The 57,671-nt window shown below is 41.9% G+C and carries 52 protein-coding genes and 1 pseudogene (2 of these 53 running past the window's edge); 30 read left to right on the top strand and 23 right to left on the bottom strand.

The window, feature by feature from the left end; genetic code table 11:
- The 7 genes from HWQ23_RS10820 to HWQ23_RS10790 form a co-directional block, all read left to right on the top strand.
- Positions 1-627: the final stretch of a sugar transferase gene (locus HWQ23_RS10820; RefSeq protein ID WP_292827591.1), read on the top strand. The gene continues 816 nt to the left of window position 1, outside the view; the window shows 627 of its 1,443 coding nt (coding positions 817-1,443); the start codon falls outside the window, past its left edge; it ends in the stop codon at positions 625-627.
- Positions 628-1,051: 424 nt separating this feature from the next.
- Entirely contained in the window at positions 1,052-2,443 is a 1,392-nt protein-coding gene (locus tag HWQ23_RS10815) for an oligosaccharide flippase family protein (RefSeq protein WP_292827588.1), read from the top strand.
- A gap of 78 nt (positions 2,444-2,521) precedes the next feature.
- Positions 2,522-3,625 carry a glycosyltransferase family 4 protein gene (locus tag HWQ23_RS10810; RefSeq protein WP_292827585.1) on the top strand — a complete coding sequence of 368 codons (1,104 nt, stop codon included), beginning with the start codon at positions 2,522-2,524 and terminating at the stop codon, positions 3,623-3,625.
- 7 nt (positions 3,626-3,632) lie between these two features.
- Positions 3,633-4,880, top strand: coding sequence for an O-antigen ligase family protein (locus HWQ23_RS10805; RefSeq protein WP_292827582.1), 1,248 nt, complete (start codon positions 3,633-3,635; stop codon positions 4,878-4,880).
- 37 nt (positions 4,881-4,917) lie between these two features.
- Entirely contained in the window at positions 4,918-6,024 is a 1,107-nt protein-coding gene (locus tag HWQ23_RS10800) for a glycosyltransferase family 4 protein (protein ID WP_292827579.1), read from the top strand.
- Between the two features lie 146 nt (positions 6,025-6,170).
- On the top strand, positions 6,171-7,364 hold the full coding sequence (locus HWQ23_RS10795; protein ID WP_292827576.1) for a glycosyltransferase family 4 protein: 1,194 nt from the start codon (positions 6,171-6,173) through the stop codon (positions 7,362-7,364).
- A 523-nt stretch (positions 7,365-7,887) separates the two neighbouring features.
- Complete coding sequence (locus HWQ23_RS10790) at positions 7,888-10,134, top strand: GumC family protein (protein WP_292827574.1); 2,247 nt, start codon at positions 7,888-7,890, stop codon at positions 10,132-10,134.
- A gap of 167 nt (positions 10,135-10,301) precedes the next feature.
- Here the strand turns inward: HWQ23_RS10790 and HWQ23_RS10785 are convergent, their stop codons facing one another.
- The 5 genes from HWQ23_RS10785 to fabI form a co-directional block, all read right to left on the bottom strand.
- Positions 10,302-11,690, bottom strand: a complete 1,389-nt coding sequence (locus tag HWQ23_RS10785; RefSeq protein WP_292827571.1) for a choice-of-anchor Q domain-containing protein — start codon at positions 11,688-11,690, stop codon at positions 10,302-10,304.
- 869 nt (positions 11,691-12,559) lie between these two features.
- Positions 12,560-14,029 carry an SLBB domain-containing protein gene (locus HWQ23_RS10780; protein ID WP_292827568.1) on the bottom strand — a complete coding sequence of 490 codons (1,470 nt, stop codon included), beginning with the start codon at positions 14,027-14,029 and terminating at the stop codon, positions 12,560-12,562.
- A 406-nt stretch (positions 14,030-14,435) separates the two neighbouring features.
- Positions 14,436-15,419: an ABC transporter ATP-binding protein gene (locus HWQ23_RS10775; protein ID WP_292827565.1), complete on the bottom strand. Its 984-nt coding sequence runs from the start codon at positions 15,417-15,419 to the stop codon at positions 14,436-14,438.
- A gap of 145 nt (positions 15,420-15,564) precedes the next feature.
- The gene (gene hisB / locus HWQ23_RS10770) at positions 15,565-16,200 is read right to left on the bottom strand and encodes an imidazoleglycerol-phosphate dehydratase HisB (protein ID WP_292827562.1); all 636 of its coding nucleotides are present in this window, start codon (positions 16,198-16,200) and stop codon (positions 15,565-15,567) included.
- A 95-nt stretch (positions 16,201-16,295) separates the two neighbouring features.
- Positions 16,296-17,072: an enoyl-ACP reductase FabI gene (gene fabI, locus HWQ23_RS10765; RefSeq protein WP_292827559.1), complete on the bottom strand. Its 777-nt coding sequence runs from the start codon at positions 17,070-17,072 to the stop codon at positions 16,296-16,298.
- Between the two features lie 380 nt (positions 17,073-17,452).
- Between fabI and ntcA the strand changes: the two genes are divergently transcribed.
- The 3 genes from ntcA (at position 17,453) to HWQ23_RS10750 (ending at position 20,349) form a co-directional block, all read left to right on the top strand.
- Positions 17,453-18,124 carry a global nitrogen regulator NtcA gene (gene ntcA / locus HWQ23_RS10760; protein ID WP_094347373.1) on the top strand — a complete coding sequence of 224 codons (672 nt, stop codon included), beginning with the start codon at positions 17,453-17,455 and terminating at the stop codon, positions 18,122-18,124.
- A 168-nt stretch (positions 18,125-18,292) separates the two neighbouring features.
- Positions 18,293-19,783: a DUF3084 domain-containing protein gene (locus HWQ23_RS10755; RefSeq protein ID WP_292827556.1), complete on the top strand. Its 1,491-nt coding sequence runs from the start codon at positions 18,293-18,295 to the stop codon at positions 19,781-19,783.
- A gap of 110 nt (positions 19,784-19,893) precedes the next feature.
- Entirely contained in the window at positions 19,894-20,349 is a 456-nt protein-coding gene (locus tag HWQ23_RS10750) for a RuvC family protein (protein ID WP_292827553.1), read from the top strand.
- Between the two features lie 62 nt (positions 20,350-20,411).
- Here HWQ23_RS10750 and HWQ23_RS10745 read toward each other — a convergent pair whose 3' ends face one another.
- The 3 genes from HWQ23_RS10745 to HWQ23_RS10735 all read right to left on the bottom strand — a co-directional run bounded on the left by HWQ23_RS10745 (position 20,412) and on the right by HWQ23_RS10735 (position 21,837).
- A complete protein-coding gene (locus tag HWQ23_RS10745; protein WP_118171445.1) occupies positions 20,412-20,675 on the bottom strand; it encodes a DUF3146 family protein in 264 nt (87 codons plus the stop codon).
- A gap of 89 nt (positions 20,676-20,764) precedes the next feature.
- Positions 20,765-20,905, bottom strand: a complete 141-nt coding sequence (locus HWQ23_RS10740) for a ribbon-helix-helix protein, CopG family (protein WP_292827550.1) — start codon at positions 20,903-20,905, stop codon at positions 20,765-20,767.
- A 170-nt stretch (positions 20,906-21,075) separates the two neighbouring features.
- Positions 21,076-21,837, bottom strand: coding sequence for a hypothetical protein (locus HWQ23_RS10735; protein ID WP_292827547.1), 762 nt, complete (start codon positions 21,835-21,837; stop codon positions 21,076-21,078).
- 161 nt (positions 21,838-21,998) lie between these two features.
- On the opposite strand from HWQ23_RS10735, the gene HWQ23_RS10730 reads away from it, so the two are divergent.
- The 3 genes from HWQ23_RS10730 (at position 21,999) to HWQ23_RS10720 (ending at position 23,800) form a co-directional block, all read left to right on the top strand.
- A complete protein-coding gene (locus HWQ23_RS10730; RefSeq protein ID WP_292827544.1) occupies positions 21,999-22,865 on the top strand; it encodes an aldo/keto reductase in 867 nt (288 codons plus the stop codon).
- A 108-nt stretch (positions 22,866-22,973) separates the two neighbouring features.
- On the top strand, positions 22,974-23,513 hold the full coding sequence (locus HWQ23_RS10725) for a GNAT family N-acetyltransferase (RefSeq protein WP_292827541.1): 540 nt from the start codon (positions 22,974-22,976) through the stop codon (positions 23,511-23,513).
- Between the two features lie 11 nt (positions 23,514-23,524).
- Complete coding sequence (locus HWQ23_RS10720; protein ID WP_292827538.1) at positions 23,525-23,800, top strand: hypothetical protein; 276 nt, start codon at positions 23,525-23,527, stop codon at positions 23,798-23,800.
- Positions 23,801-24,213: 413 nt separating this feature from the next.
- Here the strand turns inward: HWQ23_RS10720 and HWQ23_RS10715 are convergent, their stop codons facing one another.
- Positions 24,214-24,381, bottom strand: coding sequence for a hypothetical protein (locus tag HWQ23_RS10715; RefSeq protein ID WP_292827535.1), 168 nt, complete (start codon positions 24,379-24,381; stop codon positions 24,214-24,216).
- Between the two features lie 157 nt (positions 24,382-24,538).
- Positions 24,539-25,936 (bottom strand): amidase, encoded by a 1,398-nt coding sequence (locus HWQ23_RS10710; protein WP_292827533.1) that lies wholly within the window; start codon positions 25,934-25,936, stop codon positions 24,539-24,541.
- Positions 25,937-26,144: 208 nt separating this feature from the next.
- Here HWQ23_RS10710 and HWQ23_RS10705 point away from each other — a divergent pair, with 208 nt between their 5' ends.
- Entirely contained in the window at positions 26,145-27,407 is a 1,263-nt protein-coding gene (locus tag HWQ23_RS10705) for a hypothetical protein (RefSeq protein WP_292827531.1), read from the top strand.
- A 905-nt stretch (positions 27,408-28,312) separates the two neighbouring features.
- Here the strand turns inward: HWQ23_RS10705 and map are convergent.
- Entirely contained in the window at positions 28,313-29,140 is an 828-nt protein-coding gene (gene map / locus HWQ23_RS10700; RefSeq protein WP_292827529.1) for a type I methionyl aminopeptidase, read from the bottom strand.
- Between the two features lie 529 nt (positions 29,141-29,669).
- Between map and HWQ23_RS10695 the strand changes: the two genes are divergently transcribed.
- On the top strand, positions 29,670-30,317 hold the full coding sequence (locus HWQ23_RS10695; RefSeq protein WP_292827527.1) for a transmembrane-type terpene cyclase: 648 nt from the start codon (positions 29,670-29,672) through the stop codon (positions 30,315-30,317).
- 170 nt (positions 30,318-30,487) lie between these two features.
- Here HWQ23_RS10695 and HWQ23_RS10690 read toward each other — a convergent pair whose 3' ends face one another.
- From HWQ23_RS10690 to HWQ23_RS10680, 3 genes are all read right to left on the bottom strand, one after another.
- The gene (locus HWQ23_RS10690; protein ID WP_375466473.1) at positions 30,488-33,283 is read right to left on the bottom strand and encodes a M16 family metallopeptidase; all 2,796 of its coding nucleotides are present in this window, start codon (positions 33,281-33,283) and stop codon (positions 30,488-30,490) included.
- A 615-nt stretch (positions 33,284-33,898) separates the two neighbouring features.
- Complete coding sequence (locus HWQ23_RS10685; protein ID WP_292827525.1) at positions 33,899-34,342, bottom strand: VOC family protein; 444 nt, start codon at positions 34,340-34,342, stop codon at positions 33,899-33,901.
- A 96-nt stretch (positions 34,343-34,438) separates the two neighbouring features.
- The gene (locus HWQ23_RS10680) at positions 34,439-34,948 is read right to left on the bottom strand and encodes a TIGR02652 family protein (protein ID WP_442949772.1); all 510 of its coding nucleotides are present in this window, start codon (positions 34,946-34,948) and stop codon (positions 34,439-34,441) included.
- Positions 34,949-35,190: 242 nt separating this feature from the next.
- On the opposite strand from HWQ23_RS10680, the gene HWQ23_RS10675 reads away from it, so the two are divergent.
- On the top strand, positions 35,191-35,718 hold the full coding sequence (locus HWQ23_RS10675; RefSeq protein ID WP_292827519.1) for a gamma carbonic anhydrase family protein: 528 nt from the start codon (positions 35,191-35,193) through the stop codon (positions 35,716-35,718).
- Positions 35,719-35,923: 205 nt separating this feature from the next.
- Entirely contained in the window at positions 35,924-36,049 is a 126-nt protein-coding gene (locus HWQ23_RS10670) for a photosystem II protein Y (RefSeq protein ID WP_292827516.1), read from the top strand.
- A gap of 77 nt (positions 36,050-36,126) precedes the next feature.
- Here HWQ23_RS10670 and HWQ23_RS10665 read toward each other — a convergent pair whose 3' ends face one another.
- Entirely contained in the window at positions 36,127-36,321 is a 195-nt protein-coding gene (locus tag HWQ23_RS10665; protein WP_292827513.1) for a hypothetical protein, read from the bottom strand.
- 8 nt (positions 36,322-36,329) lie between these two features.
- Between HWQ23_RS10665 and HWQ23_RS10660 the strand changes: the two genes are divergently transcribed.
- On the top strand, positions 36,330-37,616 hold the full coding sequence (locus HWQ23_RS10660; protein ID WP_292827510.1) for a bifunctional folylpolyglutamate synthase/dihydrofolate synthase: 1,287 nt from the start codon (positions 36,330-36,332) through the stop codon (positions 37,614-37,616).
- A gap of 100 nt (positions 37,617-37,716) precedes the next feature.
- Here HWQ23_RS10660 and HWQ23_RS10655 read toward each other — a convergent pair whose 3' ends face one another.
- Positions 37,717-39,015: an ABC transporter substrate-binding protein gene (locus tag HWQ23_RS10655; RefSeq protein WP_292827507.1), complete on the bottom strand. Its 1,299-nt coding sequence runs from the start codon at positions 39,013-39,015 to the stop codon at positions 37,717-37,719.
- 200 nt (positions 39,016-39,215) lie between these two features.
- Between HWQ23_RS10655 and pilM the strand changes: the two genes are divergently transcribed.
- The 4 genes from pilM (at position 39,216) to HWQ23_RS10635 (ending at position 44,492) form a co-directional block, all read left to right on the top strand.
- Positions 39,216-40,322: a type IV pilus assembly protein PilM gene (gene pilM / locus HWQ23_RS10650; protein ID WP_292827504.1), complete on the top strand. Its 1,107-nt coding sequence runs from the start codon at positions 39,216-39,218 to the stop codon at positions 40,320-40,322.
- 4 nt (positions 40,323-40,326) lie between these two features.
- Complete coding sequence (locus HWQ23_RS10645) at positions 40,327-41,103, top strand: PilN domain-containing protein (protein ID WP_292827501.1); 777 nt, start codon at positions 40,327-40,329, stop codon at positions 41,101-41,103.
- Positions 41,100-41,867 carry a pilus assembly protein PilO gene (locus tag HWQ23_RS10640; RefSeq protein ID WP_292827498.1) on the top strand — a complete coding sequence of 256 codons (768 nt, stop codon included), beginning with the start codon at positions 41,100-41,102 and terminating at the stop codon, positions 41,865-41,867. The genes HWQ23_RS10645 and HWQ23_RS10640 overlap by 4 nt, the downstream gene beginning before the upstream one ends.
- Before the next feature lie 285 nt (positions 41,868-42,152).
- Positions 42,153-44,492 carry an AMIN domain-containing protein gene (locus HWQ23_RS10635; RefSeq protein WP_292827495.1) on the top strand — a complete coding sequence of 780 codons (2,340 nt, stop codon included), beginning with the start codon at positions 42,153-42,155 and terminating at the stop codon, positions 44,490-44,492.
- A gap of 104 nt (positions 44,493-44,596) precedes the next feature.
- Here the strand turns inward: HWQ23_RS10635 and HWQ23_RS10630 are convergent, their stop codons facing one another.
- From HWQ23_RS10630 to HWQ23_RS10620, 3 genes are all read right to left on the bottom strand, one after another.
- On the bottom strand, positions 44,597-44,992 hold the full coding sequence (locus HWQ23_RS10630) for a type II toxin-antitoxin system VapC family toxin (RefSeq protein WP_292827492.1): 396 nt from the start codon (positions 44,990-44,992) through the stop codon (positions 44,597-44,599).
- Between the two features lie 68 nt (positions 44,993-45,060).
- Complete coding sequence (locus HWQ23_RS10625) at positions 45,061-45,282, bottom strand: DUF2281 domain-containing protein (protein ID WP_365741023.1); 222 nt, start codon at positions 45,280-45,282, stop codon at positions 45,061-45,063.
- 58 nt (positions 45,283-45,340) lie between these two features.
- Positions 45,341-45,961 carry a Uma2 family endonuclease gene (locus HWQ23_RS10620; protein WP_292827489.1) on the bottom strand — a complete coding sequence of 207 codons (621 nt, stop codon included), beginning with the start codon at positions 45,959-45,961 and terminating at the stop codon, positions 45,341-45,343.
- Positions 45,962-46,211: 250 nt separating this feature from the next.
- On the opposite strand from HWQ23_RS10620, the gene HWQ23_RS10615 reads away from it, so the two are divergent.
- The 6 genes from HWQ23_RS10615 (at position 46,212) to HWQ23_RS10590 (ending at position 50,513) form a co-directional block, all read left to right on the top strand.
- On the top strand, positions 46,212-46,409 hold the full coding sequence (locus HWQ23_RS10615) for a DUF433 domain-containing protein (protein ID WP_292827486.1): 198 nt from the start codon (positions 46,212-46,214) through the stop codon (positions 46,407-46,409).
- The gene (locus tag HWQ23_RS10610) at positions 46,406-46,666 is read left to right on the top strand and encodes a DUF5615 family PIN-like protein (protein WP_292827483.1); all 261 of its coding nucleotides are present in this window, start codon (positions 46,406-46,408) and stop codon (positions 46,664-46,666) included. The genes HWQ23_RS10615 and HWQ23_RS10610 overlap by 4 nt, the downstream gene beginning before the upstream one ends.
- A gap of 614 nt (positions 46,667-47,280) precedes the next feature.
- Entirely contained in the window at positions 47,281-47,565 is a 285-nt protein-coding gene (locus HWQ23_RS10605; RefSeq protein WP_010998076.1) for an HU family DNA-binding protein, read from the top strand.
- A 26-nt stretch (positions 47,566-47,591) separates the two neighbouring features.
- A complete protein-coding gene (cobD, locus tag HWQ23_RS10600; RefSeq protein WP_292827480.1) occupies positions 47,592-48,698 on the top strand; it encodes a threonine-phosphate decarboxylase CobD in 1,107 nt (368 codons plus the stop codon).
- Between the two features lie 86 nt (positions 48,699-48,784).
- Positions 48,785-50,239 (top strand): dihydrolipoyl dehydrogenase family protein, encoded by a 1,455-nt coding sequence (locus HWQ23_RS10595; protein ID WP_292827478.1) that lies wholly within the window; start codon positions 48,785-48,787, stop codon positions 50,237-50,239.
- 28 nt (positions 50,240-50,267) lie between these two features.
- On the top strand, positions 50,268-50,513 hold the full coding sequence (locus tag HWQ23_RS10590) for a hypothetical protein (RefSeq protein ID WP_292827475.1): 246 nt from the start codon (positions 50,268-50,270) through the stop codon (positions 50,511-50,513).
- Positions 50,514-50,667: 154 nt separating this feature from the next.
- On the opposite strand, the gene HWQ23_RS10585 is transcribed toward HWQ23_RS10590, so the two are convergent.
- Both HWQ23_RS10585 and HWQ23_RS10580 read right to left on the bottom strand, forming a co-directional pair.
- Positions 50,668-51,384: a diacylglycerol/polyprenol kinase family protein gene (locus HWQ23_RS10585; RefSeq protein ID WP_292827472.1), complete on the bottom strand. Its 717-nt coding sequence runs from the start codon at positions 51,382-51,384 to the stop codon at positions 50,668-50,670.
- Between the two features lie 253 nt (positions 51,385-51,637).
- Entirely contained in the window at positions 51,638-53,413 is a 1,776-nt protein-coding gene (locus tag HWQ23_RS10580) for a DUF3685 domain-containing protein (protein ID WP_292827633.1), read from the bottom strand.
- 143 nt (positions 53,414-53,556) lie between these two features.
- Between HWQ23_RS10580 and HWQ23_RS33650 the strand changes: the two are divergent.
- Positions 53,557-54,624 (top strand): annotated as a pseudogene (locus HWQ23_RS33650) (pentapeptide repeat-containing protein); the annotation flags it as partial.
- A gap of 199 nt (positions 54,625-54,823) precedes the next feature.
- Here the strand turns inward: HWQ23_RS33650 and HWQ23_RS10570 are convergent.
- Entirely contained in the window at positions 54,824-55,270 is a 447-nt protein-coding gene (locus tag HWQ23_RS10570; RefSeq protein WP_292827469.1) for a Fur family transcriptional regulator, read from the bottom strand.
- 671 nt (positions 55,271-55,941) lie between these two features.
- On the opposite strand from HWQ23_RS10570, the gene HWQ23_RS10565 reads away from it, so the two are divergent.
- A complete protein-coding gene (locus tag HWQ23_RS10565) occupies positions 55,942-56,412 on the top strand; it encodes a CRR6 family NdhI maturation factor (protein WP_292827630.1) in 471 nt (156 codons plus the stop codon).
- Between the two features lie 313 nt (positions 56,413-56,725).
- Here the strand turns inward: HWQ23_RS10565 and HWQ23_RS10560 are convergent, their stop codons facing one another.
- Positions 56,726-57,671: the 3' portion of a glycosyltransferase family 9 protein gene (locus HWQ23_RS10560; RefSeq protein ID WP_292827466.1), read on the bottom strand. Its footprint extends 11 nt past the window's final position; 946 of the gene's 957 nt are visible here — the last part of the coding sequence; its start codon lies beyond the right edge, outside the window; it ends in the stop codon at positions 56,726-56,728.

Below are 57,671 nucleotides of genomic sequence, written 5' to 3'. Positions count from 1 at the left end.
GATTGTCCGATACTTACAGGTAAAGATTTTTGGATAAAGCGCAGTTGTGATTTTTGCTTCGCAACTTTATTTGTAATGTTATCATTCCCTATTTATATAGCTATAGCTATAGCTATCAAACTGGACTCTCCCGGCACAGTATTTTACAGGCAAACCCGTATAGGTTTACATGGGCAACAGTTTAAAGTATGGAAATTCCGCACTATGAGGTCTGATGCGGAAAAATTACAGAAAGAATTAGAAGCATTAAATGAAACGAAAGATGGGATTATCTTTAAAATTAAAGACGATCCTCGCATTACCCGTGTTGGAAAATTCCTTCGACGTTACAGCTTAGACGAATTACCTCAACTCTTTAATGTTATTTTTGGAGAAATGAGTATAGTAGGACCTCGCCCTTTACCTACTAGAGATGTGGATAAGTTTTCTGAACATCATTTTATCCGACATGAAGTTTTACCTGGTATTACAGGTCTTTGGCAAGTCTCAGGTCGCTCGGATATTTTAGATTTTGAACAAGTAATTAATCTTGATCTTAACTACATTGAAAATTGGTCGCTTGGGTTAGACTTTGAAATTCTCCTCAAAACTTTTATGGTAGTTTTGAAAAAAGAAGGTGCCTACTAGGGTAATAAAAAGCAAAGCATACAGGACAGCAATCATTTATCCGGTTTAGGTATTGATACAAATATTGCACTTGATAGTAGACTTTTTCACGCATTAAATTTAGATTTTTCTAGTTTAGTGAGTGAAAAACTACCTATTTAAGGGCGATAAAAGCTTTCGGATTTACAACCCAAAAGGTTTGTTAATAAATCTTGGTATGGGTGGCACACTCAAACATGCAATGACAGAAGCTAAACGAAAATGCATTTTCGTACTTGATTCGGATGACTGGTATGTATGGAACAGCTCAAAAAAGTTCTAACGGTATATCAGAAAAAGTAAGCTATCAGATTTATAGGTATTGGTAATTCCAGATTAACGAAATAAGCTGATTAATAATTTCAGAATGGTAGAAAAGTACAAATTCATAAGTAATTCGCTCTCAATGATAGTCAATCGGTTAGCGCAAAGCATTACAGCCTTTGTATTAACTGCTGCTATTGCTCGTACTCTAGGAGCTGAGGCTTTAGGCCAGTATTTACTAGCGTATAGCTACTACTTTATCTTTGTGGGCATTGCTTCACAGGGGCTAAAGACATTGTTTACTAGAGAACTAGCCCGTGACCCACAAAAAACACCAGTTTATTTAATCAGTGGTACTTGGCTACAGTTAATATTTAGTTTTTTCAGTTATGGGGCGTTGGTGATTGTAGTCTTTTTACTTCCCTATAGTTCCAAAACCTCGACTATTTGCTACATCATGGGCTTAACGATTATTCCTTTTGCCCTTTCCAACATTACTGAGGCAATTTTTCAAGCTCAAGAAAAGATGCATCTGATTGCCATTTCTACAGTGCCAGTATACATACTACGCATAATAGTAATGATTTGGGCGATGCAACTAAAATACGGAATTGAATACCTGGGAGCGATCCTATTTTTTTCAGAAACACTAATTTTGGTAATTGAATGGATTTTCATCATTCGGTTAGTCAAAATAGAATGGCAGATTGATGGGAATTTTGTCTTTAATACAATCAAAAGTGCGCGGACATTTTTTGCTATTGAAGGAATGGCTGTAATTACTGGCAGAATTCAAATATTGATTCTTTCATTGTTAGGAAATGAGTTTTTAGTCGGTCTCTTTGGTGGAATAGCACAATTGCTACAACCCTTTTCGATTATTGCTAACAGTATAACTTTAGCAATGTTTCCCAGATTTTCAAAGGCGAGAGAGGAAGGGCAGGACAAGCAGAGGCAGATAACGGAAAATATTATTGAAATTCTACTAATTATGGCATTGCCCTTATTTATTGGGCTGTTATTTTTTGGCAGAGATTTACTAATTTTCCTCTATAATTCTAGCTTTGCTCAAGCAAATCTAGCCCTTAGTTTAACTGCTGCATCACTGATTTTTTTGCCCTTCATCCGCTCACTGTCCTATCTACTTGTAGCCAATGGTTTTGAGATAATTAACCTGCGTGAAGTGCTGATTACCACTACGTTAGGAAGCTTGGGAGGTGTAATATTAGTTTCCCAATATCAGTTACTAGGTGCGGCTTTAATGGCATTATTAATGACTATTCTTGGTTTTAGTCAGTATATTTACTTCACTTATACTCGCCTATTTTCGTTAAATTTATGGCGAATTATGCGCCGACCCTTACTAATAACCCTTTTGATGCTACCTATATTCATTTTATTGCAAAAAATTAGCTTAGACTTTATGTTCACTCTAATTATTGCAACTTGTGCCTATGGTTTATTTGTAACTTATCTAGGTATTCGTGCATTTGGCGGGTTTCGTTTTTTGTGGCTCAAACTTTTAAGACAGTAATTGTTTAATATAAAATCCTACTAGTAAGACATCCAAATTTGTGCAATAAATAATGGAAGTGAGAATATAATTTTAATTATGATTAAAGTTGCTTTATTACATTTTTGCTTTGAAGACTACACCATCGAACTAGCAAATAGTCTGGTTAAATATGTTGATTTAACGCTAATTCATCCGGAAAAAGTGTCGAATTTCTGTAGCAATGTTCTTGATCCTAATATCCGCGTCATTAGCTTTAAAAAACCACGGATTCGCGACCCGCGCAACCTGTTGTCTATGAACACTATGATGCATATCATCAAAGACATACAGCCAGATGTTTTACATGTGCAAGAAACTAACGATCCCTGGTACGATTGGACTTTGTTACTCAACCAGATGCCACCATTGGTGACAACCATCCACGATATATTCCGTCACCCAGGTGATAAAATTGCTGTATTTGGTTCCGATTATACCAGGCGTATTGCCTTCTACCGTTCCCAACAATTGATTGTCCATACTCATCAACTAAAAAAGATTCTAATTGAACAATTCCGTATACCTCAAGAGCGAGTCAATGTTTTACCACATGGGGAACTTGGTAGTTTGTATCAGCGCCGGGGTAATCACAATAGTCAGCCTCGTGATCCAAATACATTGCTGTTCTTCGGACGCATCTGGCCCTATAAAGGATTGAAATATTTGCTTGAGGCTATGCCTTTAATTGCTGAACGTGTACCTGAAGTCAAGCTGATTATTGCTGGAAGGGGAGAAAACATAAGCCAGTATTTCCCTAATGGTTATGATGAAAAACGCTACGAGATTATCAATGACTTTATCCCCATTGAAAAAGTAGGTAATCTATTTCAACGCAGCACAGTAACAGTTTTGCCATACGTCGAAGCATCTCAAAGTGGTGTGGCAGCTTTATCTTATGGAATGGGAACGCTGGTTGTAGCTTCTGAGGTAGGGGGATTGAGTGAGATAGTTCAGCATAAAAAAGATGGGTTGTTAGTTCCACCCGGTGATGTTCGAGCTCTAGCTGATGCGATAATTTCTTTGTTAAGCGATCGCGACTTGCAACAACGTATGCAAACTGCGGCACTAGCTCGTTGTCAGGAAGATTTAAATTGGTCAAATATTGCTGCTCAAACAGCCCAAATTTATTATAAAAAAATGAATATGCAAAATAAATATTAGTTAATTTATGAGAAAACTACTAATTTATGCGGAGCAGGGATTCACAGTTATAGCCTTGCTAATTTATTCAGGCGCAATATTAACTCTCCTCTTGTCAGGAGGAGCAGGACAGAATGAGGTGGTAGAATATGACAGTTTATTGAATCGGATTAGTTTTTTCGTAATCTATGGAATTACCTTATTACTACTAATTTTGCGTTGGAAGAAAACTCTTTATGTCCTTGTCTTAAATAAAGATATCTTCCTTTATTCTTTAGTAATGTTGACAGTTGTTTCTATTATTTGGTCTTTTGAACCTTCAACAACATTAAAAAATAGTTTTACCCTCATTGGTTCCAGTTTATTTGGTCTGTATTTGGTTTCGCGATACAGCTTAAAAGAGCAATTCTATTTATTTGCTTGGACTTTTGGGATTGTTATAGTATTGAGTTTCATTTTTGCTATAGCCTTGCCTAAATACGGGATACAGAACGACGGTACTGGTAGACCACTGTTGCGTGGAGTATTCACGCACAAAAACGGTCTGGGAGCAAGGATGGTAACTAGTAGTATAGTTTTTTTCCTCCTTGCTTATCAAAGTAAAAGACGTAGTTGGCTTTTCTGGGGGGGGTTTAGCTTATCAATACTACTCTTACTTCTTGCCGGTTCCACTTCATCTCTACTTAATCTATTAATTCTAATATTGGCATTTTTTGCTTTTCAAATTTGGCGTTGGCCATACCAGGTGACAGTACCAACCCTAATAATGATCGCAACTATCAGCCAAAGTTTATATTTTTGGTTCTCTAATAACGCTGGTGTCCTGTTAACTTCACTTGGTAAAGATGCGACGCTGACCGGTCGAACAGACTTGTGGCCATTAGTAATCGATATGATTTTGAAACATCCTTGGCTCGGTTATGGTTATGGCGGATTCTGGCAAGGATGGGATGGCGAATCTGCTTATATTTGGCTCAATGCTGGATGGACGCCAAACCACCCCCACAATGGTTATCTGGCTCTTTGGCTTGATTTGGGTCTTTTAGGGTTAGGGTTATTCTTATTAGGATTTTGGCGCAGTTACCTGCAAGGATTGGCTTGGGTGCGTAGTAGTAATACAGCATTAGATATTTGGCCACTTATGCAGATGACATATATATTTTTAGCTAGCCTTACTGAATCTACCTTGCTGGAATCGAATAGTATTACTTGGATACTCTATGTGGCGGCATGTTTCTCAGTAAGAATGGGACATGAAAGAAAAATAAAATCATGAAACAAAAAAATACCAAATAATTGAAAAAGTACAGCCCATGTCTCAAACTGAAACTCTCAAAATTATCCTGTTAGGTCCTAGCTTACTCCAGCAGGGTGGCATTTCCAATTACGAGAAGCTTTTTTTGGAGTATGCTCCTTCTGAAGTTCAGATATTTCATATTATTACTCACGAAGATGGAGCTATAGCAATCAAAATCATGGTATTTTTGAGAGCTATATGTACATTTTTGTGGATGTTAATCAGGGAAGAAGTTGATATTGTTCAACTTGAAATTTCACAGCGCGGCAGTGTTTTACGACAGGCGATTATGGCACTTTTGGCTTGGGTATTTCACAAGCCGATAATTATACATGCTCACGGGAGTCAATTTCATGTTTTCTATGCTGATCTGGCAAAATCGATACAGCAATTGCTAAGTTGGGTATTTTGCAAGTGTCAACGCTTAATTGTATTATCCGAAAGTTGGAGAAGCTTCTACATAGAAAACCTTGGTCTGAAACCCGAACAAGTTGTAGTTTTTTATAATCCAGTAAAAATTCCTCCTGAAGTTCCACACCGTTCCGGATCTAAAAAAGTGAACTTACTTTTTTTAGGACGAATTGGTCAACGTAAAGGAGCATTTGATTTGATCGAAGCCTTTTCTCTTTTGCCTACTGAAGATAAAAGTATATCTAGTCTGATTATGGCAGGAGATGGAGATATAGAACAAGCACGCAATTTAGTTACGACTTTAAATTTAGAAGATTATATCAAATTGCCTGGCTGGATAGGGTCACATAAACGTGATATTCTTTTAACTGAAGCAGATGTTTTTGTGTTGCCCTCTTACAATGAAGGTCTTCCATTAGCAATGCTGGAAGCAATGGCTTGGGAGTTACCAGTCATAGTTACACCAGTAGGAGGTATACCTGAAATAGTTACTCAATCTGAAAATGGATTAATCGTTAATCCAGGTAATACCCAGCAGTTATCAGATGCTATTAAGTCTTTGATTGAAAATGAGACTCTGAGGCTTTCTCTAGGAGAAAAGGCGAGAACAAGTGTTTTTGCTCTTGATATCAAAAATCACTGGGTTTCTTTCCTTGATTTATATCGTTCAGTGTTAAATTCAGATGATAACTTGAGTGTAAACAGCCAATAACTGCAAGACTGTAAGCTATGAGGATGCAGATATGTAGGTTATTCAGCCCAGTTTCGCCAGGTATGACTATAAGTTCCCCAAGGAAGGTAGATTTTATACTTGACTAAGTGAGTGTTTTTTTAAACTAATTAAAAATTGAGATTATTATGGCATCACCAAAGAAAGTACTAATTATCGTTGAAAATCTGCCAGTTCCCTTTGATCGGCGGGTATGGATGGAAGCAACTACTTTGCAAAAAGCTGGGTATGAAGTTACCGTAATTTCACCGACAGGTAATGGTTTTGAAAAGGACTACGAAGTTATTGAGCAGATTCACATCTACCGTCATCCTCTACCACCGGAAGAAAGTTCGGTCATTGGCTATCTCCGAGAGTACAGTTGGGCGATTAACTGGCAATTCCGTTTAGCTCAAAGGGTATGGCGGGAGCGTGGTTTTGATGTCATACATATTTGTAACCCGCCGGATTTACTTTTCTTAGTAGCAGGATGGTTTAAATTATTTCATGGCATATGGGTTATCTTTGATCATCATGACCTCAGTCCGGAGATGTATGAAGCTAAGTATCAACGGCGCGATATTTTTTATCATGGATTACGCTGGGCTGAACGCTTGACCTATGCCACAGCAGACATGGCAATTTCAACGAACGAGTCACATCGAGAGGTAGCTCTTAACCGTGGGCACAAGAAGCCAGAGAAGGTCTTTGTAGTTCGTAGTGCGCCTGACCTTTCGCGCTTTCGCCGAATGCCCCCAAACCCCAATTACCGTAGAGGTAAAAATTATTTGGTAGGGTACATGGGTATCATGGGCGAACCAGAGGGAATTGATTATCTCCTGAGAATGGTATATTACATTGTCCAGAAAAAAAATCGCTCCGATATTCACTTTATGCTAATCGGTAGTGGACCTGCTATTGAAAAACTCAAGGACTTATCTAAAGAGTTAGAAGTGACTGAGTTCGTAGAATTTACAGGGTTTAAGCAAGGGGAAGAACTTTTAGAGCGGCTTTCCAGTTGTGACGTGTGTGTAGAACCCTCTCCAACATCTGCTTATAACGAAAACTGCACGATGAATAAAATCCTCGAATATATGGCGATGGGAAAAGCAATTGTCCAGTTTGATTTGCGAGAGGGAAGACGTTCTGCACAGGAAGCATCTCTTTATGCCAAGCCTAATGATGAGGTGGAATTTGCCGATAAAATTCTGGAGCTTCTAGATTCTCCTGAACGTAGAGAAAAGATAGGAGCCGAGGGGCGACGCAGAATGGAGGAAATCCTGGAGTGGCAATATCAAGCTCCTAAACTGTTAGAGGCTTATGAGAAAATTTGGCAAAGCTAGTAGCTACTTTAAATTTCAGAATCACTATTATCACTATTAAGTGAGGCTGAGTAATGAGTAGATGTTTATCGTCAAAAATCGCAACCTGGCTAGACGGGGAGTTTTTTTACTTGGCTGAGGAACTTTGGCCAGCATGGGTGATTTGACAAGGGGTAGAGCCATATCATATTCAAGGAAAAAAATTCAAGTGATAATCTCGAAATAAATTTTAATACTAATGGCTAATGGTAAAAATTTTTAATTGAACGTCCTGCTCCTAAAGGTTGATTTATGCTGTTGCAGTTAGGACACTGTTAACTAACCTCAAATCCCAAATTTACCAAAGTTTTTGCTCAATAGAGATACACAGAACACTGTGTCACATTTGTACCCAAACAAATGGAAACTAAATTTTGAATTCAAATAGTCTATACTATTGTCATATTGTAAAATAATATCAGTCTTGCTTGTCAATTGCACTGATTTGTCACTGCTCTAAGTCAATTTTTAGTTTCTTGCTTAAGACGTGTACTTTGGAAGATTTATGTCAGAAAAATCTATGGAATCTAGAGAATCTATTGATTTAGACCTTAGTCGTTACTTATTGATATTGAAACGATGGTGGCTACCTGCTACTGCAATATTTGTAGCTACAGTTATGCTCAGTGCTATAGCTACACAATTTATCAAGCCAACCTATGAAGCAGAAGGGAAACTGTTATTCAAAATTCCCTCTTTTAAAGTAGCAGGAAATAATCTTTCGCCTGGTTCCTCTGAAGGAGGAGACTCAGGAGATTTGAAATCCTTGGTAGCAACTCAAAATCCTATAAGCAGTCAGATAGAAGTTATTTCTTCTCCGACTTTTTTGCAGCGGACAATAGACAAATTACAACTCAAAGACAACGAAGGTAAACCTCTGGAAGTAGAAGCGCTACAAAAAGCCCTGAGCCTAAAAATTGTTGGTGGGACAGATGTATTGCGAATTAGCTATAGCAGCCATGACCCCGAAGAAGCAGCGGCAGTGGTCAACACAGTTATGAATTTTTATTTAGAAAATGATATTACGACAAATCGCTCTGAGGCAGGAGCAACTCGTAAATTTATGGCCAAGCAGCTTCCTAAAACTCAAGCCGCTGTTGATAATGCAGAAGTAGCGCTACGTATATTTAAACAAAAGCATCAGATTGCAGATTTATCAGAGGAAACAAAGTCAGCGGTTGCGACTATTGGAAATCTAGACAATGAGATGAATACTGTTAAGGCTCAACTGGATGAGGTAAACGCCCAAACCAATGAACTGCGCCAGAAAGTAGAGCTAAATTCTCAGCAAGCGATCGCTGTGAGTGCCCTGAGTCAGTCACCTGCTGTACAGGGAGTTCTTACACAACTTCAAGAGACTGAGCGGCAGTTAGCGATTGAGCGCAGCCGTTTCCTAGATGACAACCCCGTAGTTATTAACCTAGAAGCAAAAAAAGCTAATTTAAAATCTCTCCTTCAACAGCAAGTTGGTCAGACTATTGGCAATCAAACACAAGTTCCCCAGAGCCAATTGCAGATTGGACAACTCAGACAAGGACTGATCCAAAGTTTTCTACAGTCAGAAATACAGCGCTTTGGCTTAACTAAAAGACTCTCCTCTCTATATAATTCCCGTTCTACCTACGAACAGCGGGTGAAACTCATACCCCAGTTGGCACAAAATGAGCGGGAGTTAGAACGGAAAGTTGAAGTCGCAGAATCGACGTATCAAACTCTATTGAAAAAGGTTCAAGAATTACAGTTAGTTGAGAATACAAATACAGCTACTTCCCGGATTATTTCTCAGGCTTTAGTGCCCAAACAAGAAGTAGTAATCAAAAAAATAATTGTTTTGGTGCTAGGGGTGATGTTCGGTTTATTTTTTGCGACTACAACTGTGCTCTTCCTAGCGATGAGAGATAGATCTCTAAAAACACTTAAAGAAGTTAGAGATGTATTTGGATATACTTTGCTGGGAATTGTTCCTTTGTCTGTTAAAAAGGTTCGCTCCCGTTATTCAAATGCAGAATCAACAATTCAAACAATTGCCGTTAGAGATACTCCCCACTCTTTAACGAGCGAAATGTATCGGATGATTCAAGCCAATCTGAAATTCCTGAGTTCAGATAAAGTGCTCAAAACTATCGTGGTAACTAGCGCAGTTCCTAAAGAAGGGAAGTCTACAGTTTCAGCTAATTTGGCCGCGGCGATCGCTCAACTAGGACGTAAAGTTTTACTAATTGATGCAGATATGCGAATTCCTTCTCAGCATCATCTCTGGCAACTAACCAATGCAGTTGGTTTGAGTGAGGTTCTTGTAGGTCAGGCTGAATTTAACATTGCTGTATCTAAGGTAATGGATAACCTTGATGTTTTAACTGCTGGAGTTAGACCTCCCAACCCACTTGCTTTGCTTGACTCAAAACGGATGGCATCACTAATTGAAAATTTCTCATCTCAATATAACTATGATTTTGTCATTATTGATGCTCCTCCCCTCCTTTTGGCAGCCGATGCTTTGACTTTAAGCCAAATGACTGATGGGATTTTGTTAGTAGCTCGACCTGGGGTAATTGATTCTAACAGTGCAGCGGCTGCTCAAGAAATGCTAGAGAGATCCAGTCACAACGTCTTAGGTTTAGTTGTGAATGGTATCATTGATAAAAATGAATCTAGTAGTTATTTCAACCATGCTAAAGAATACTTTACTTATCAAGATTTGACAAAACAGGTTAAGCAACAAAAACGTATTCCAGACAAAAGCTCTGTATAAAGTAAGGTTTTGTCTGATAAGTGGACTGAACACCATAACTGGTATATGATGTTTAATTTTAATTAGCCACAAAATAATAAGCCTGCAAAGGCAAGCTTATTATTTTGTGTAAGCGTAGACTGAAGTCTGACGAAACTATGGGCAGATATCAGGACATGATATTAATATTACCGATATTCGTATGCCCCAATATCATATCCACTACCAGCAGGACGGCGTTTACCTGCATAATCAGTTTTCAAATTCTTCCAATAGTAACCCCTATTGATCGCCGGACTCCTTGCTTTGAGTCTAAAGTCAGCATTTGAGGGATTGACAAACTGTGGGTCTCCAATAACATCGTGAGGTCCCATCACAGCGATCGCGGCACCCTTGTTGTAAAGATTGTAATCATAGGTGACGTTGTTATTCTTCATGTTGCTGTTCGCATTTCGACCACGGGAAACATAGATAATGTTATTGAAAATCTTGACATCAGATGAATAACCAGCATATATTTCCCCTTTTTTAAGGTTTAGACTTTGCGCGTTCGCATATGCCGTGTTGTTGACAATATCGACATGCTCACTTTGATGGGCATGAATACCCGAACCGCCATTCCTGTAGGTGATATTGTTTGCAATTAAAGTTCGTCCTCGATATGGACCATTTTTACCAAGTTTTGAAATATCGACAATAATGCCATTACCGTCTGAGATTGTTCCGGATTCAATCCAGGGAATGTACATGCGATTGTTGTAGACCTTGTTGTTGGTCACGAACATCTTGTATCCCCGGTTGTTGTCAGAATTGTAATTCATCAACAACGAAATGCCGCTGCAACCATAAACACTATACCAGGCGTTATTAAACACAGTGTTATTATCTATCTTCACATAATCAGCCCCGATTACTGCGATACCTGCTCCTCCACAGTTATGCACTTTGTTGTTCAGAATATTTATGTGATGAACATGACGAGTGCGTCCTTCAATGTTTATGCAGCTTCCGTTTGTACTCCGATTTGATGAGTTCCACTTCTGACTTAATGCATAACCAAGGCTTATATTGGCATTGTTCCCTATGACCTCTAGCCCGTCGATCTCGATATATGAAACTCCATTTGACAACCCGATACCACTCCATGTATTGTGCTGAATTTTTGGGGAATGCCCAGGATATGCTTTATACCTAATCCATGCTTTTGCATTTCCAGAACGTTCAATACTTACTACACTCCCAGCATTGCGTGGATTTTTGTACACTCCGTTCATAATCAATACTGTGTCGCCAGGGCCAGTTAGATCTGCTGCCCTTTGAATTGTCCTAAAGGCGGATGAGGTAGTGAGTCCACTATTTCTGTCGTTTCCCGTACCACTAACATAGTATGTTGTTGCAGTTGAAACCGCGCTGATCAGCTTGCGGCTAGGTAGTGGCATTTCCTGAACAGTGGATGACTGCCGAACATTTTTAACTAAAGACTCTGTTATTCTCTCTCCTTGAACCAGACCTGTTAATGCCCAGGGAAGTACAAGAGATGCGCTCAAACCGAGAAAACCTAAACCATGAATCATCATAGGGAAAAAATAGGGTATGTTGCAAAAACTGAATCGTCAACGGTCAGTAGCTCTAGCCTTAGTCAGTAACTCAGTATTGGATACGGTCGTGTAACAGCCATATATAAATTTATACACAGCCTCTCCGGTTTACATCTGGGCATTTCACCTAAATATGGATAAAATGCATTTTTAGCTTATCTTCTAAAAAACAGCAACTATCTGGTAATAGTACTGAAGAAGAATTACCAGTATCCAGACCCACGCATTAATGGACACCAAGTAACCGTAGAAATGGCGTCATTTCCAATTCGACATCATTCTACTGTGTATACGCGGTATCTGTGGTTAAGATAGTATATCTGTTATAAATCAGTTAATTTACTTAAACAATTCTTATGATAATAAGAATCACTAAACTAGCATAAAGAAGGCAGAGAGTAGCATTTATCGCCTCTGCCTTCTAAAATATTCTCATTATCATAATCAATTCGAGTACTTACAACAAAGTTTGCAAAAGCCTATCAATGCAAATTAAGAATTTTCAGTGAGAGTTTTAGAGTCTAGGGTATGACGGGCTACGCCGGAGCCAAGGGAAAAGCAGTTTTTAACCCTACGGCTCTTTAATCAATATCATCAGAGAATAAAGCCAAAATTCCTACGGCACAAGGCTTTTGACCAAAAAATCATGATTTATAGCATTGTGTTATAAAATAAAGCCTTCAATCCTCTGACTATATGAGGCTTAAAAGTTAGCTTCGATTTTTAGTTGGACAGAGTGATGGAAGAGCGATATTAACTCTTAACTATTGAGCTTTGATTCTAGGATAGTGCAATTTTAGGGACGAAGAGGGTTGACCAACGCCCCCAATTTGCATGTATATCTTAAACTAGAGTCCGAAAATGTTCAGAAGATTAAGGATAATACCTAGAGGTCCAGTTATAGTGTTTATGGTATCGCCAGTCTTAGCTGCACCAGATCGCTGGACTAGCACAACGTCATTATTACGGAGTATAGGATTAGTTTGCTCATTAATCCCAGCAGAGAAATCCACTTTTACTATACGTTTAGTGACAGAACCATTAGGATTAAGGCGAATCAAATCAACAGCATCGCTACTAGATCTGGCATCATTAAATCCGCCAGCAGCGAGTATAACTTGATTTAAAGAGCTATTCGGCTGAACGTCTGTTAACCCTGGTTTTTTAACTTCGCCTACCACACCAACTTGAATGCGCGCAGGAGACAAAGTAGTGGTAGCTAATTGAGTAGCTTCTGCGGGGTTGATTTCAGTTGCCGTCGGAATAACAATCGTATCTCCGTCTTGCACGATGATGTCTTGATTGGCGTCACCACTCTGCAATAGTTGCCAAAGATTAATATCTATAGCTTGTTCTGAGCCAGTTCTTGTCGGCCGGCGTAGCTTGAGATTACGAACATCAGCCTGTGCTGTAATTCCCCCAGCTAGTTGAATTACCCGCGTCACATTTGGTAGACCAGTGGGACTGGCAGTGCCACTGTTAGTGGTTGCGCCCGCCTGCCCATCTGTGTTGCCTGGGGTGACAAGATACGAACCGGGACGGTTAACTTCACCAATAATTGTGACTGTGCGGGGTGTGGTTTGGCTGGCGGCAAAGTTAGCTGCAAATATATTGCGGGATTCTGCCACGTTGAACTTGGTTGCTGTTGGCACAACTATAGTGTCTCCATCCCGCAAGGTAATATCCTGTGATAATCTGCCTGTTTCGATGAGTTCCTTCAAATTGACGCTGACTGTTTGCTCTGAAGAACGTCCTATTTTGCGCCGTAATTGAACTTGAGTCACATCCGCAGCCAAGGTTACACCCTGCGCTGTTGTCAATGCTGCCAATATAGTCGGATATTGTACGCCTGGATTGTTCCCTGCGCCTCCGCTCAAGCTTAGAGTATAAGCTCCTGGACGTGTCACCTCTCCGGCAACGAAAATATTGATGGGACGAGGCGATAACAAATTGACTGAGATTAAGGGACGTTTGAGGAAGCGAGAATATCTTCTAGCAATTTCATCAGATGCCTGTTCAGCTGTTAGCCCGAGAACGGATACACTGCCAATTAAAGGCAGGTTGATCGCTCCACCTGGCGGAATTTGATATTCACCTGTATATTCGGGTACTTCAAATACATTTACACGGATGAGATCCCCGCCTCCTAATGAATAATTAGTATCTAACTGTGTTGGTGTGCTTGGTGTTTGTCTAGTTGGTGCTAATGGTTGTCCCTGAGCTAGACTGACATATGGCACAGCGACATTGACAGCACTTAACAAAGCCACACCCACAACTGGCTGAGTTAGGAATTTAAACAAACTTGTGTTAAGCATATTTACCTGAGACTCTGAAACTACGATCAATAAAGTACTGTCTAAACCTAAACATTTTTATTTTGACTATACCTAAGTACTCAAGTTCCCCGACACTCTTATTTTCCTAGAAAAGTGTGATTTTCCGGAGGAAATTTGTTTATTGAATTTGAACTTTTAGTGAAGTTAACTTAAAGTTAACGCTGCTGAAATAGAGCAATTATCAAAAAATATAGGATTTACGCAACTAAACGCAGTTTATACAATAAATTCTCTGTTAACCAATAAATACAAATAACCTTAAAAAGAGATCGGAATTTGATTTTGTGTAGGTTAGCTTGAGAAAGATAAACTCAACAAGGCAGAGATTTTGAGTTTTGTTCCTAAAAGTAACCCAAATTTTACTCTTTGGCAAGAAGCAAGAAGACTAATTAAGTGAGTTATTTTTTCTTTGGATTTGTTGAATAAAAAATTCTTCTAGAGAGTGACGGGACAAGTTTATGGCAATAATTTTACCCTCCATGAGACGAAGACTGGAGAGGAAATCATAGTAATCATCTTGTAGTGTACCTTGCCAGGAACCATCAGGCTCAAATCTGAGAGTAGGTATCCATTTTTTGAGAATTTCCCAGTCACCACCTTGACCTTTAACGTGATATGTGTTTTCCCCGCCTAAGAGTTCATTCAGGGAACCAGAGCAAATTAATTCACCTTGAGCGAGGATGGCAATGCGATCGCAAATCTGTTCTACTTCACTAAGAATGTGGCTGTTGAAAAAAATCGTCTTGCCTGCTGCTTTTAGCGCCAGGATAATTTCCCGCATTTGGTAGCGTCCCACCGGATCAAGACCAGACATTGGTTCATCTAGAAAAACCAAATCTGGCTCGTTAATTAGCGCCTGTGCCATACCAACACGCTGTAGCATTCCTTTAGAATAGCGGCGCAGGAGCTTTTTACGGGCATCCCCTTGGGATAAACCCACTAATTCCAGCAGTTGGGGAATGCGTTGGCGTTGTACGCTGTTGGGAATTTGGAATAACCCAGCGGCTAGCTGCAAAAACTCCCAGCCGGTGAGATAGTCATACAAATAGGGATTTTCTGGCAGATAGCCGATATGTTGCTTAACACTGCGATCGCCTATGGGTTTACCCAATAATAATCCCCGTCCAGAGGTAGGACGAATAATTCCCAGCAACAATTTTAAAAGGGTGGTTTTACCCGCACCATTTGGCCCCAGCAACCCAAAGGTTTCACCTTTGTAAACTGTTAAAGAACAGTTTTTGAGACATACGACTTTTTGATTTAGCCAAAAACCAGTGCGATAGACTTTTCGCAACTCAGAAGTTAGGACTACTGGCGGAGTGTCGGTCGTACTAAGTTGAGAATCAGGGTCATCTGCAACAGACTTCATCTCGGTTCAACTACCATTTACCAGCTTGGTATTAATTACAAGTTACCCGGTACGCTGATAATAACCATCACAGAGCAGTGTGTCAATTATTGCAAACAGAGTAGCATAAATAAATTTCAGTCCTGGTAAGTAACTCTGGCTAGCTTTACAAAACGCCCTTAGAACTGGGAATCAGGCCAGCACGACGGGGGTCGATTTCCAGCGCCAGCCGCGTTGCCCTCGCAAACGCCTTAAATGTTGCTTCAATAATGTGATGGGAATTAGTGCCATCCAGTTGCCGAATGTGCAGTGTCATTTGGCTATGGTTCACCAGTGCCACAAAGAATTCTCGCACTAATTGGGTGTCATAGCTTCCTACCCGTTGAGTAGGAATTTGCAAGCCGTAGCTGAGGTGAGGACGTCCAGAAAAGTCTAGCGCTACCTGAACTAAAGCTTCATCTAGTGGTGCGAGAAAATTACCAAAGCGGACAATGCCTTTTCTGTCGCCTAGTGCTTGGTTCAAAGCTTGCCCTAAGGTAATGCCTACATCTTCGTTGGTGTGATGGTCATCAATTTCCCAGTCTCCCTTGGCTTGGACATCTATATCAATCAGCCCGTGGGAGGCAATTTGATGCAACATATGATTCAAAAACGGAATGCCTGTTGCTGCTGTGCAAGTTCCTCTACCATCCAGGTTGATGGTAACTTGCACATCAGTTTCACCAGTGGTGCGGTGAACAGTGGCAATCCGAGGCGTTTTAGTTGACTGGTCGTAGTTTGAATTAAGTTTGCTAATTTGCATAGGGAGTGGAAGGAGTTAGGAGTTAGGAGTTAGGAGTGAGGAGTGAGGAGTTAGGAGTTAAAAATTCATAACTCATAACTCATAACTTTATCGCGTCACATTCCCATAATTTCATATCCTGCATCTACATACAGAACTTGTCCGGTAATGCCACTGGACAAATCACTACATAAGAAAGCCGCCGCGTTGCCCACTTCTAGCTGAGTGACGGTGCGTCGTAGCGGAGCTACTTCTTCTACATGATGAATCATATCCAATATTCCGCCCACTGCTGAAGATGCTAAGGTGCGGATGGGGCCTGCGGAGATGGCATTGACGCGGATATTTTGTGGCCCTAGTTCTGCGGCCAGGTAACGCACACTCATTTCTAACCCCGCTTTGGCAACTCCCATGACATTATAGTTAGGAATTGCTCTGACACCGCCTAAATATGTCAAAGTGACGATACTACCTCCCTGTGTCATCAAAGGTTTCGCTGCACCAGTTAACTGCACCAGCGAGTAGGTACTGATTTCTAAGGCGGTATTGAAGCCAGAACGAGAGGTTTGGCTAAAATCTCCAGTTAAATCGTCTTTGCTGGCAAAAGCAAGACAATGGATCAGGATATCTAGCTTTCCCCACTGTTCGCGGATTGTCTCAAAGGTAGATTGAATCTGTTGATCATTTTGGACATTACAGGGAAGAAATAAGCTGGGGTTGAGGGGTTCTACCAACTCCGCGACTTTTTTCTCCATCTTGCCACGTTCATCCGGCAGGTAGGTAATACCCAGGTTTGCTCCGGCTTTGTGCAGCTGTTGGGCGATACCCCAGGCGATCGAGCGGTTATTGGCAATACCTGTAACAAGGGCATTTTTTCCAGTCAGATTCAGCATAGAAATTGTTAATGCGATCGATCATTAGGAGCATACTAGAATCTGAGGCGCGTTTTGTCTTTGTTTTACACAGGATTTGCAAAAATGAATATTGGTAAGGGTGTTTGCTGTGACAAAATTCTTGATTTTTCCTAAAGATATTGTCAAATTATCTTTATTTGTTCTTCAAAAAACCCTTTTTAATACAGCTATTGTGACTACTTATCAACAATTAGTAGCTGAAAGGATCAAGAATTATGTATCATTATAAACAAAGAGTTATGAAGAGATTAGTTTGAGTATAGGAAAGTACAGAAAGGTTGACGGTGCTTTATTCATTTTTCGGGTGTATTCTTAGGTAATCAGTTTTTGTTTTTCCGGCATTGGGTAGGGGAAGGGAGATGATCGTGACACAAGATAAAGCCCTAGCAAATGTATTTCGTCAGATGGCGACCGGGGCGTTTCCGCCAGTTGTGGAAACGTTTGAACGCAATAAAACGATCTTTTTTCCTGGCGATCCTGCCGAACGAGTTTATTTTCTTTTGAAAGGTGCTGTTAAGCTTTCCAGGGTGTACGAGGCAGGAGAGGAAATAACGGTAGCGCTGCTCCGGGAAAATAGTGTTTTTGGTGTATTGTCATTGCTGACGGGAAATAAGTCGGATCGGTTTTACCATGCGGTTGCATTTACGCCTGTGGAATTACTGTCAGCGCCAATTGAACAGGTCGAGCTAGCACTCAAGGAAAATCCAGAATTATCAATGTTAATGCTGCGAGGTCTGTCTTCGCGCATTTTACAGACAGAGATGATGATTGAAACTCTCGCTCACCGAGATATGGGTTCTAGGTTGGTGAGTTTTTTGTTAATTCTTTGTCGGGATTTTGGGGTTCCTTGTGCAGATGGGATCACTATTGATCTGAAGTTATCTCATCAAGCGATCGCCGAGGCAATTGGTTCGACTCGTGTTACCGTTACTAGGCTACTGGGGGATTTGCGTGAAAAAAAGATGATTTCTATCCACAAAAAGAAGATTACTGTGCATAAACCTGTTACTTTAAGTAGGCAGTTCACATAAAAACAATTGGAGAAAGGGGAGTCGGCGCGTGTTGTGTTTTGAAAAATGACACTAATAGCTAGAGGTAAATCTAAAATTGAGCAATTTCAGCTATTGCCAATCTCCACTTCTCCACAGACAATGCTTAAAAGTAGTAGGCTGTATCTGGAAGGATTTCGGTAGCTAAAGATGACCACCGGATACATCCTCATCGCAGCAATTTTAATTCTGGGAGGCGTAATTGCCACCGTGGGCGATCGCATCGGCACACGAGTTGGCAAAGCCCGCCTCTCACTTTTTAATCTTCGTCCAAAAAATACTGCTGTACTGGTAACAATTTTTACGGGTGGTTTGATTTCAGCATCAACATTAGGGATTTTATTCGCTGCCGACGAAGGCTTACGAAAGGGAGTCTTTGAGTTGGAGGATATTCAAACAGACCTAAGGCAGAAGCGGGAACAGCTAAAAACCGCAGAAACTCAGAAAAGTCAGGTAGAGAGTGAGCTAAATCAAGCAAGAATTGCCCAAGCAAAGGCACAACAAGACTTGCAGGTAATCAATCAATCCTTGCAGGCGGCGAATGCCAAACAACGCCAAACACAAGCTCAGTTGAACCGCACCATTAATCAACAAGCCCAAACTCAAACTCAACTCCAACGCACTCAAGGTCAGCTAGAACAAGTTGTAACTCAGTATCAAAAAGCCATAGCTGAACTCCAAAGTGTTTATAATCAAAGAAAGCAGCTACAGGCGGCAGTTGAGCTACTGAAGACAGAACGTCAACGCTTGTATGCTGAAGCTAAAAAAGCCATTGGCGATGCCAAAACAGCTATTGAAAAACGCGATCGCGAACTCGCTAATCGCCAAGAAGTTATAGAACAGCGCGATCAAAAAATTGCCCAACTCGATCAACTAATTCAAAAGCGTAATCTAGAAGTTGCAGCGCGAGAGCAAGTGATTGCCACACGGGAATCACGCCTCAAAGAATTGGAAGGACAACAGGAGCAACTAGAACTGGAAGTTGCAAGGCTGGAAAAATATTATCAATCCTACCGCGACCTGCGTCTGGGTAAGCTAGCCTTAGTTCGCGGTCAAGTTCTGTCTGCTGGTGTCATTCGTGTTACCCAACCTGGTGCTGCTCGTCAGGCAGTGGTACAACTTTTACAAGAAGCCAATCGCAACGCCAACCTGGAATTAAGTGAGCCGGGTGGAAATGTTGTAAATGTAAAGCTACTGCGCGTAACCCAGGATAGGGTTGACCAGTTGAGCAAGCAGATTGGCGATGGTCAAGAATACGTGGTGCGAATTTTCTCGGCTGGTAATTACGTCAGGGGAGAAAAGCAGATAGAATTTTTCGCCGATACAGCTCGGAATCAATTGGTTTTTTCGGGAGGCGCAGTGCTGGCCACAACTACTACCGATTCCAAAACCATGACATCCTATCAGTTACAGCAGCGCCTGGAACTACTGATTTCTGCTTCCCAATTTCGTGCGCGTAATGCCGGAATTATCGAAAATGTGCAAGTAGACGGGACTTTTCTGCGCTTTGTCACCCAATTAAGACAGTATAATCAACCATTGGAGATCAAAGCGATCGCCGCAGAGGACACTTATACAGCCGGCCCATTGAGAGTAAAATTAGTGGCAATAGTCAACGGACAAATTCTTTTTAGTACTTAAAAAATATTTTGCACACTGTTATTAGTAAGATTTAAGCATATTTGAACAGCAGCTAAAATGCTTACTGTAATTGCCTTTCTTAATTTGGAATTTTTAAATTTTAATTTATTATGACTTTTCGTGAATTTTCACCAACGCAACCAGTCATCTTGGGGTTTGATCCAGGTCGAGATAAGTGTGGTTTAGCGGTGATGGGACTCGATCGGCAACTGCATTATCATCAGGTGGTGCTAGCAAAAGAGGCGATCGCTACCATTGAGACACTGCGTCAAAAGTTTCCCATTTCCTTGATGGTCATGGGCGACCAAACTACAGCCAAGCAGTGGAGACAGCAATTATATCAGGAATTGACAGAACCCCTGAGTATTATTTTAGTGGATGAGCGCTACACAACGTTAGAAGCACGCGATCGCTATTGGCAGATGTACCCACCCAAAGGGCTAATAAAGCTATTGCCACAGGGTCTACGACAGCCACCAAGACCGATAGATGACATTGTTGCCATCCTCTTAATCGAAAGATACTTAAATCGCCTCACTGAATCAACACTAAGCAGTCAGGAGTGAGGAATTAGATCATTAACTCCTGTACAGACGCGATTAATCGCGTCTCTCCTAACTCCTAACTTTTAAAGTTCTGCCCGAATAGTAAAAGCATAATCTCCTCCAGGCTCTAGCTGGTAATCTTGTTGCTCCAAGAATCGACCGAGGGGTTCTTTGATTAAGGCGCGGCCTTGGGAAGGCTTGACGGCAAGTTCTCCCCGGCGAAAATGCCACTGGAAATGCCACTCAAACTCACCCGCATTCACTTCGCCCTCAAGGAAGCCGTGTTGCCAGGATTGGCGGGTAATTCTGACATGGGCAATGGTTTCTGGCAGACGTTTTGCACTCACAATCCTTTATGTCAAGTGTAGAATAACAGCCGATCATGTAGGCTACTTATTTTATTTACCGGAATTAATGGGTTTAAAGCCCCGTCGTCCTACGACGACTTTTGTTCTATTAGTGATCGAAGAAACTCCCTTATGATATCTGTTTTGGTTCGCTTTGATTTTTTTGCATATCGCTCAAGGGCCTTCATCTCTTCTTGGGAAACTCTAACGTGCAACTGTTTTTCAAGCATTTTGTGTACCAATGTGCTACACTAATTATAGTGGAAAGGTAATCAACCACTGGCAGAGAAGGTATCGCTAAAAAATGGTAGTCTGTGATACCGTTTTTTCAGGAATGTACAAAAGCCGATTTATAGAGATAAATTATAAGCTGAACTTATAAAACTGCGGGTAATTTTGGTTAAAATTTTAGGAATGAGTGTATCCTAGAAATTGTATATCTGATGCTCTTTTCATCAGTGTATTGTGGATTAATTGGAATTTCCTGGAAGGATTTCAGCACAATTACAGCCCGATAAAGCTTAGAGTATTTATATTGCTTTTCTTGGATATCAAAACGCAGAATATTTTCTAGCTGATGCTCGATAATTTGGTTGCCACGCAGACTTTTACGTTCGATAAATACCTTGTCAATACTTTTATAGAAGGTGCAGGTAGTTACAGGTGATGTGGCAAAATAAGCAGCGATCGCCATAATAATCAATATAAATAAACTTAAGAAAAATAGATAATTTCGCTGATTCTGCTGCACTAATAGGGAAGTTTGCCCAGAGTTGATAAAAACGTTGATTTTCAAGGCAATTTCCTGATTCTCTTGATAGCTAACATGTGACAGCAGTCCAAAGTCTCCAAATGGAGTTACAATCATAACTTGATAGGTTTTGCTCCCTTTGCTACCAGTCTTTGTAAGAACGTATGCTTCCTGGAGATCAAATATTTTGAGTTTCTCCATACTTCCCAGCAAATTAAACCGCTTCAACTCACAGTTAAGTTGGTTTGGTGAAGGTCGAGTACAACTGAGACTAACTGAAGCAGAATCAAAAACTAAGCAGTAAATCAAAAAGCTTAAACAGATAGTAAAAATGCACCACCCGCTAAACCAATATCCGAGTGGTCGATGCTTTAGCTGCAATCTGGTACGGGTTTCCTCTACAATTTTCATCGGTACTTGTGTATAGAATCTTTAACCTCTGAGTAGAGTATTCCCCTTGTAGACCATTCACTGATCACCAAGTCTAAGTACTAGGGAAGATTTATGATGAATCGCTAAAAAATATTTGGCTAACTGATAGATAATTGGGGCAGAAAGCTATAGCTAGAAGCATGGAAACCAAACAGCTAGGAAAAACTGATATATTTGTGAGTGCGATCGGTTTGGGTGGTATGCCCATGTCAATTTCTAATCGCCCTGCTGAATCGGAATCAATCCAAGTTATTCATCGGGCGTTGGAGTTGGGTATTACATTTATTGACACTGCCGATTCTTACTGCAAAGATGAGTCAGATAAGCACCACAACGAGCGGCTAATTCACAAAGCACTTAGTAGTTATAAAGGTGATGTTAGCCAAGTAATTGTGGCAACTAAGGGCGGTTTGATGCGTCCCAATGGCAGCTGGACAAGTAACGGTAGCCCAGAACATTTACGCCAAACAATTAAAGTTAGTTTTGAGGCGTTGGGTGGTGCTAAACCCATCGATGTTTGGCAATACCATTCTCCCGATACTAATTACACCATTGAAGAATCCCTTGCGCCAGTGAAAGAAGCAGTGGAGGCTGGTTTGATTCGGTTTGTGGGAGTTTCTAATTTTTCCGTTGAACAAATTAAGCGATCGCGGGATGTGGTAGATATTGTTTCAGTGCAGAATCAATACAGCCCTTGGCAACGACAGCCAGAAAATGACGGCGTGTTGAAGTATTGCGAACAGCAAGGATTGACCTTTTTGCCTTGGAGTCCCTTTGGTGGTAGGCGTCGTCATCAGGACTTGCAAGATATTCCTGCGATCGCTCAGTTAGCTAAAGAAAAAGGCGTGTCGGTGTATAATATCGTCTTGGCGTGGTTGCGTTCCAAGTCGCCTGTTATTTTGCCAATTCCTGGTGCTAGTAAGGTTTCCAGCATTGAAGACTCAGTACAAGCTATCAATGTGAAACTATCTGATGAAGAAGTGCAAAAAATTGATCGGGCAACTTAATCATTCCACTAGCTAAAGTAGATGTGGTAAAAGTCGCCTAAGATTTTCGTGGCTTGTTTAGCTGCATAAATTCTTTGATTGCCTGCACTAAACGCATAAATAAAAGACATGATCTTAGAAACACACCGCTTGCTAATGCGTGACTTTGTAGAGACAGACTGGCAAGCGGTTTTTGCCTATCAATCTGATCCTTTGTACTTGCGTTACAACTATTGGACGCACCGCACAAAGAACGATGTTTGCGAGTTTATCCAGATGTTTATTGATCAGCAAAAAGAGCAACCACGGACAAAGTTTCAGTTAGCTGTCGTCCTCAAAGAAGAAAATCGGCTTATTGGCAATTGTGGCATCCGTGTAAATGACCCGGAAATGCGGGAAGCAAATATCGGGTATGAACTAAACACTCAATATTGGGGACAAGGTTATGCAACAGAAGCAGCACAGGCAATTTTAAAGTTCGGCTTTGAAGGACTGGGAATGCATCGTATCTGGTCTTGGTGTGTTACAGAGAATGTTGCTTCTATAAGGGTATTAGAAAAAATCGGTATGCGTCGTGAGGGTCATCTGCGGGAAAAAGAGTTAATTAAAGGTAGATGGTACGACAACTTTCTTTACGCTATCCTTGACGACGAAAGTTTTTCTATTTAAGAGGTAAAGAAATGAATGAACAGATTAGTAAACGCCGTTTTAAGTTTTGGGAGTACAACGTGAGTCACAATCAACTTCTAATTCGTAGCCCTAAAAATAAGGAGTTTAATACGAATATAGATATTAAGTTTATCGGCGTATCATACTTAGATATACCTACAACCATGACGGGTTTTTTATTTTCTGAACCTAGCATTGACGAAGCGAGTAAAATTAAGCTAAATCTTCCTGGTAAGTCCGAGTCTGATCATATTTTTGTGCTTTCTAGTTTATTAGCTGCACACTGATGGGTAAACCCTTACTATCAAAGCCTACAGGAATTGCGATCGCAGGTTAATCTTCGCTTCTCAATCGTTGCTGGTGCTGGCTACAACAGAATAAGGCTTTAGGTAATTAGTGATAAGTTGAGCTTATAGTGTCGTTTATTAGTGAAATTTGTCTACATTTTTAGGCAATGTATTAGCAAACAGAGTTTACAAGTCAAAACTTTTTCTAATTAAATTTAGAGGAAATCCACTTTCAATAAAAAAAAGGATTTAAAAACCACACTTTGTGATGTTGTCTAAAAAATATTAGATTTTTCAGACCCGAAAACAGACTACAAATGCTTTAAAGCGTGTGGTATTTTTTACGCTAAAAGCCAAGAAATGCTAGAAGAACAGAAATGGCTGTTTACTGATGAAAACATCACAGTCATTATCTATTGCTGAACTGTAACGTTCTCAATCTCAGCCAACTTCCTTCTAAGCTTTCCCCGGCGCTTAACATGCTGAACTACTATGTTTTCTTCATTCTCTTGAATGAACTGCTCTAAGTCTTCTAGGGCGACTTGGACAGTCTCACCATTTTTTAAAAGTGCAGTAGGCATAGAATTAATCTCTGTTCACTGGCTGTAATGGGATCTTACTCCAGTTTATTGCAAGAATGTTTCTATCTGCTTAACTTTTACTCACAATGAAGCTCCTTAATAAAGTTCCGAAAAGTAACTAAAGTGAATATGTAGTTTTCATTTTGAGAATTTGGCATTATATTGCCAAGGCTGGACGATGATCAATCCAAGGGTTAGCCGCTTCTAATTGTGCTGCTAGGCTGATGAGTGTGGCTTCAGCCGCAGGTTTACCAATTAGCTGCACACTCATCGGTAAACCCTTACTATCAAAGCCTACAGGAATTGCGATCGCAGGTTGTCCAGTTGCATTAGCAGGCGGACAAGGGGCAACCCATTGAATAATATTTTGGAATGTCTCTTCTGGACTCAGCGAAGCCCATTCCCCAATCATGATCGGTGAATGTAGATAAACTGGCAATACCAGCACATCCACGGTATCGAAAAACGCCACAATCTGCCGTGCGACTATCTGCATTTGAGAAACTGCTTGCAGGTACTCGGCAACAGAACCTGTGCGGGCAAATAGCCAGCGATTCACTGGTTGCAAGGCTTCAACTGGAAGTCCCGACGCAGCCACCCCAGCTTGCCAGACGATTTGAAATGGTTCAATTAAGCCGCTAAAATCTGGAGATTTCTGTTCAACTTGGTGGCCGAGTTGTTCTAATAACTCAACTGTTTGGCGGACACCTTGCTGACAGTTGGCGTCAGCTTCTCCCAAAGGAGAAATGTTAGTGTCAAAGGCAATTCGCAAAGCACCGAGTTTTGTTTGAGTGGCGGCGAGAAATGATGGTTCGGGATCTGGCAACCAGTAAGGATCGCCTGTGACATAGCCAGAGATCGCATCCAAAAGGGCAGCAGCATCAGCGACAGTCCGGGCGATCGGGCCGTTGGCGGCAATTCCAGCCAGGCGTTCGCCTACGGGTGCTTTACTCACCCTGCCCCTGGATGGTTTGAGTCCCACCAAACCACAACAAGCGGCAGGCCCCCGAATTGAACCACCGCCATCAGAACCTTGAGCGATCGCACACAATCCTGCTGCTACCGCCGCCCCCGCCCCGCCACTGGAACCACCAGGAGTATATTCTAAATTCCACGGATTTCTGGCTGCGGGAAAACCCGTAGGTTCGCTGTAAGGTAATGAACCTAATTCGGAAGTGGCTGTTTTACCGAGGATCGTAAATCCAGCTTGCTTAATCCGGGTCACAACCCCATCATCATAGTTAGGAATATTGTTTAGTAATGCTGGATTACCATAAGTACAGGTAACACCTGCTACAGCGTTCAGGTCTTTAATGGAAATCGGCACACCAAAAAATGGCGGTTGTTCTGAGGTAGTTGTCAATAATTCTGTTTTGGCTTTGGCATCTGCGATCGCTAGTTCTGCCGTCACCGTAAAATAACTTCCTAATTGCGGATTCAACTGCCCAATCCGTTCTAAATATATTTCCACCAACTCTAGCGGTGATACTTCCCGGCGACGAATTAATTGCGCCAACTCTAGCGCTGGGGTAAATGCTAAATCAACTTCATTCATACGTTAGTGAATGGGTAATTTTGTCTTTCTCTGGGATTTTAAAACTTAAATTGTTACTTTAGCAGGATTTCCGGGAACTATATATTTTATGGCTCCTGAGATTTGTCACTTAACTAGGATGCTCAAATGCAACAAGCGTGGTTACGGTCTTGCTCAAGCCATTTTAATTGTTTCGCATAAACTTTCGACAAATCCCTAAGAAGTATTTATGGCTAACCTAGAAGTACTTGTGAATGAATTACCAACACTGATTCAGAGCCTAAAACTGACTATTGGCGATTCTAATCAAATCACCGAACAAATTATCCTGATCAATAATGCTCAGGAAGAACTACGGAATATTAAAAAATTAATTGCTCAGGAATTGAAATTTGATCACATCAAAAATTCCGCGATCGCTACACTTCCTCGAATCGGTATAGCTAGTTTGTTTATACCTAGTGTGGGATTAGTAGATCCAGCTGTAGCAGAAAAATTTGGCCACTCAGAAACTAAAATTTCATTAACTGATTTACAATCCAAAATTGATTCTTGGATTGAATGGGGTTATTTTTTGCAGGCAATAACTGCTGATATTCTCAGTGATGTTCAGTTGGTCAATCAGCTAACTTCTGATATTAATCATTTCAGCCTAACTGCCAACTTTCAGGTAATTGCTGAAAGCTTAAAGATTAACTTAGACTTTAGCAACTCTAATATTTTAGAGCGCCAAATTCAAAAACTCAGCAATTCTCAAAATGAGCTATTAGAATTAGAGCAAAAATTAAATTATATTTTTAATACTATCAAAAATAGCCATAGCTTATTAAATATTTTATTAGGCGTGTCTGCTTTTTATGGTAAATCTAGCTTCGTTTTAGAGTGGTTAGATGATGACCACGAATTAATTATATCGAGTGATGGAAAATTTCAAGAATTGACAGATATTCTTAATGATTGTGATTTTTTACAAGAACAAATGGCTACTTTAATTATTCAGGGTGACACTTTAAGAGAACAAGCAGAACAAGCCTTGAAAAAGATTGAACAGGAAAGTAGTAAAGAACCAATTATTAGCCAGCAAGTAGAAATAGTACCATTTTCGACACAAAAAATAGTACGTTCGGCTTTGTTTATAGCCTCAAGTTTATTAATCTTAGGTTTTGGTGGTTGGAAAATTAAAGAGCAAAGTCCACAATTGCAGCAGATAAGTCTAAGTTTAACTCAAGAAGGAAGTGCGATCGCCAAGTTTAAATCTGCTGAAAAACTCGGTATGGAGGCTGCTTCTCTGGTTCAAAATCCGCCGCATCCTCTACAAGTCTGGCAAGAAGCAGAAACTAAATGGCATCAGGCAATAATCTTGTTAGATAGTATTCCTAATGAAACATCAGTTTCTGAGCGAGCAAAGAAGAAATTGGCTTACTATCGAATTAACTATAAATCTATAAGTCAAAGAGTGTTAATTGAAAAAAAAGCCTTAGCAAACTTATAGTCAGCCCAAAAGCTAATAACAGAAGCTAATTTATTTGTACAAAATTCACCTCATTCACTATTAGTTCGGTAGGAAGCGCAAGACAAATGGCAACAGGCAATCGATTTATGAGAGGATATTTTAAAAGGATCAGAAGATATAATTTTGGTGTTCTCACTTAGGTTAACTTTGACGGTAAATCAAGGTTTTAGCGATATATTGAAATACATTGTTGTCCTAACTAAGAAAGCAAAAGATCCTTTTAAAACATCCTCTTAGTTACTTTATGAGTTTGATAGAATTGATTGGAGTTAAATTGTAATAATAATACTGATTCGCACCTAGAGTATACGGACAATTGGTTCCATTCGAGTTTTTACATAGCTGGACCTTAGCGCCTCCGGTCTGGTTGTTGAAGACCCCGTGGGCATTGTACTGATTATAAAGTTTGTAAGTACCGTAACGATAATATTTATTAGTGGGTTCATTACGAATGGAAACCTTCTCTGGATAAATGCAAACGTACCCAGATGGACATCCAAACCTAGTTTGCGCTTGTGCAGGAGATGTAGCAGTCGTACCGAGCAACAGCAAAGCGCTCAAAGAGAATAAGCTAGAACCTATTGAATTTAAAAGTTTCATAAAATTTCTCGCAATAGTCTATCTAAACTTACAACTTAAAATTGAACTACAAATTCCAAGAATTACGAAAATTGATTAGTAATCTTTACAATCCCTAAACCTTTATAAAACTAACTATGCGGCGATCAGATAAATAATTCAAAACTAAAAACCGATTACGATATTTATGATTTATCTAAGAAGTCACGAATCCGAGGCTTTCGATTTTCGTAAAAAAATAAAGAGGCAAATCGCCCTCTTTCGACGCTTCACCTCTCTTTACAACAAATAATTAAAACTAACAATTACACCTTAGAACGGTCAGTCAAAATCTCATAACCAGTTTCCGTCACTAACACTGTATGCTCAAACTGAGCCGATAAAGAATTATCCACAGTGACTGCTGTCCAACGGTCAGATAATGTCCGGGTGTGTCTAGAACCCGCATTTAAAATTGGCTCAATTGCCAATGTCATCCCCGCACGGAGTTTAACATTTGGCATCTCGCGGGTACGGTAGTTGAATACTGAAGGTTCTTCATGCAAGTTACGACCGACACCGTGTCCAGTGAACTCTTCGACTATACTAAAACCGTTAAGTTTCACATGGTCTTCAATTGCTCCAGCTAAGTCAAGCAGGTATACACCAGCCTTAACTTGTTCAATGCCCTTATATAAAGCTTCTTCTGCTACGCGAATTAATTTAGCAGCTTCTTGGGTCACTTCACCGACAGCAATTGAAATGCAAGAATCACCATGAAAGCCTTGGTAATAAGCACCCGTATCTACTTTTAATACATCCCCCACGCGAATTACTTTCTTTGGACTAGGAATGCCATGCACTGCTTCATTGTTAATGCTAGAGCAAATAGAACCTGGAAAACCGTGATATCCTTTAAAACTAGGCGTTGCACCCATTTCGCGGATACGTTTTTCTGCATAAGCATCCAAATCAGCAGTTGTCATTCCTGGCTTTACTAGCTCGGAAATTTCTTTTAGGACAGTTGCCACAATTGTCGCTGATTGCCGCATGATTTCAATTTCACGCGGCGATTTAATTTCAATTCCTCGGCGTTGTTTTTTCGCAGTTCCAGGCTGAGTAGCTTGAGAAAGTAAGTTACTGAAAATGTTCATAGGAAATTAATAATTACAGGTGGCTTTGCCGCTTAAGTATCAATGCTTTCTCTAGATTACTTGAGAACTAATATCTATAATTTAAGTTATTTTAATCCCTGATAGGGATTCTTCCAGTTTAGCCGCTAACGTATATAGAATAACACATTCGCCTACTCCTGATGTGTTGTACTTGAATCAAAATCGCCATAACTGATTTTTGGCTGCACACTATAGGACTTAGTATAGCTTTGGGTAAAATCGTGGGGAATTGAGGGTTGAAATTTTAATGCAAAGGGCAGGCAGCGCGTTGCGGGGGTTCCCCGCGTGTTCCACCGAAATATTTGCAGCCAAGCAATAGTTGGGAAATTAACAGATGTAATTCCGATTCAATATAAATATTTGTGAACTAACGTAAATAAGCGGTTCATTTCTATGGGTACTCCTAAAAGTGATGAGTACAAGCGACTCATACAATTTTAAAGAAAGGATTGTTTGTGGCGATCGCGCTACGGGAAACCTTAAATAAAATCATAGTCCTAAACAGGTAATGATGAATATTGGAACCTACTTACTGCTTGCATGTGGCGTGTTCTGGTCACTCACCTATGTTCTACTGATTAAACGTGGCTTTCAAGATAAAACGTGCGGAATGCCATTGGTTGCTCTGTGTGCCAATATTTCATGGGAATTCATTTTCTCATTTGTTCATCCCCACTTCCCACCGCATCTGTGGGTCAATATCATCTGGTTCATCCTTGATCTAATTATTTTGTTTCAATTTCTATATTTTGGGCAGTCTCTGTTTGCAAAGAAGGCGCAGAAATTGTTTTACCCTATGTTTGTGTTGACTTTGGTGACAAGCTTTTGTTGTGTATTTTTTATCAGCTATGAGTTTAACGATTGGAGCGGTGCTTATACAGCTTTTGGATCAAATCTTATGATGTCCATTCTCTTTATTGACATGTTGCTCAGACGCAACACTCTTTTAGGTCAATCAATCTTCATTGCCCTATCTAAAATGATCGGAACTACATTCGCTTCCATTGGTTTTTATATTGCCACTCCTACACGGCGGGGGTCGCTGCTGTTGCTGTTTCTATACAGTGCAATATTTGTCTTCGACCTCATCTATATAATGATGGTCGCTATCAAGTTGAAGCAGACCAGGAATCCACAGGTAGGTGTCATACAGTGACAGTTGAGAGTGTACAAGAACCCCACCCCCAACCCCTAAGAGCAAGCGAGGAGGCGGCTAAGATGCACCTGATGTGATTAGGAAAGGCTATATCTATTTTATTAACTTAAGAGCTGCGGTTCTATCGCTCCCTTTATGGATAATTAATACCAAAATAGAGTGATCTCTATCTAATACTGGTTTTTCTCTACTAACACAGATGGGCCAGCAGTGACGACCACGATTTGATCTGGGTGGAGTAACTCACGAGCTGCTTGATTAACTTGGTCAAGAGTGACTTTCTGGATTTTATCAGTGAAGGAGTGCAATTCTACTTTATCTAGTTCGTACACCTCATTCATCAGAATTCTATCTGTTAATTCCTCTGGGTTTGCCAGAGAAACGTTGTAGTTGCTGATCAGGGTGCGTTTAGCTGTTTCTACTTCTAGTGCGGTGACACCTTGTTGATGGATTTGCTGTAGTATTTGGCGGGTGCTAGCGATCGCTTTAGTGCTATCTTCTGGACTAGTTTGCATCTCAATCACAAATGTCCCTGCATTCTTAAGAGCTTGGAAGTAGCTATAAATCCCATAACTCAAACCTTGGCGATCGCGCACTTCTGCACCCAGTCTACTAGATAAGGTATCGCCTCCCAAAATCTGGTTTAATACTAAGGCTGCGTGAAACCGAGGATCATAACGGTTAATCCCTGTGCAACCCATATATGTAACAGCTTGGGTTTTATCTGGTAAAACTGGGTTGATACTGACTATTTTATCCGGCATAGATACCGTGGGATATTTTAATCTGGGTGCTTGGCCGCTAACTTCCCAGTTACCAAACTTATTTTTAAGGAGCGATCGCACTTTGTCTAGATCAAAATCTCCCACCAGCGCTAGCACTGTTGTATCTGGACGATAATGTTTAGCTTTGAAATCAATCACATCCTGGCGCTGAATCTGCTGTAAACTCTCCTCTGTGGGAAAGGTATGTAAGGGATGTTTTTTCGGGTAAATAGACTGAACAAATACTCTTCTGGCTACTTCTGATGGCTCATCTAATTCCTGTTGCAGATCAGTTAAAGTTTGTTGGCGATGCAATTCCAACTCTTTGAGTGGAAAGGTACTATTTTTCAGAACATCTGCCAATATCTCCAGGAGTATCGGCAAATCAAGAGCTAAACTATCACCTTCGATATGCACACCTTCGCGGTAGGTTTGAAAGTCTAGACTCGCTCCTCGTTCTGCCAAAACTTTGGCAATAGTTAAGACATCCTTGGTATTAGTGCCATTGAGCAAATTCTCTGCGACAAAATCAGCCAGTCCAGCTTTATTCTCTGGATCAAATTCCGTCCCGGCTTGAATGTGGCCGCTCAAGGTAACAGTAGGAGTACTATTATCTCTTAACAGTAATATCCGCAGTCCGTTGGTAAATTTAAATTGCTGCGGTAGGATTTGGGCGATGTCTTCTTTATGTTCGCGTAGCGTGTCGTAGACAGAGGCTGACGCAAGACTCAAAGAGGCTGCGCTAATGCCGTCATTGACAAGCAACGCATCTGTAGCGGAATCTACAGGCGGTAGGTACTTCATCACCTCAGAAAAAAGCACAGGTGCGCCAGGAGAGAAATTTTCTGTAGTATGGGCTGAGTCTGGTTTGTCACCAACTTCTGTTATCCGCTTCTGGGTTGGTTCAAAAAAGCCTACTGTCCGCGCTTCTTTTGTCAGGTATTTGTTAATCACAGCTACAATATCCGTCGGCTTCACCAGACGGACAGCTGCCAAATAACGGTCTGTGTAGCGATAATCACCAGTAGTTGTCTGATCATTGCCCAATCGCATTGCTTGAGAGGTGATATCACGGTTGCTCAAAATTACATCTGCTGTTAATTGGGTTTTGGCTTGTTCTACTTCCTCTGATGTCACGCCTTTTTCTGCTACATTGGCGATCGCACTACTCAACACTGAGTCAATTTTTTTCAAATCTTGTTTAGATCCAGCCGTTACCAAAACCTCATACCAGCCAGATTCTCGCAAACTGGTAACGGATGCTGTAACTTCACTAGCTAAACCTGATTCTACCAATGCCTGATAAAGTCTACAATTCCGTCCCTCTGTCAAGATGTAATCCATCACATCCAGCGCTGGGACATCTGGTTGATTTGCATCCGGTAGCGGATAGACAACTTGTAAGAGCCGGCTTGCTCCCGGTTCTCGCAATACTATCGGAGTACTAAGTGAGGTTGATGGGGTAAAAGTATTTTTACTCTTAACTCCTAACTCCCGTTCGGCTACGCTCACGGCAAGCTCACTCCTAACTCCTAACTCCTCACTCCTAACTCTCTTCGCTAGTTTGCCAAATACTTCTTTAATTGTTTCAAGGGTATTTGCAGTTTGAAAATCTCCAACAATCACTAAGACAGCATTATCGGGAGTGTAAAAATTGCGGTAATATTTTTGTACCTGCTCAACTTCAAATTTCTCGACATCAGCTTTGGTACCACCTACAGGCAACCCATAAGCATGATTGGGAAACACCGCCTGCATTACGGCGCGGTTGAGGCGATATTCTGGACTATTTTCGTAACCCTGCAACTCGGAAATTACTACTCGCTTCTCACTCGCCAGTTGTTCTGGCTCAATCTGGGAATTTTGCATTCTGTCTGCTTCCAGCACTAAGAGCGCTTTCAGCTTGTTTCGTTCCACAGTACCGTAATATGCAGTTTGGTCATAGCTGGTGAAAGCATTGGAATCACTACCTAAAGCGCTAAACAAACGTCCAAATTGAATCGGACGATTTAGAGTACCTTTAAACATCATGTGTTCTAACTGGTGGGCAATACCATTCACCCCTGGTTCTTCGTTGCCTGAGCCAACCTTATACCACACCTGCACCGTCACTACTGGCGCAGTATGCACTTCCTTTGTCAGGACAGTTAGACCATTCGCCAGCACTGTCTTGCGGACATTTTCTGTCAATGTTGAGGACATTATTCTTTTTACTAGCAAGGTTTACTATTATTTTTATTTGTTAAATGTAGTTCCATTTTGGCTATGAGTAGATTAATCACTCAACAAAAATCCGCTACTAGCCATAAGCTTAAAATTAATAACAGCAAGGGATATTTATAAAATCTGGAAAATCCATAGTTTTCTATTTATTTCAAGGACTTACGCAAAATACCTCTCAAACTCTTATTCCTCCGTGTTCTCTGTGTCTCTGTGGTTCGATTTTCCGTTACCTGTGCGTAAGTCCTATATTTTAACCACATCTGTCGTGGGGGCACAGCATGGTCTGTTTAGCTGAAAATCGCTGTAAGTTAGATAATTATTTTGAGGATGACGATAATCTAAATTAAGCAAAAAAATTTGTTAAGTAGATCGGCGTAAATAAATATAATATGTTTTGTCATTGCGAACGCGAGTGCGTCTCGTAGAGAGGAGGAACGACGTTCGCGAACAGCGTGTCGCAGACAAGCAATCGCAAAGACTGGGATTGCTTCGTTCCTCGCAATGACATCTTATGTTTAATTATGCCCGCCTACTTACCTGAGCAACAATACAGAAAAAGAATATATTAGCAACAAAGGTAATAAAAAAGCTAAATTATCGGAGTTTTGCCAAAATCCGAATGAATTCCAGAGGTAAGCCATCGGTATCGGCGATGAAAGCCACTTCGTAAATGCGATCGCCTATTTGCTGTTGTGTCGGTTCTAATAATACTTTCAAAGGTTGTAATTCTTCGGGTTGACTCTCGGCAGCTAGTGATATACGTTCTTGTAAATTTGTCAACCAGCTAGGTAAATCTGGTGTAATCTCAGTTAAATCGAACGAGAGATGATAGTATCCCACATAATGTTCGTCAGCAAACGCATCTGGGGCTGGTTTTGGTTCAGGAATTTGGATCAGTTCAATTCTGCCGCCCAATCCTTCCATCCAGCAAGCTAGAGTGTAGCCGGTAGTAAAGCGTTCCGAAATTGTAAACCCTAAATGTTCGTAGAAAGCGATCGCTCGATGAATATTCGCAGTCCGAATAGAAGCGTGGTGCATAACAAAAGTTAGGAGTTGTAAGTTATGAGTTATAAATTGAATTTAACTCCTAACTCCTAACTCCTAACTTGTACAGACGCGATTAATCGCGTCTCTTTACTCAAACAACCTGAAATAAGGGTAGCGCACAGGGACGCCAGGCTCTTTTTCCAAGTCAAAATTAATCACTTGCCAACAAGGATCTTCTGAGGTATCGGGGCTAAATTCCACGGGTAAGCCATACAAACGCGCAGCAGTAGCTTCCGGCACTCCAGAACGCCAAGGTGTGCTGCGTTCTAAATAGCCACTCATCAATTCCTGATAGCGTCGAGCAATAATCACTTTTGTTGCTCGATAGCCTTGGGTATAAAGCTTGTCTAATGCTTCGTGAATTTCAAAGCGAATACCATCGGGATGAGTATGCTGTCTATACCATTCATTATTCCACCTTTGCCAATGACGTCCCGATTGCAAATGGATTAACTCTCCATTTTTAGGATTAGCTTCAAACGCGCCATGACGCGGACACAAATAGGTATCTGTCAGTGTCAGCGCCGGAATAGTCTGGCGACAATGGGGACACTGTATTTCAGGCCCAAACATCGGGTACTGCAAACCTGGATTCATCATGAAGTGCGTACAAACATAATTTTGTCTTCACCAGCAGTACTGGGTTGGATTATACACTTCGGCCCAACCACTTTGGGTTCCTTGCTCACTGCTGCATAGACACGGAGTTGCGGCAGGAACATTGTTTACTAGTGTTTTCCTCAGCGTAGAGGCTTAACGCTGTGATATCCTGGTTATGCAACCAGCCTCAAAGGTTGGAGTTTCTCCACTGTTCCTGGGTACCATATTAATATTCTATCGTGTCTACCGCTTCTTACTGGACATCTCCTGATTTTTCTCAAGCTGCCTTCATTGCAGCCAATGCTATTGTTATGGGTTCGGTAAATATAGCAGCAGGAGTGAGCATTTGGTATGGAGCAGTGGTTAGGGGAGATGTAGAACGCATTGAAATTGGCGAATGCACAAATATTCAAGATGGTGCAATTTTACATGGCGATCCTGGTTCTCCAACAATTTTAGAAGATCATGTTACCGTAGGGCATCGCGCTGTGATACATTCCGCTTACATTGAGTGTGGAAGCTTGATTGGCATTGGCGCGGTGATTTTAGATGGGGTACGAGTAGGTGCTGGTAGTATTATCGGTGCTGGCGCAGTGGTAACTAAAAATATACCGCCTCTGTCCCTAGTTGTCGGCATTCCTGGCAAAGTGTTACGAGAAGTAACAGAGGTTGAAGCCGCAGAACTGATTGAACACGCTAAACGTTACCAAAAGTTAGCTTTAGTTCATGCTGGTAAGGGTACTGATATCGGCTTTAACAAGTCTTAGAGAGTGGCGAGAAATCAATTCACGCATTCACGCATTTAAAATTGTTCGCGCAGCGTCTCGTAGAGAAGAAAAGACTGGGGGAGATGTAGTTATAATGTAAATATTCTTTACATATTCGGTGGGAAAAATTGCCCACTTCAGCTAACAATAAAAATGAGAGCAGTTGACAAAAGTTTAATTTCTACTTAAAAGAGGGGTTCTAGATATGGATATCGATTACCGTATAGCGATTGTTTTAGCACCAGTAGTCATTGCTGCTAGCTGGGCAGTGTTTAATATTGGCGCTGCGGCTTTAAGACAAGTTCAAGGCTTTTTCGATCGGGAAGCCTAAATACGGCTCAATAATATCGATCTTCAACCGACTGTTTCTCTTCACAGAGGCAGTCGGTTTTATTCATAATGATTAATTTAATGGGGCATGGGGCATTGGGCATGGGGCATTGGGCATTGAGCATTGGGCATTGGGCATTGGGCATGGGGCATTGCATTAGTTATTCTTTCTCCCCCTGCTTCCCCTGCTTCCTCATCTCCCTCATCTCCCTCATCCACCTCATCCACCTCATCCCCCTCATTCCCCTCATCCCCCTCATCCCCACTCCCCACTCCCTTCCTTGGATATCGATTCTGTAATACAACCTCTTCAACGCTTTGGTGTCCATCTAGGACTCGATCGCATTGTCAATCTATTGGCGAATCTTGGCAATCCCCATCACCAAGTCCCGATAATTCATGTTGCTGGCACCAATGGTAAAGGTTCGGTCTGTGCCTATCTTTCTTCAGTACTTACTGAGGCTGGTTATCGTACAGGACGCTACACTTCCCCCCATTTAGTCGATTGGACAGAACGTATTTGTCTGAATGAACAGCCAATTTCCTCTGAGGAATTGAGTCAATTATTCCAACAAGTCCAAGCTGCTATTCGCCCTGAAGACGAATCGGCAACTCAGTTTGAAGTAATTACGGCGGCGGCTTGGTTATATTTTGCCCAGCAGCAAGTCGATGTAGCAGTGGTAGAAGTCGGACTAGGAGGGCGCTTAGATGCTACCAATGTCTGCTTGGAACCTTTAGTTACGATCATCACTTCCATTAGCCGGGAACACTGGCAACAACTTGGCCCTACCGTTGCTGACATTGCGAGAGAAAAAGCAGGTATTCTCAAACCTGGATGTCCTGTTGTGGTTGGGCTATTGCCACCGGATGCAGAGAAAGTTGTGCGATCGCGTGCTTTAGAATTACAATGCCCGATTTTTACGCCTCAACCTGCCCGTGAAACAAATCTAGGATGGGCAGAATATCAAACAATTCAAAATTCAAAATTAATTAAATATCCTTTGCCATTAGCGGGACAGATTCAATTAACTAATTCAGCTTTGGCTTTAGCTGCTTTAGAAATTCTCCAACAACAGGGTTGGCAGATTTCTGAAGAAGCCATAACTAACGGCATGGCAAAAACTAAATGGCCGGGGCGGATGCAATGGACTACTTGGAAAAACCATAAATTATTACTTGATGGCGCTCATAATACCGCCGCCGCCCAAGTTCTTCGCCAGTATGTCGATAGCTTAGACGCAGTTAACCACAAACCCGTCAATTGGATTATCGGAATGTTTTCCGATAAGGATCATGCGGATATTTTTACCGCCTTGCTGCGACCAGGCGATCGCCTTTTTTTAGTACCAATACCGATAGAACCTTGGCCTGGTAGGACTTCTGCTGATCTACAGGAATTAGCAAACCTAGCTTATAGCCTCTGTCCAGAATTAAGCGATCGCCAAATACATCCAGATTTATTCACAGCACTAGAAGCCGCAACCTCAACCGCTACCACAGACGATTTAATCGTTTTATGTGGTTCCCTTTATTTAGTAGGCAATTTTTTACAAATGGGGAGTGCGTAATAGCGATGAGGGAGATGAGGGAGATGAGGGAGTAGGGGGAAATAAACAATGCCCAATGCCCAATGCCCAATGCCCAATGCCCAATGCCCAATGCCCAAATCTATCTTAGATCCCACTCTTGCGCCGCATCCTCTACAGCTTTATCTACAGTCTTTTGATCTAACATTGCTGCTTGTAAGTTCTCGTAAACTGCCTTTTGCAGTTTGTTGAAATCCTTCAAAGTAGGGGTTAATATTTCTGCCTGTGGCAGTTCTTTAGCACTCATAACTCGCGCTTTTTCTATTGTTGAAGCATTAGCTGGAACATCTTGAAAGTAACTATCAGACAATGCTTTGACTGTAGAAGGTAGGACATTTGCAGCTTTAGCAAAGGCTAACTGATTTTCGTCATTGGTGACAAATAAAGCAAATTTCACAGCGCCATCTGGTTGTTTAGTGTCGCGGGGAATAACTATGTTCATCACCGCGACATTTTTTTTGCCTGTGTCACCAGTGAGTTGGGGTGCTATTCCCGAAGCTTGAGCGATTTTTGGGGCATTATTAGCGATCGTTTTCAGAAACTCTGGCCCAGAAGCTAGAAACGCAGTCTCTCCAGATTGGTATAAATCGATCGCGTGGCGATGTCCTTGCGTCAAAACTTCTTTAGGAAGCAGCCCTTTTTTATACAAGTCTACCCAATACTGAAACGCCGCTTTACCTTGTGCTGAATTAAACGCCGCTTTCCCCTCAGCATCTATTAAAGTGACTCCCATTTGCACGAAAGATTCCACCACTTCCCCGGAATCTTGCGGTACGAAAGTCACAAAAAAGGCATATTTCCCCGTCTTATCTTTAATTTGTTGGGCTGCTTGTGCCAATTCTGCGTAGGTTGCGGGTGGTTTATTGATACCCGCCTGTTTTAACAAATCGGTGTTATAAATGGTTAACCGCGTGGTGAGATACCAGGGAATCCCAAAACTCTTGCCATTGAGCGTGCTTGCTTTCCAGATATTCGGTAGATAGGAGGAACGTACATCGTTTGGGACTTTCGTATCTAAATCTAACCAGGCATTTCGTCCGGCAAGTTGGGAAGCGAAACCCGGATTGAGGTTAACTACATCAGGTGGCGTTTTTGCGGAGACAGCTGTTAAAATTTTGTTCTCCATCGCCGCCCAAGGTACATCAACCCAGTTAACCTTTATACTTGGATTTTGCGATTCAAAATTCGTAATTAGGCTTTTGAAGTAGTTGGTAAATTGAGGTTGGAGTTGCATTGTCCAAAACTCAACAGTTGCCGCTCCTGAAGTAGCTTGTTTCGTACTTGTACCAACATTACCTGTGCTGCAACTTACAATCCAACTGGTTAATAAGCCAAACAGTGCTAAAGCAACAAGTTGTTTAAATTTTCGTAATTGAATCATTTTCCCAGTATTTTTACGCTTGCTCAGTCTGAAAAGCTTAGGCAGAATTGTCGAGATTATAGGCTAAATAAATTACCTAGCACAAAATCCATCTTTTAGTACATTTAAATTTCCAATTTAGCAGTCCACCGGGCACAACTGTGGTAAAAAGCTTCACTAGTCTGTTTGACAAAGCGAATAAAGGGGCCGGCATTGGACTTGTGGCCAAAAGGTTCAATGGTCTGTTTGGCAAATCGAATAAAGGGGTTGGCATTGAACTTGCTCCCGAACGGGTAAATATAGTTCAGCTACGCAAGCACGGTCAAGGCTTGAAACTAGAAACCTTTACATCGGTAGCAGTTCCAGAAGGCATAGTTACCGATGGTCAAATCACCGACCCCGCATCAATGGCCCAATTAATCCAGCAGGCGCTAGCTGAGAGCAAAATCAAAACTTCTCGCGTTGCTACTGGTGTACCGGGGCGAGATTCCATCGTTCGGATAATACCGATGCCAACGGAGTTAGATGACAAAGAACTACGAGAAATGGTGTTAAACCATGAAGCAGGTTTGTATTTACCCTATCCTCGTGAAGAAGCTGATGTAGATTATCAGAAACTTGACTACTTTGTAGATGAGGATGGTATTGAAAAAGTACACGTACTCCTAGTTGCTACCCGCAAGGAGATAACGGATACCTATATAAGTACATTCGAGCAGGCAGGATTACAAATTGATGTTTTAGAAATTAACAGTTTTGCTCTGATTCGGACTATTCGCGATCAGCTGCGACAATTTGGGCCGCAAGAAGCAGCAGTACTAGTTGATATCGAGTTCGATAGTACAGAAATCGCCATCATCGTTAACGGAGTGCCGCAATTTTCGCGCACAGTCCCAATCGGGACTTATCAAATGCAAACTGCCTTAGCAAGGGCAATGAGCTTACCCACGTCACGAGATATGGAACTGTTACACGGAATGATTATTCCCTCAACTCCCATAGACGGCGGCAAAACCGGCGTTACCGAGATCAATCCTGGTATGGCAGCCATATTGAGAGTATTGGGAGAACTAACAGATGAACTGCGCCGTTCCATCGATTTTTATCTTAATCAAAGTGAAAATTTGGAGGTAGCACAGATATTATTAGCTGGGCCAGGAGGTGGACTCCAACAGCTAGATGAATTTTTTACCCAACGATTGAGCTTGCCAACTACCCAAATAGATCCAATTGGGGCTTTGTCCTTGGAAGTTGACATTGATAAATATCCACAGGTACAACGCTCTGGCTTGGCGATTGTACTTGGTCTAGGAATGCGGGAGGTGTAACAGAATGTACAGCCTAGATGTTAACTTTCTTAAAGACCGCCCAGCATACCAGGGAAAGCCTGAGAGAAAGGCAGGAATAGCCCTAAAGTTTCCTGCGGGTAATTTAATGCCACTGTATGTGGGAGTTGGACTAGGTGTAGGTCTTCCAGCTTTATTCGGAATTAGTTGGTGGTTTTTGCAAGGGAAGATTGTGGAATTACAGGCGACAGGAGCACAATTAGACCAAGAAAGCAAGAGGTTAGATACAGAAATCGGAAATATTAACAAAATCAAAGCCGAGACAAATGGAGTTAAAGGGGAAACCCAAGCTTTAGTCAGCGTATTTGACCAGATTCGTCCTTGGTCAGCAATGCTGCAAGATTTGCGCGATCGCACCCCAGCAGCAGTACAAATCGAGAACATCAAGCAAATCCCACCCGTTGCGGCAGTCGTAGGTCAGCCAGCAAACAATCCCGCCGGGGGATTAGAAATTACCGGATTGGCTCGTTCCTTTAACGATGTCAATGATTTCTTATTGATTTTACAACAGTCTCAGTTTTTGAAGTCCACAGAAAGCAGAATTGTGACGGCAACGTTAGTAGATGCTCCCTTAACACCAGGTGTGGGTCAACCTACTACTGGTGTAATAATTAAGCCACCCCAAGTAGTGAAATACACTATTCAATCGAGCATGAGCGATGTTCCAGCTTCGGAATTAATCCGGGAGTTGGAAAAAAAAGGCACAGTGGGGTTAGTGACTCGAATTCGTAGTATGCAAAAAATAGGAGTCATTCCAAAATGACGCTGAGTGATGATTTAAATTTTGGCGAACATGGTGGGGAATTCGAGGCGGAAACGCCAGCCTCCCCGGTGATCTTTGGTATTGCCTTCACACCAAAAATTATTGGGATTTTGGTGGGGGTAATTGGTATAGCGGGAGCAGGTTATATATTCTTAAACCTACTGATGCCAGCTTGGGAAAGCTATCAGCAGCAGCAAGCCAAAAACACCGAACTGCAAGGGCAAGTTGAGCAGAAAAAAGCCAGTATCAAACAGATTGATAAAGTTAAGGACGAGCTAGCACAGGCAAAGCAGCAAAAAGTTCAGGTTTTAAGTTTATTTGCTAACGAAAAAACCTTAGGTACATTGCTGTTGGATGTGAATCGTTTAGTTGAGTCTGGGAATACTCCAACTTCTATTAATGGAGTGAGAGCCAAACTGAATAAATTTGTGCCAGTTTCCCCAAAACCAGAACCGATTATCGATGGAAGTCTAGGACTACTGGTTAATGGCAAGCTGCAACGCAGCAGTATCAATGCCGAAATTACAGGAACTTATGAACAAACACAATCGATAATTCGTAACATTGAGCGTTTGCAGCCTTTGTTAATAGTTAAAGATTATCAAGTAACTTTGGCTCCAGTAGAGTCAAGATCCCCATTAGATAAAACGCCGATGCAGGTAGGCCCAGGAGCGATTAATACATCATTCCAATTACAGGTATTGATGCCACTTAGTCCAGAAGAAATAGCCGCAGCAGCAGCGAAAGCTGCGCCGAAAAAGTAGTTAAAAGTTAGGAGTTAGCAGTTGTGAGTTAGGAGTTGTGAATTAGGAGTTAAGGATTTCCAAATAAAAAAATACTCAACTACTTCTTGTGGGGTGGGTCGAAAAGCCCGCCCATAGCCAAAGTCCGCAAGATTGAATAATTTATTTGTTGCAAATCCCTATTGTGAGTTGTTATTCCTCATTCTTAACTCCTAACTCCTAACTCCTAACTTCTAAAACTCAGCACTCATGGCGAACTACTCAAAATTGTTTGTAAACAAGGTTTTATAGTGTGAGGAATGAACTGTGAAACAGCTTCACGGTAATAGTTTTATTTTAGGTACTGCCGCTTTTGTCTTTTTGGCAGCTCAACCAGTTTGGGCACAAATTAGTCAAATTACTGATGTCGAGTTAAATCCAGTTGATGGTGGAATTAAGGTTGTTTTGAAAACTTCTTCAGGGTCGCGGCCCCAAGTTTTCACGACAAAAAGAGACAAGGCTTTAGTCGCGGATATTATCAATACTCAATTACGATTACCACAAGGTAAAAGTTTTCGTCAAGATAGCCCAGCACCAGGAATTGCGTCTGTCGAGGTTAGTCAGCTTGATGCCAATAGCATCCGGGTGACGGTAACTGGTAGCAATAACACACCTGGAAGTCAACCTGTAGTGCGATCGCTAAATGGAATTACACTCAGCTTTAGCCCATCGGCAGGCACTATAGTGTCAGTACCAAGGCCAATAGCGCCAACATCCACAGCACCAGCCGCTACTACTCCAGTCCAACCTGGTCAAAAGCCAAGCGTTCTCGTTCCCAACCCGCAAATCACCATTGACGGACAACCTGCACAAGCTGCTGGGTCAGGTCAACCTGTGAGTCAGGCTCCACCTTTCTTACCTAGAGCCGTTGCCCCACCGGTGGGAGATATTGCTATTTCTAATACTGATGCTTCTCCTAGCAGCATTGACTTAGGAACTCAAGAACGTGTACCCCGCTTAGTGCTGCGAGATGCGCCGGTGCGTGAGGTTTTGTCATTGCTTGCCCGTGCTGCTAATCTCAACCTGGCTTATGTGGGAGGTGAGCAAGCTGGTGCTGCTAATGCACAAGCAACCTCTCAAACAATCTCTTTAGATATAGAAAACGAGCCAGTGCAAGATGTGTTTAATTACGTTTTGCGCTTGAGTGGTCTAGAAGCTAATCGCAGTGGTCGGACAGTTTTTGTAGGGGCTAAACTACCTAATGCGACCCGTGACATGGTTATGCGTAGCCTGCGACTTAATCAGGTGACAGTGGGAGTCGCCCTGAACTTTTTGGTCGCCTTAGGAGCAGAAAGCGCGGTCAGCCGCGAACGACAAGTTACCAGCGTTAATGCTGTGCCTGTTGGGGCTGGAGCTACTCCTATCACCCAAACTCAGACGACGACGGAAACCAGAGTTGAAACTCAACGCGTTTCTTTTACAGACTCTAGCCCATTACTGAGAGGTTTACAGGTATTAGGAGAAGAACGCACCAATGCCATTACCTTAATTGGCGCTCCCCGGCTAGTTGAGATGGCGATCGCTCAACTAACTCAGCTTGATATCCGCCGTCGTCAAGTGGTAGTTAACGTCAAGATTATTGATGTTAATCTCAATAACACCCAGGACTACAACACTAGCTTTTCCTTTGGAATTGGTAACAACTACTTTAGCAATGATGGCGGTGCAGCAACTCTAAATTTTGGCGGTTCGAGGCCAGCTAGTAGTGCTGAAGCGAGAAGCAGTGTGACTAGTACACCTACAGCCACTAATCCACTTAGTGCCACAAATATTTTTGTTAGCCCAACAGCTACTGCTGGCGCAAGCTCTAATCCACTACAACCAGGTATCACAGCATTTACACCAGGAACAAGTACAACTTCAATTGTGCCAACTGCGATTGATCCTATTACTGGTTTAGCGACTCAATTCCAGCAGCAAACCACGATCACCCCTGCAACAACCACATACGGCTTGCCAAGTCTATACCAATTCCCCAAACGTCTTCTCACTAGCTTGCAAGCTCAAGTGACAAATGGCAATGCCAAGATTTTGACTGACCCAACCTTAATTGTGCAAGAAGGTCAGCAGGCTCTTATCAACCTGACTCAAGAAGTAGTGGGAAATATAACCCTTCAAACGACGGATACTTCTGGTGGTTCTAGGACAGAAAGAACAATTGCGAAACAAGCAGTTGGCTTAACCCTGAGTGTGAAAATTGAGCGGATTGACGATAATGGTTTCGTTTCTCTATCGGTTGCTCCTACTGTCAGCGCTCCTTCAGGCACAGCAGATACAGGAAGTGGAAGTATTACTTTAGTGTCTCAGCGCTCCCTTACTTCTGGCTTAATTCGCTTACGAGATGGTCAAACGCTCATTCTCTCAGGCATCATTCAAGACCAAGACCGGACAAATATCTCCAAGATACCTATTTTGGGTGATCTTCCCCTTATTGGTGCGCTGTTTAGAAGTACAAACAGATCCAACCAGCGCAATGAGGTGATTGTATTACTCACACCTCAGATTATGGATGACTCTGAGAACTCCTCCTACGGCTATAACTACACCCCTAGCCCAGAAGTGCGGCAAATCCTTGAGCGTCGAGGCTTGAAGCTTCCTAGCAGGTAATAAAGATAATGGGTAAGTGAGTCACCTCTGGCAAAGGCTCAGATCCCCGACTTCTTTAAGAAGTCGGGGATCTTCTTGTTCACAAGTAGGATTAAATTTAAATGTCATTTTACAATAAAAATACCCAATGACATTATAAGTAACAGTAGTGGGTAAATACTACATAAGTCATTTTCACCAAAACCTAAATCAGTTATTTTAGTTTTTCTGCGTTTACTTTTTTCTTTTGGTGCAAATTGATTGAATAAAGTAGCTTTGAGTTGACCATAAATATTAGCAGTTTGCTGGTCAACATTGTAAATATAAATACCTGTAATAAAATTTATTACTAATGCTAAATTAATTTGTTGTTTTTGAGAACTTGCTGCCATATCTATTAATTCTCCCTGGACAATAACACAAGTTGAAACTAGACTTTTTTCAACCTCAACAAGGCGACTTAATATATTGACATTACCTAAAATAGCTAGACTACAGTGATTTGTATCGATTAGGTACATTATTCAAAAGGATTATCTTCATTAAATTCTGCTTGACCACGGCAAGCTATTACTAGTTTCAGACACTCTTATAAGTCATCACCTTCCCAAGTCCCTATAGTTTTCAGATGTTCTAGAAGTGAGCTTCCTGTGGAATTAACAGTAGTATGACTAGCAAATTCTACTTGATGTTGTGTTGCTTGCACTTGGTTTTGCTTTGTTTTCAAAAAACGTAAAAAATTAAGTGTTTCAGTCAAAAGTGCATCTGGTGCTGATTCAATTTCTTCGATAAGTAGTTCTTTGATTTTCATATTTACGCCTCTTTAACTGACATCGTTTAGTAGTATAAAACAGCAAGTATGATTGTGGCTATGTTGGTAGACCTCCAGCTTGAAAAATCTGTTCGGCTGTTAAATTCAATTCCGGGAAAGTAGGCGAAGCGATGCGATCGCTGCCTCTAAATTGAGTAACTTGGTATTCACCATCGATTAATTGATAAATAGATATAGTAGGCTGTTTAGGGTTGCCAGTGAACTTTTTAGCGCCTAGACCGAGATAATCTACAACCCAGTATTCAGGAATTCCAATACCCTCATACTTACCCTGTTTTGTGTAATAGTCATCATCCCAGTTGGTGCTAACTACCTCAATTACTAAGGGAATTGATGCTGCAAGGCTTACAGTTGATTCTTTTTTCCATAGCGGCTCATTTATTAAATTAGGGCGATTCAGTAATAGCACATCTGGGGAATAGGCAGATTCCGAATTAGTTGGTTTAATGAGCGCAGTTTTGGGGATTGTATAAGGTAGACCATTACGAACGTACTCAATAGCAATTTTTTCAACCAAAAACCCGACAATATCCTCATGGTCTCCTACTGGTTGTGCCATTTCAACAATCACTCCATCATGTAATTCATATCTTCCACCTTCGGGTCGCCACGCTGCAAAATCTTCAAAGGTTACTAGTTTTGGTATGGCTTGAGTCATAATCTATTACCCCTAGTAGTCGTTTCGATCATATCGCTTTCTTACGTTCAGCCTTAACAGTAATATTAAGGGATACAGTACTGGAAAAGGTTTGTTGCGGAGAACTGAACTCTGACTTTTCACGGTATCTGGAAAACCTCTCTTCTTCATCTCTCTCCTAAAAGGAGAGAGATGAAGAATTTTCCCCCTTAGAGCGTCGGGAAGGGGGTTAGGTTTTTCGTGCGCTTTTCCACATAGTCAGAACTAAACTATGGTGGCAACAACAACATTCGCAGAAAATAGGGTTTTACCCCAAAACATCAGTTGGCAAACATTTAAAACCATGCTGGCTGAAAATGTGAGTCCATCTGAAATTTCAGAGGATTTTCCTGATTTAGAGCCAGAAGACATCCAGGCTTGTCTGTTATTTGCAGCCTGCCGCACAGACTTTCCTCGATTGACTGCATGAATATCTGGATTGATCCTCAACTACCTCCAACCTTGGCAGTTTGGCTAACTACCACCTTTGCAGTCAGTGCTACAGCTTTAAAAGATTTGGGCTTGCGAGATGCCCAAGACGTAGAAATCTTTGAAGCAGCGCGTGGGGTTTTCCCAGTGATTATGACAAAAGACAGCGATTTTGTTGATTTAGCTTGTTGGTTAGGGACACCTCCACAAATCGTAACCTCCGGCAGATTCTTACGGCTACATTTCCAGATGCTTTAGAACGCCTGCGACAAAGTGAAGCGATCGTAGAAATTAGCCCAGAAGCCTAGCTGTAGGGGCAATTCATGAATTGTCCCTACTTGAAAATTACTCTTTTCGGCTATTGTTTGCCTAAGTCTTGTATTTGTAGCGCGTATTCCGTGAACAACAAGATCCCCGACTTCTTAAAGAAGTCGGGGATCTGAGCCTTCGATTTTCATAACAATTGGTTAATCTCAGCAATAACTCTTCAACATCGGTAATTAATCCTAACAAACCCTAAGCATCTCCCATGTTCACACTCCCCTGTTTCCCTCGTGATCCCTGCGGGGGGCTGCGCCAACGCGGTTTTTACTAGGTATTTTTTCCTAGTTTTGGGGTGGTTTTTAGTGAAACAACGCCGTAATATTACAAAAAATCCTGAAATCTATATAAATTAATGGTTTCATCTATCCACATCAGGCTACAACACCTTAGAATGATTCATTGAAAAGTCGAGCCGATGGGATGTACAGCCGTTTTGAGTAAAAGTACTCCTAAAGGATGATTTTTGTATTTCCGCGAACCGAGATTTCAGTACAGATGTGTCAAGGTGCATCCGTAAAGAATCTCAAGTAAACCTTCAGGAGTTTGATATGAACAAGGGTGAATTAGTTGATGCCGTAGCTGAAAAGGCTAGTGTTACCAAAAAACAAGCGGATGCAGTCTTAACTGCCGCTTTGGAAACGATTATTGAAGCGGTTTCCTCTGGTGATAAGGTAACGTTGGTAGGATTTGGCTCATTTGAATCACGGGAACGTAAAGCCCGCGAAGGTCGCAACCCGAAAACAAATGAAAAGATGGAAATTCCAGCGACAAGGGTTCCTGCTTTCTCGGCAGGGAAACTGTTTAGAGAAAAGGTAGCACCCCCAAAAGCATAGGTTCTGTCTTCGGGAACCCTTTTTTAATGCGGCAACCTGCACACGGGGGAAATTTAGCCTGGGCAGCAGCACTGGCTGGCTGTCCCCCTGACGCTATTCTGGATTTTTCTGCTAGCATCAGCCCGTTGGGGCCTCCAAACAGCGCGATCGCTGCTATTAAGTCCCAAATTGGTAATCTTAAGCACTATCCAGACCCAAATTATAGTGAACTGAGACTAGCTCTCAGTCACTTCCATCAATTACCGCCTGAGTGGATTCTGCCGGGTAACGGCTCCGCAGAATTACTTACTTTAATTGGTAGGGAATTAGCTCAATTAGCCGCGACAACTTTAATAACTCCAGCCTTTGGCGATTACTACCGAACCTTGGCAGCGTACAACGCTAATGTGCTGGAGTGTCCTTTGTCATTGGTCAATGGTCATTGGTCATTGACCAATAACGAAGGACGAAAGACAAAAGACAAAGGATTATTGCTGAATAATCCCCACAACCCGACCGGAAAACTATTTTCACGGGACTCTATTTTGCCTTACCTAGAGCAATTTGCTTTGGTTGTGGTGGATGAAGCATTTATGGATTTTGTGCCGCCCAATGAGGAACAAAGCCTGATTCCGGTGGTGCAGGAATATCCGAATTTAGTAATATTGCGATCGCTGACCAAATTTTACAGTCTCCCAGGACTGCGATTGGGATATGCGATCGCACACCCTGACTGTCTAGCTAAATGGCAGCTATGGCGTGACCCCTGGCCCGTAAACACGCTAGCGGCGGCGGCGGCAATTGCGGCACTCCAGGATACGGAGTTTCAGCAGCAAACTTGGGCATGGCTACCACCTGCACGAAACCAACTCTTTCAGGGTTTAGCTGAAATCCCAGGATTGCAACCCCAAGCAAGTGCCGCTAACTTTTTACTGGTTGAGTCCCAAGAGTCTACTTCGCAGTTACAGCAACAATTACTCAAGTATCACCAGATTTTAATCCGCGATTGCCTTAGCTTTAAAGAACTAGGCGATCGCTTTTTCCGTGTTGCTGTACGTTCCCAATCCGATAACCAACGCTTACTAACAGCGTTAAACTCAGTGCTGAGTGGGGAGTGGGGAGTGGGGAGTGGGGAGTGGCGAGTAGGGGAGTAGGGGAGATGAGGTAATTTTTCATTCTCCCCCATGCCCAATCCCCCATGCCCCATGCCCAATGACAAATGACAAATGACAAATGACAAATGACAATTGACTATGATGTTGTAATTATTGGCGGCAGTCTTGCTGGATACTACGCTGCCCTTGCTGCAACCCAACTCCGGGCTACAGTTGCCCTGGTGGAACCTAAAGTAAACTATGGGTTTACTGATCACCATGCTCTTACCGAAATTGGTAAACTGGCGCAGAAGTTGAATGATGCCCCTGGTTTTGGTATTCATGCCACACACACTGATACCTCAGAAGAATGCCACATATCTATGGCATGGCAAGAAGCGATGCTGTATGCTCAATGCGTCGCCTCAAATCTCAAAGAACAGCATTCTCCAGGCATCCTAGCCGCGCTGGGAGTCGATGTCATCGTTGGCAGTGGTCAATTTCAATCTTCACCCCAACTGGCTTTTGCCGTTAACAATCGCCTGCTACGCGCCCGTACCTATTTGCTGGCGAGTGGTTCGCGTCCAGAAATGCCGGAGATTGAAGGATTGCAAGCCACTGGCTATCTAACCCTTTCTAATATTTGGCAATCCTTACAGGGAACGACATTACCCAAAAATTGGGTAATTATCGGCGGGGTTCCCCAAAGCATTGAAATCGCTCAAACTTTAGCGCGGTTTGGTTGCAGTGTGACGCTGGTAGTCAAGCATCCCTATGTTCTACCCCATCTTGACCCTGAGATAGCCATATTGCTTCAGGCGCAGTTGGAAGTCGAAGGTGTGCGCGTCCTCACCAAAAACCCAGTAACTCAGGTGAGGCTAATTGGGGATAAAAAGTGGATTCAAGCAGGAGATAAGGCGATTGAAACAGATGAAATTTTAGTGGCGACTGGACAACAGCCGAATCTTGAATCTCTAAATTTGGCAGCAGTAGGTGTGAAATGGCATCGGCGTAGTTTAGTGGTAAATGATAAACTGCAAACCACTAACCATTCTATTTACGCTTGTGGTGATGTAATTGGTGGTTACGAATTTGCCAATATCGCTAATTATGAAGCAAAAATTGCGCTGAACAATGCACTTTTTTTCCCCAGGTTACGAGTAAATTATCGCTCTATTCCTTGGGGGATATTTTCTGTGCCGATGGTAGCGCAAGTGGGTTTAACAGAGGTGCAGGCAAAACGCCTATTTAGTCGAGATGAAGTTTTAGTTTTGCGACAGTATTTTAAAACACTGGCAGCAGCCCAACTTCGAGACGAAACCACTGGTATGTGTAAATTAATTGTGCTACGCAATGGGGAAATTTTAGGAGCTTCGATATTAGGGGCAGAAGCTGGAGAATTAATTAATTTGATTGCCTTGGCAATGTCACAAAAAATTAAAGTCAAAGATTTAGCAAATTTATCTCCCGTCTATCCCAGTTTCTCAGAAATTCTGGAACAAACTGCAACACAGTGGAGTATGCAAAAGTTAAATAGCAATATTGCCTTGCAAGAGTTTTTAGAAGGCTTCTTCCATTTCCGCCGCAATTGGAATTTATGAGTGGGGAGTGGCGCTGTCAAGGTGAGTCTTGTATTCATTACTAGTTCTGCATTCGGAAGTTGAGCCTCTGCACTCGAAAGTTGAGCCTCTGAACTCGGAAGTTGAGCTTCTGAACTCGGAAGTTGAGCTTCTGAACTCGGAAGTTGAGCTTCTGAACTCGGAAGTTGAGCTTCTGAACTCGGAAGTTGAGCTTCTGAACTCGGAAGTTGAGCTTCTGAACTCGGAAGTTGAGCCTTTGAACTCGGAAGTTGAGCCTTTGAACTCGAAATTTTGAAAATTCTAAAACTTTCCGAACTTACGCACTCAAAACCTGAAGCTTCGATCCCCCCTAGCCCCCCTTAAAAAGGGGGGTATCTCAAAGAGCCAACTTTTTAAGGGGGTTGGGGGATCTCTTATCGACTGGGAACGAGGGAATATTAAATTTTGGTTTAAAACCCCTGCATTGCTACCCAGACTACCCACACTACCCCAGCCGCTACTAGAGGTACGCTGAGGTTATCTGTGCCGTGGGGTGAGACTGCCTCTGCTAGGGTTGCAAAAGTAGCAGTTACCACCGCCGTCAACAATGCCCATCCTGAACCGAAAGGCGTTGCTAGGGGACTCAGCGACGAACCAGGTAGCAATAACAGCACTAAGAAAATCGTCACTGTACTCGCTACAAACATTGCTGCTGAACCTTCCCAGGAACGTACAGAATTTCCCACTTGGTATTTATGCTGCCCGAAACGTCTACCGATTAACGCTGCTAGTGCATCACCCCAGGTCATCGCCATTATCCCAGCTACGGCGATTGGGGCGCCATCTACTGGCCCATCCGGTCGCCACAGTAGCCCGAACAGCAGGGTCACTGAGATCGCGAAATAAACCGTACCAGGTGAGCTATCTTGGGTATCCATTGCGCCGATGATTCGGTAGCGGTAAAAGAAGTAATTAAGTCCGATAAAGGTAGCAAAAGGGATAATTCCGATTTCCCAGTGGCTAAACAGTAGCAGGACGCCGAAAGCCCACATCCCTGCACCAATATGGATTACCTTGCGAGTCAAATCCGGCTTCACAGCAAACAGCTTACGCAATCCCTCGCCAATGACAAGCAGACTGGTAGCGTAGACATAAGAAATTGCTAGCCCGATAAAATCATTTGTCATTTGTCATGTCCGCCAAATTACCCGTAGAACCCCACCCCCAACCCCTCCCCGCCTGCGGGGAGGGGAGCTAAAGCGCAGCTTTGGCGGGGTGGGGTTCCGGGTATTATGCTTAATTGCCCGGACATGATACCATTTTAGGACTTACGCAAAGGTAACGGAAAACGAACCACAGAGGACGCAGAGGTCACGGAGGAATGAGAGTTTGAGAGGGTTTTTGCGTAAGTCCTACATTTGTGATTTACCCTCTGCTTCTTCACTTCGGTCGATCGCTATTTCGTCTCAGGTTTTTTTCTACTAACGAAACGCTGCCAATACCTTGAAGAATACCACGACCAATTAAACCTAAACCCCGACCAATTACTTGAGTGAGGATGAAGACTATACCGCTACCTACAAAAGCTAATAGTGATTTTAAACGCGGTGCGATCGCATCACTAAATTCTAGGAGCAATGTCACTACTAAAGGAATATTAGAAAGTTTTTCTAGCTCCTGATTTCGAGGAGCATAAACTGAAGCACTGGCAATGCCGCGAGGCGCAATTACAAATAGTTCATAGCGACTTTCAAAAACTGCTTTTGGCTCATTTATATAATTTTTAAACCGATATTTCCACGACAAATCATTTCTAAATCGTTCAATTTCCCTTGTGGAAATAAATTGACGCCCATAAAGATTTTGCTTAATATATTCTAAATCTGCTAAAGAATTTAGCACTGGTTGCACTACCCCATTCGCTACCTGAATTAACAAGTTCTCTAAAATCATTAATGCTTGGGACTTGGCTTCAGCGCTCACTACTGGATAGGAGGTATTATCAATGTTCAATTCTGTTTGAAATAGGAGATAAGAATACAACTCACAAACTAGCGGAATTTTATTCAGAATATCTCTTTGCACAACTTCTAGATTTCCCAACAATAAATTAACAATTTCTATATTTTGATTCCCTAATCTTATCCGAGAAAATTTCCCAAAAAAATCTGTAATTGCTGCTTGCCATAAATCGCGTAATAGGGTAATTTTTACCTCATATAATTGATTTATCTCTATTTGAGAAGCACGCAGTTCATCCAACTGTTCAGCCAATTTTTGCAGGATCAGATAAAGTAATTCCCGTTTTTTATCTTCACGAAAAATGTCAATTTCTAAAGGTACATCTGTAACATTTTCTAAAGGGAATTGAAGCTTGGTAACGCAAGATGCAAACAAGGCAGATTGTAGCGCTCCTGGACTAAGTAAAGCTGGCACAGTTTGCCTTTGTTGAATCGCACTACTCAATGGAGGAGTCAAAGGCGGCTGATCAGCAGGAATATCTTCTTCTTGCCTTTCTTGTGATGAAACCAACAACCGATTTAGCAACCAATGAGCCGCTAGCAGTTCTCGCCGCCGTCCAGCTAGAATTGCTCGATCTAGTACTGGTAGTCCGGGAACTTGTAATTGCGCTGTTACTGCGGCTAGGGTAGCGTCAATGTTAGTAATTCCTGACAAACGTAAATTATTTCGTAGTCTATAGAAAGGGAGTGGGGAGTGGGGAGTGGGGAGTAGGGGTTTAGCATTGCTAAACCCGTACAGGGAGTGGGGAGTTATTATTGCTTCCGTGTCCTGAAACCAATAAGTACCACCATTTGCAACTTCTTGCATGGCAACGACTAACTCAGGAAGTGGTGTACCTTTGGGGCAGTAGCCATTTACGCCAACAGATTTGGCAGCCAATAGCAGTCCTTGTTCTTGCACAGAACTGAGGAGCAAAATTGGCAGGTTGGGATATAAGGCTCTGAGTTGGCGACAGAATTGTATACCTAGCTGTTGACTGGTGGTGGAGCGACCATTACCAAATTCCAAAACCAGCAAATTTACCTGAGTAGGGTCTTTTTGGGCAATTTCTGCTAAAATCTCCAAGGCAGCAGTGTCAGTTTCTACCACTGCGATCGCTTCCAGGTGAGGAATTGCTTCCAGACCTACCCGTAATCCCAGACGAAAAATCGGGTCTTGGTCGATTAACAATAATTTTATCGGGCGATCGCTCATAGTCCACTCAATTACACAAGCAGTGTTTTTTAGCAATCAGAAAACAGCTTTGATACAAAACTTTGTCTTCCCCATTGTTACCTGTTTTCGCACGCTGATAAATCGATCATAATTGCCATAGGCAGCCTTTACTGTGTAATTAAATGAACTTGAGTATTCGCAACTGGTTGGCAGAACGCCAGATCGCAATCAATCAAATCAGAGGGTTTTCAGTGTGGCAATTGGCAGGTATTGCCTACCGTATTGTTCAGGATATTGGAAGTCAAAAGCCTCATGCCTTTTGATATTTGTACCTTGGTAGAGGTTTTAGAACTGCCCTTAAATATTGTTTGGGAAGAAATCAGTGTCATTTCCCAGTTGACAGAAAACCTGTTGCGTAGTCTCAGCCAAAAAAAACCATTAAAACGTAACGAAGGCACATGGCTAGCGTTTCAAATTGCCTATCTCCAGGCTTTGCAAGCAATTCTAGAGCAGGAAGCAAGCCTGCAAAAAAAGTATACCCATTCAACCACACAGACTTAAAGAAGACGCGGGTAAACTCAGCCTCGAAGATCCGCAACTGCAAGGATTGCTGAAAACTCTCAGCCCAGGTAAATTGACTGACACTCAAGCTGAACAAGCACTGTCTTTGGTTGCAGATTCATTACTGGTGCAACAAATAAATAATGCTGCTATAGCTTGGTTAGTTGCCAATGGTGCAGAGGAACCTGAAGCTAAACTCTGTAACACAGCGTTTGGTCAACTCACTTCCTGGTAACTTACTGGTAGTCGTTACCGAGAATGCTGCACCTTTAGCCCAACTACAAAAATTTTTCCGTTTGGGGATTTCATTATCTCCGAGTTTGATCACCCCAGAAGTTGGTTCTACAGCCGATGAGAAAATTGATTTGCACCGAGAACATTATCGTGCAAGTTTGATTAAAAACCTGAGTATGCCTTTGCTCATGGAATCCTTTGCACTTAAGGATATCTATGTGCCACAGAAAGGCTTACCAATAGAGGAAAGTATTTCTGAGCAGGATAAAAAAGCTGTTAAGCCAGTTGATTTAAAGACATGGGCGCACCAACAGCTAACTGATTTAGAAACGATCGCTGTTATTGAGTCGGAACCTGGTTATGGAAAAACTAGTTTTTGCCAACTTTGGGCAGCACAGGTAGCACAGGAATTTTACCCTACTTGGATGCCTATGATGAGACAGTTTTTGGACATAACTCCATTGGTGATAAGCTAATCGGCATTTAAGTTGCATGATCAAGGCGGGCTTTTCGGCCCACCCCACAAGAATTTGATAAAATTTAATATGCTTTCTTAGATGTGTTTTAGCTTAGTAATGCTTATTAGGTTTTATTGCCTATTGAAGCTAGAAGCCAGATTGTAAAAACCTCCTACTTCCTGACTCCTAACTCTCATCAGCCTTCTTGCGGGTTGCGGTAGCCAAAAAAGTTAATACTGTATTCAGTAATCCGCACTCCTGTTTGTTCTTCAATTTTGCGGATAAAATCTTCTGGCAGTTCCACATGAACATCGAGAATTTGATTTGTATCTATACAGTTGACATGACTGTGAGAGTCACTGATATTGCCGTACAAACGCCCATCACAGCGTTCAATACACTCAATGATGTTTTGACTTGATAATGCTTCTAAATTTTGATAAACAGAGGTATGACCGATCTCTTTGCCTTGTAGGTTCAAGCGATCGTAAATCTCTCTAGCAGAAAGATGTTCATTTGCTTGCCAAAGTAGTTCCAGAATAAAGCGACGCTGACGACTGACGCGCATACCCAGGATTTGACAGCGCTCAAGCGCATCTTCTAAAGAACGAATTGGTCTTGTAGTAATTGTTTGTTTTTGCATATTACAGCTTCTTAACTGTTGAGGGAATCTTCCCATCTAAATGTTTATTGGTTATTTAATATATGCAATGATATTGCACACCGCTTTTTACCTGTACTTGTGTTTTGGCTTTTGATGCTGCGGAAGTCACAGGTGCCGATAATGATTTTTTTTGCTTGTTGACGGCTACTTTCTCAGACCTTAATCTAAAACAAACTCATTACAACTTTAACTTAAAATTGCTGTAAATGTCCACCTTGGGGCAAGCCTTGCCTTTTCCAAGTAGGCTGATTTTAATTGCATACCATGTGAAACGTGTAGTAATTTTTTAGTTAAATGTGAGTAATTATAGCAATGAAAAAAGTAATATTTAATTTTAGTAAAAATCGGTGAAGTGAGCGGCGATGGCTCCGCCCGCCGCAGCCATCGCCAGCAGCTAATATGAATACTAGCAAATAGATGTAGCTTTTTTAAAGCCAGCAAAAATTAAGCAAAAGTATCAAATAAATTTGAGCAGGTGAGACTTGTGTATAGGTTGACCAAATTATCAGCAAAAAAGTATCAGTAAATACTAATTGATTTGTGAAAAAGACTTTGTGCTACTAAAAGTCAATCTAGCGTCAATGCCTGAAAGCTGCTACTGTAGATTCTCGATCCTACAGTTGAGCATCAAGAAAGTGGCTGCTGAATCAATTACAATTGCGATCGCACTTAATAATGACTTCATTAACAATCTGGATCTGTCGCCTGCCTCAACGGTGATTGAACAACTGCTGCAAGATGGGGTTGCATCCCATGAACAGCAGCTACGCTTTGATATCAATTACGATCTCCAAGCTGGCGATCCACGGGAACTCTCAGAAATTCCAGAGGTGCGGCTGTGGTTTGTGCGCCTAGATGCCAAATACCCCTGGTTGCCATTTCTACTAGATTGGAAAGCTGGAGAGTTTGTTCGTTATGCCGCGATGCTTGTACCACACCAGTTCAGTTCCCAAGAAGGCATTCAGTACAATCCCGAAGCCTTAGAAATATTTTTGATGCACAAAATCTTTATTTTAGGTGATTGGCTTAAACAGCAGGACATCCCCAGCCTATCGCGGCTGAAGTCTATGGCCCAAATGCTGGGTTATGAATTAGAAGATGCTTTTTTTGAGATATTTTAAATTGATTGAAGAATTCAGAAGTCAGAATTCAGAAGTCAGAATTCAGGAGTCAGAATCAATCAGTCGCGGGTCTGAATCCCCGACTGATTGAAGACCACTAAATTTTTAATTTAGTGGGGTGCAAAAACGCCGATTATTCATCCGCTTTTTCGGTCAGAATACCTTTCCTGTATTCTGACGACTGACGCATGTATTCTGTTCGATAACCGCAAAATCTAGCTGTCACGTCCAGGTTTTGCGGTCATTCAACAAACGCATAACTACATTTGGATATCGAATAGACTGATTGCAGAAATTGGGGCAAAGTGCTGGTTTAGCCAGCCCAAATTTTCTCTAAAACTGCGTTTGGTGAAATATCCGCCGTTTTTCCCGTGGGGGATTCAATAGCCAGGAATTTATCGTTTTTCGGCAACAACTTCGCTGGAACGCTGGGCCCAAATAGGGCGATGGTATAGGTTTGGACTGCAACACTCAGTTGTAGTGCCGCAGTATCAGTAGATAACATCAAATTTGCCCCGGCAATTATGGCAGTTAACTTACCAATATCATCTGGGGCAGTCACTTTGATATCTGAAGAAGACTCCAGAGATCGCACAAACTGCTCATCGTCAAGTCCCTTAATGACTACCACAGGCAGATCCGGCTGCTTCTGTTGGAAGTTTTGAATAATTTGCTGCCACTTTTCCACAGGGTAGATTTTATCCGGTTCTTTAGCCTGGGATAACTGGCCAGAACCGCCATCAATCAAGATATAGCCTGTTTCATGCACCCCTAAGCGTTTCTGTTCCTTCTGTGCCCACTCAATATCTGGTTTTGGCACATTTACTGCTAACTCTGGGACAGGGGTTTTTATGCCCAATGGTTGCAGCAAATCGTGATATAGTTCCGCCGCATACTGGGATGGTTTGAACGGCACAGCGTGGGTAAGAAAAGCCGAGCCTTTACCTTGGTAGCCAATGCGTATAGGAATTCCCGTCAACCAGAGTAAAAGAGCCACCAACCAATTTTGCTTAACAGCAATGGCAACATCGTATTCGCGATCGCGAATTGTGCCCACCAAGTTACCCCAATCTGCCAGACTGTTACGGTCTTTAAAATCAAAGGCTAGTACCTCGTGAACTGACTTGCTCACTTGGTAGGCAGCCTTTGACCGGGGTTCAACAACGACATCTATCTGAGCGTTAGGGTAATGGCGCTTCAGGTCATCTAGAGTCGGAAAGAAGAGAATTTGGTCGCCAATTCCGCTAGGTACAAGGGCT

It is taken from the genome of Nostoc sp. JL33, from assembly GCF_017114985.1.
Taxonomy (GTDB): domain Bacteria; phylum Cyanobacteriota; class Cyanobacteriia; order Cyanobacteriales; family Nostocaceae; genus Nostoc.
The sequence above is the reverse complement of the archived record's forward strand: the minus strand, read 5'-3'. Positions and strand labels throughout refer to the sequence as shown.

Coding starts and splice junctions, on each gene's coding strand:
- HWQ23_RS10715 (WP_292827535.1), bottom strand. CDS start 24,381: ATGCCTACTGCACTTTTAAAAAATGGTGAGACTGTCCAAGTCGCCCTA.
- HWQ23_RS10630 (WP_292827492.1), bottom strand. CDS start 44,992: ATGTACCTAATCGATACAAATCACTGTAGTCTAGCTATTTTAGGTAAT.
- HWQ23_RS10580 (WP_292827633.1), bottom strand. CDS start 53,413: ATGAGCGATCGCCCGATAAAATTATTGTTAATCGACCAAGACCCGATT.
- HWQ23_RS10800 (WP_292827579.1), top strand. CDS start 4,918: ATGTCTCAAACTGAAACTCTCAAAATTATCCTGTTAGGTCCTAGCTTA.
- HWQ23_RS10670 (WP_292827516.1), top strand. CDS start 35,924: ATGGATATCGATTACCGTATAGCGATTGTTTTAGCACCAGTAGTCATT.
- HWQ23_RS10790 (WP_292827574.1), top strand. CDS start 7,888: ATGTCAGAAAAATCTATGGAATCTAGAGAATCTATTGATTTAGACCTT.
- HWQ23_RS10775 (WP_292827565.1), bottom strand. CDS start 15,419: ATGAAGTCTGTTGCAGATGACCCTGATTCTCAACTTAGTACGACCGAC.
- fabI (WP_292827559.1), bottom strand. CDS start 17,072: ATGCTGAATCTGACTGGAAAAAATGCCCTTGTTACAGGTATTGCCAAT.
- HWQ23_RS10570 (WP_292827469.1), bottom strand. CDS start 55,270: ATGCAAAAACAAACAATTACTACAAGACCAATTCGTTCTTTAGAAGAT.
- HWQ23_RS10615 (WP_292827486.1), top strand. CDS start 46,212: ATGGTGGCAACAACAACATTCGCAGAAAATAGGGTTTTACCCCAAAAC.
- HWQ23_RS10805 (WP_292827582.1), top strand. CDS start 3,633: ATGAGAAAACTACTAATTTATGCGGAGCAGGGATTCACAGTTATAGCC.
- HWQ23_RS10585 (WP_292827472.1), bottom strand. CDS start 51,384: ATGACAAATGATTTTATCGGGCTAGCAATTTCTTATGTCTACGCTACC.
- HWQ23_RS10690 (WP_375466473.1), bottom strand. CDS start 33,283: ATGTCCTCAACATTGACAGAAAATGTCCGCAAGACAGTGCTGGCGAAT.
- HWQ23_RS10620 (WP_292827489.1), bottom strand. CDS start 45,961: ATGACTCAAGCCATACCAAAACTAGTAACCTTTGAAGATTTTGCAGCG.
- HWQ23_RS10685 (WP_292827525.1), bottom strand. CDS start 34,342: ATGCACCACGCTTCTATTCGGACTGCGAATATTCATCGAGCGATCGCT.
- HWQ23_RS10605 (WP_010998076.1), top strand. CDS start 47,281: ATGAACAAGGGTGAATTAGTTGATGCCGTAGCTGAAAAGGCTAGTGTT.
- HWQ23_RS10595 (WP_292827478.1), top strand. CDS start 48,785: ATGACAATTGACTATGATGTTGTAATTATTGGCGGCAGTCTTGCTGGA.
- HWQ23_RS10755 (WP_292827556.1), top strand. CDS start 18,293: ATGACCACCGGATACATCCTCATCGCAGCAATTTTAATTCTGGGAGGC.
- map (WP_292827529.1), bottom strand. CDS start 29,140: ATGAACATTTTCAGTAACTTACTTTCTCAAGCTACTCAGCCTGGAACT.
- HWQ23_RS10730 (WP_292827544.1), top strand. CDS start 21,999: ATGGAAACCAAACAGCTAGGAAAAACTGATATATTTGTGAGTGCGATC.
- HWQ23_RS10680 (WP_442949772.1), bottom strand. CDS start 34,948: ATGAATCCAGGTTTGCAGTACCCGATGTTTGGGCCTGAAATACAGTGT.
- HWQ23_RS10725 (WP_292827541.1), top strand. CDS start 22,974: ATGATCTTAGAAACACACCGCTTGCTAATGCGTGACTTTGTAGAGACA.
- HWQ23_RS10720 (WP_292827538.1), top strand. CDS start 23,525: ATGAATGAACAGATTAGTAAACGCCGTTTTAAGTTTTGGGAGTACAAC.
- HWQ23_RS10785 (WP_292827571.1), bottom strand. CDS start 11,690: ATGATGATTCATGGTTTAGGTTTTCTCGGTTTGAGCGCATCTCTTGTA.
- hisB (WP_292827562.1), bottom strand. CDS start 16,200: ATGCAAATTAGCAAACTTAATTCAAACTACGACCAGTCAACTAAAACG.
- cobD (WP_292827480.1), top strand. CDS start 47,592: ATGCGGCAACCTGCACACGGGGGAAATTTAGCCTGGGCAGCAGCACTG.
- HWQ23_RS10815 (WP_292827588.1), top strand. CDS start 1,052: ATGATAGTCAATCGGTTAGCGCAAAGCATTACAGCCTTTGTATTAACT.
- HWQ23_RS10640 (WP_292827498.1), top strand. CDS start 41,100: ATGACGCTGAGTGATGATTTAAATTTTGGCGAACATGGTGGGGAATTC.
- HWQ23_RS10625 (WP_365741023.1), bottom strand. CDS start 45,282: ATGAAAATCAAAGAACTACTTATCGAAGAAATTGAATCAGCACCAGAT.
- HWQ23_RS10710 (WP_292827533.1), bottom strand. CDS start 25,936: ATGAATGAAGTTGATTTAGCATTTACCCCAGCGCTAGAGTTGGCGCAA.
- HWQ23_RS10645 (WP_292827501.1), top strand. CDS start 40,327: ATGTACAGCCTAGATGTTAACTTTCTTAAAGACCGCCCAGCATACCAG.
- HWQ23_RS10610 (WP_292827483.1), top strand. CDS start 46,406: ATGAATATCTGGATTGATCCTCAACTACCTCCAACCTTGGCAGTTTGG.
- HWQ23_RS10795 (WP_292827576.1), top strand. CDS start 6,171: ATGGCATCACCAAAGAAAGTACTAATTATCGTTGAAAATCTGCCAGTT.
- HWQ23_RS10810 (WP_292827585.1), top strand. CDS start 2,522: ATGATTAAAGTTGCTTTATTACATTTTTGCTTTGAAGACTACACCATC.
- HWQ23_RS10780 (WP_292827568.1), bottom strand. CDS start 14,029: ATGCTTAACACAAGTTTGTTTAAATTCCTAACTCAGCCAGTTGTGGGT.
- ntcA (WP_094347373.1), top strand. CDS start 17,453: ATGATCGTGACACAAGATAAAGCCCTAGCAAATGTATTTCGTCAGATG.
- HWQ23_RS10740 (WP_292827550.1), bottom strand. CDS start 20,905: ATGCTTGAAAAACAGTTGCACGTTAGAGTTTCCCAAGAAGAGATGAAG.
- HWQ23_RS10655 (WP_292827507.1), bottom strand. CDS start 39,015: ATGATTCAATTACGAAAATTTAAACAACTTGTTGCTTTAGCACTGTTT.
- HWQ23_RS10705 (WP_292827531.1), top strand. CDS start 26,145: ATGGCTAACCTAGAAGTACTTGTGAATGAATTACCAACACTGATTCAG.
- HWQ23_RS10750 (WP_292827553.1), top strand. CDS start 19,894: ATGACTTTTCGTGAATTTTCACCAACGCAACCAGTCATCTTGGGGTTT.
- HWQ23_RS10695 (WP_292827527.1), top strand. CDS start 29,670: ATGATGAATATTGGAACCTACTTACTGCTTGCATGTGGCGTGTTCTGG.
- HWQ23_RS10735 (WP_292827547.1), bottom strand. CDS start 21,837: ATGAAAATTGTAGAGGAAACCCGTACCAGATTGCAGCTAAAGCATCGA.